Origin of the sequence: Amycolatopsis sp. FDAARGOS 1241, assembly GCF_016889705.1 — a bacterium.
Lineage (GTDB): Bacteria > Actinomycetota > Actinomycetes > Mycobacteriales > Pseudonocardiaceae > Amycolatopsis.
Genome location: NZ_CP069526.1, coordinates 4,345,436 through 4,400,590 on the forward strand (window position 1 = coordinate 4,345,436; position 55,155 = coordinate 4,400,590).

Below are 55,155 nucleotides of genomic sequence, written 5' to 3' on the forward strand. Positions count from 1 at the left end.
GAGCGCGCTGATGCTGGCGCGGGCCTCAGGCCGCCGTGCGCGCCCCGCACCGCGCGGCGAGGTGTTCCGTGTGTACGCCGACCGCATCGATCCGCCGGAGCTGTCGGCCGCGTGGCAGCACACCTTGCTCGAGACGATGGACGCGATGGGCCGCGGCCGCACGGTCGCGGTGGTCGGCGAGCCCGGCGCCGGGAAGACGGCGCTGGCCGCGCTGGCCCGCCGCGAACTCCACCCGCGCGAACGCGTGCTCAACGCCCGTCCGCCGGCACCGGACGACGTCGACGCGTGGCTCGCGATGTGGGCGCCCGAAGTCGGCAAGGACAGCACGTGCGTGATCGTCTCGGGAGTCGACGCCCTGCCCGCCTGGGCCGCGAGCGAGCTGGCGGCCCGGTTTACCCCGCACCGCACCGGTTTCGTTCTCACCGCACCGGATTCCGCGGCGATCCCGGCCCCGCTGCTGCCGCTGGCCGAGACCGTCGTCGAGCTCCCGCCGCTGCGCCTGCGGCCCGACGACATCATGCCGCTGGCCCACCACTTCGCCCACCGCGCCCGCGGCCGCGCCGTCACCTTCACCCCGGCCGCAGGCCGCGCGCTGACGACCTACGACTGGCCCGAGAACGCCAAGCAGCTGCGCCGCGTCGTCGCCGAGGCCGCGGCCCGCGCGGACACCGTCGACGCCCACCACCTCTCGCCCGAGGTCTTCACGACCAGCGGCCCGCGCCTGAGCCGCCTGCAGGCGCTGGAACGCGACGAGATCGTCCGCTGCCTGTCCCAGCCGGGCGCCACCGTCGTCGCCGCGGCCGCCGAGCTCGGCATGGGCCGCGCGACGATCTACCGGAAGATGGCCCAGTACGGGATCAAGAACCGGCAGCTGCGGTCCTGACCGTCCACACAGGACTCATCCGGCGCCGCCGGGATCCTCGGTGGCGTGGGGGAGATCGACGAGCGTGAGACCTCGTCGGCGACGCTGCCGGCCGGGGCGTAGAGCCGCAGTGGCCGGCGGTCTTCCCGGCCACCGTCGCCGTCGGAGGCGTTGGCTTGCAGGAGAACCGCGACCGCGACGCGCGCGAGCAGCGTGACGGCGGTGAGATCCACGGTGAGCTCGTGGGTGCCGCCGAGCGTGAGCCGGTCGAGCTCGTGGGCGAACCGGCCGGCGTTGCTCGCGTCCAGCGCGCCGTGGACGGCCGCCCGCGAATCGGCCGCCTCGGGCTGGTCGAGCATGAGCATCAGCTCGGGCCGTTCGTCAGCCGGTCTCCGGACGGTGCCGTGGTCCACCTCGTCCGCGGTGAGCAGCCGGGCCGGGTAGGACAGGCGCAGGCGCGCGGTGGCGGTGGTGCCGCGCTCGCCGCGGCCGATCTCCAGCTCGTCCACGAGCCGCGTGGCCACGGCGAGCCCGAGCCCGTGGTCGGCGCGGAAGTCCGGGTCGCCGGGGCGGGCGCGGTCACGCCAGTGACCCGTCGTCGGCCACCCGGACCCGCGCGCACCCGTCCGGTCCGAGCTCGGCGGTCACCGTGACGGTGCCTTCCGCCGCATCGGCGGGGTGACTGTGCTCGACGGCGTTGGTCACCAGTTCGCCGAGGGCGTGCGCGAGGGCGTTGAGGTCGCGCCGGCCCGCGCCGTGCTCGCGCAACCACCGGGTCCTCGCGACGCGCGTGGCCGGCACCGCGTCGACGTCGACGCCAGGCGCAGGTGCAGCGGCTCCGGTGCGGCGACGCGCTGTGCTGCGAGCAGCGTGATGTCGTCGGTGTGCCCGCTCTGGCGCACGAGCAGCTCGAGGCTCAGCGGGCACACGCGGTCGACCGCCGACAGACCCGTCCCCCGGATCCCGCGCTCGGCCAGCGTGTCGGTCGCGGTCCGGGCCAGTTCCGCCCGCGCGGCGGCCGGGTCGCGGCCGGGCCGTTCGATGATCCCGTCGGTGTAGAGCAGCACCACCTCGCCCGGCTCGAGCCGGGCATTCGCCACGGTGTAGGTCGCTCCGGTGCCCAGTGGTCCCGCGCCCGACGCCGGGCGGAGTCACGCGTGACCACCAACGGAGGCGGATGCCCGGCGGAGCAGAACGAGAGCCCACCGTCGACGGCGTCGAGCACCACGTCGCACACCGTCGCCGCACGCGCCTCCGCCAACCGGATCGCCAACCGGGTCGCCATTCGGTCCACCGCGGCCAAGGCGGCCATCGGGTCGCCGGTCTCGTCGAGCCGGTCCTGCAGCACCGCGCGCAGCTGCCCCGTCGCCGCCGAGGCGGCCAGTCCGTGGCCCACCACGTCACCCACGACGAGCGCGACCCGGTCCCCGGCGAGCGGGATGGCGTCGAACCAGTCCCCGCCCGCGGCATCCTCGGCGTCGGCGAGCAGGTAGCTGCCGGCGATGCGCACCGACGGCAGCACGGGCCCGCCGGGTTGCAGCAACCGCCGCGGCAAGGCGGTGATGACTTCCCGCGCTCCTTCGTAGCGCCGCACCGCCTCGGCGATCTCGCGCCGGGCACGTCGCTGTTCGAGCACGCGCTCGGTCGCGTCGAGCCCGAAGAAACTCAGGCCGGCGATGGCGCCGCCCGGCCCGTAGCGCGGCCATCGTGAAATCGACGTACAGCTCGTCGAGCCGGCCCGAACCGGGTTCGCGCTCGATCTGGACCCGCCGGCCCCGCGCCACCTGCGCGACCCCGGTCTCGTACACGCGATCGGTCATCTCGAACAGGTTCTGCCCTGCCACCTCGGGGAAGAGTTCGCGCAGCGTCCGGCCGACCATCCGCTCGCGGCTCGCCAACGCCCGGAAGCCGGCGTTCACCGCGAGGACGCGGTGCCCCGCGCCGCCGAGGCCGAGCAGCATGACCGGCATGGACTCGTAGATCTCCCGGACCGCCGGGGCCACCACCCGTGCGTCGAGGTCGTCCTGCACGTCCCGGGGCATCGCCGCCGCCTCCGTCCGAGTCGATCGGGAGCCCGGCCGGGGTCAACCGGGTTCGCCGGGTCTCTCCACCAGGGTCCGGGCCAGGGCGACGAGCTTCAGGTCGAGGTTTCCGGCGGCGCGGCGCAGCACGGTGGCCGCCCGCTCGGCATCCATGCCTTGCCGGCTCGTCAGGAACAGCTGGGCCCGGCCGAGCACGTCACGCGCCGCGATCGGCTGAGACAGGTCAAGCGTAGCCAGGTCGACCGGGTCGGTGACCCGGATCCCGTCGAGCGCGAGACTCGCGTACGCGGACAGCAGCACGACCGCCTGCCGGTCGACGGCGCGCCAGCCGCGCATCCAGCGGCTGTAGACGTTCAGCGCGCCGCCCAGGCTCTGCGGTCCCGCAGCCGGGAGCAGGTCGGTCGCGAGCACGGCGGTCAGCCCGTGGTAGGTGGCCACCGCGGCGAATCGCGGCCACCGCGTCTCCGCGGCCAGGTCGGCGCTCACCACGAACCCCGGTCCGCCCGGCCGCGCGGCGTCGAAACACGGTCCCTCGCCGATGCGGTACTGCACGAGGTCCAGTTCGGTCGCTTCCGCGGCGGTCTCCACGGGTGTGGAAAACCCGCGCGCCGGATCCCGCAGCGTCACGCTCACCAGGTCCGCTCCCGGGACCACGACCCGCGTCGCCGACACCACCCGCCGCAGCAGCCCGCCGACCGTGGGCTCGGCGGCGAGCAGGCGTGTCAACGAAGCCAGTCGTTCCTCCGGGTCACCCGGATCCGGTGCCGCCGGATCGTGGGTCGGCTCGTCGTACCGAAGTGGTTCCCCCACCGCCTGCTCGAAGGCCGCGAACACCGCCGACCCCGCCGGCAGCGTCACCGCGCGCAGCACCTTTTCCGGCGCGCTGTCCGGTGCCACGACGAGCCGGCACCGGGCGGCCCGCGACCGCAGCGTCTCGAGCACGCCGACCAGCAAGCGGATCGCGGCCGCCGACAACAGTTCGACCTCCCGCAGGTCGAACACCACCAGCCCGGGGGGTGGCACTGCCGCCACCGCCTGCCGCACCACGGTGTCGTCGGCCTGGCCGGCCACCAGCTCACCCTGAAGCCGCAGCACCACCGCCCGCTTCGTCGACCGTGCCGCGACCTGCAGTTCCGTCGTCATGGCGTGCTCCCCGAACCGGCTCGACCGCAAGCGTCCAGTATGGGTCGCCGCCTCCCGGAACGCAGTAATGGGCGTTATACACCTGAGGACTGGCTCTCTCCGTGGGACTGTCGCGGACGCGGGCGAACCGGCAGGCTGGGCACCCGGGATGTCCGCTCGGTGAAGGGGCGTGGGTCGATGCCGTGGTTTCCGGACTTCGTGAGTGCGGTGGAGCTGGCGCGCAAGCAGACCCGAGCCGAGGGGCGGGCCGACCCTGTCGGGCAGTTTTTCACTGCGCTGAACGCGGGTGACGCCCAGGCGCTGGAGACCGCCTGGCCCGGTGAGGTCGTGGTGTACGACCCCCGCGCCGGGGTCGTGCGCAGCAGGCGCGAGCTGCGGAAGTTCGTGCGCGCCAACCAGGAGTGGCAGGACCGGCGCCACGCGCGGATCGAAACGGTCGCGAGCACCCGTTCGGGCGAGCGCGCCGTAGTAGAGCTGGTCGCGTACCTGGACGACGCGGATCCCTGGCCGGTGACCGTGGTTGCGCAGGCGTCCGGCGACGAGTCGGTGGTGTTCCGCACCTACTGCAGCCAGCGCCCGCTCGACGGCCGCCACCACCTGCGGCCCGCCATCCTCGACACGCGCACGGATCTGCCCGCCGACGTCGGCCGCTACCAGGCGGCGCTCGCCACCGGGGACGCCGAAACACTCGTGCGCGGCTTCGCGCCGGACGGGTACGTGCAGACGCCCGATGGCGCGAAGCACACCGGCGCAAGGGAACTGCGTGAGTTCTTCACGGGGATCGGTGCGGCCCGGCTGGAACCGTGCGCCGTCACGGACGGCGGCGACCGGTGCGCGCTCGAGTACACGTGCGACCGCTTCGGTGGCCGCGACGTGGCGGCCCAGGCCGGGATCTGCGTCTTCGACCGCACCGGAACCGGGTTGTTCTCCGCGGTGCGGGTGTACGACGACGTGGCGCCGCCCGCCTGAACTCACGCTGCCCCGGGGAATGTGCGCGAGGGAACCGGACGCGGACACTGATTCATTCCGTCTGCCCGGAAAAGAGCCCGCGGCGGACATGAAGCTCGAAGTCGTGGTGATCCCCGTCGGAGACGTCGCCGCGCCAAGACGTTCTACAAAGGACCGGGCTGGCTCGAAGACGCCGGCTTCGCCTCGGGCCCCGACTTCCGGGTCGTCCCGATGACCCCTCCCGGCTCGCTCTGCTCCGTCACCTTCGGCACGGGGCTCACCACGGCGGAATCCGGCTCGGCGCAGGGCCTGGCCCGTGGTCACCGACATCGACGCCGCCCGCGCCGAGCTCGCCGGCACCGGCGTGGCCGTCAGCGAGGTCGTCCACGACGCCGGCGGCGTGCTCCACCACAGCTACGGCTCGTTCGCCTCGTTCGCCGGCCCCGACGGCAACGGCCGGCTGCTGCAGGAAAGCACCCAGCGGGTGCCGGGCCGATGAGCGAGGACTTCGACGCCATCGTCGTCGGAGGCGGCTCGCCGGGCGAGCGCTGCGCCGGCGAACTGGCCGACGACGGCGGCCTGCGCGTGGCGCTGGTCGAACGGGAACTCGTCGGCGGCGAGTGCTCCTCTGGGCGTGCATCCCGTCGAAGTCGCTGCTGCGCCAGGGCGAGGCCGTCCAGGGCGCCCGCGAGGCCGCGGCCACGGCGGAGGTCGACGTCGCGGCCACGCTGTCGTGGCTGGTTTTCGACCACACCGACGGCGGCCGGGGGACGTGGCTCGCGAGCGAGGGCATCACCTTGCTGCGCGGCCCCGGACGGCTCGCCGGCCCGGGTGTCGTCGAGGTCGGCGGTGTCCGCCACACCGCGCGCGACGTCATCCTCGCGACCCGCTCCGACCCGTCATCCCGCCCGTGCCAGGGCTGCGCGAGCCGGCGGGAGTGTCGACCACTCGCGAGATCACCGCGAGGAAAACCGTGCCCTGTCGTCGACGGGGATGCCGTGGGGGCTCGCCGTGACACCGACGGTCTCCAGCCCTAGCCCATCGACGCGTGGGCGCGCGCCCGGTGCAGCCGAGGAGGTGGTCACCGCGCAGCCCGCGGCCGTTGTCCAGCGTCAGCAGGAACTCCTCACCGTCGTGGCGGGCGCCGGTCGCGTGCACGCCGGCGAGGTTCGCCCCCCGAAGCGCCGAACTGCTTTTGCCATCTCGGTGCCGACGGGTCCGCCGCCGAGGACGAGCAGACCACCTGCGCGCCGGCGAGCGGCTGTGGGCCATCGGCGACGTCACCGGCATGATCCGCAGGTGGCAGCGATCGGCGCCGTCGAGGGTGCGTTCACCGCCTCCGCGCGAGTGTCCGAAGTGGCCACAACCGCGACGTACGTCCACGCGTACGTCGAATCCACCGGCTTGTTCACGCTCGTGTCCGACGGTCACCGCCTCACCGGCGCGTACGCCCTCGGCCCTGAGGCCGGCGAGTGGCTCCAGCAGGCGACGCTCGACGTCCTGCGCGACCCGATCCAGCCGTTCCCGTTGTTCTCCGAGATCTCGTGGCGGCGCTCGAGTCCCCGCACGAACAGACCGCCGCGGCGGGGGCGGCCGGCCACCGCACAACCGGGGTGATCCCCCGCGAGGACGACACGTACGCACGGTGCGGTACGCGGAAGTGCCGTAGTTGAGCGGACGCCCCAGCGCCCCCTTTTCCCGACGATGACCGAGTGGAACCGGACAGCGGCGAGGAGACGGCATGAGGTGGCACCCGGCGGCCCGCACGCGCAAGTGGTCCTTGTTCGCCCACATCGTGGTCGCGTCGGCATGGTTCGGCCTGGACCTGGCGCTGGGCGTGCTCGTGTGCACGGCGCTGGTCACCGACAGCCCCGCCGTCGCGGCGACCGCGCTACAGGCGCTTCGGCTGTTCGCGGTGTGGCCGATGCTGGCGGCCGCCCTGCTGACGCTGGCGACCGGCGCGGTGCTGGGCCTGGGCAGCAAGTACGGCGTCGTCCGGTACTGGTGGGTGGCGGCGAAGCTGGCCGTGACCGTGCTGATGGCCGTGCTGATCTTCGTCGCCCTTCGGGTGGGGGTCGACGAGGCGGCGGTGTACGGCCGCGAGGTCGCGGCCGGGACGGCGTCCGCCACGCGGGCGAGTGACCTGCTGCCGCCGGTGGTCGTGGCGCCGAGCCTGCTGCTGTTCTCGTTCGTGCTCTCGGTGTTCAAGCCATGGGGTCGCATTCGCCGCCCCGCCGCCGAGCGAACGGCCGTCACGGTGCGCGACGGAGCCTGACCACCCACGGCGGTGACCTCGGCCCACGATCGTGCACAAGATCGTTTTCGAGGTGAGCACCCGACGGCAGTCCTGTTAGCTTCGGTTTCCGAGGGCCGCGTGGCCGGAAGCGACAGGGAGGAATCGGAAATGTTTCACCTTCGCCGTATCGCCGGTCTGGTCGTCGCCGGATTCGCCGCCACGGGAGCGTGTTTCAGCGGCCTGAGCACGGAAACCACCGCCGCACTGCCTGCGTGAGGATCCGGCACCGGACACACCGGTTGCCGCCTCGGGCGCATTCCTCCGGCCGCCGCAGCCGGAGAAGCTTTTTCCTTGACCTTTACGGGAATTGCCTTGGGGCTCGTCGGCCGAGCCGCTGTTTCAGCGTGGCCAGGTGCGCCCGGCTTCGTTTCGGCCGTCGACCGGGCGTCGCCGAAGGTGATGGCGTCGAGCAGTTCGGTGTGGGGGTCGTGGTCGGCGTCGCTGCCGAAGGTGCCGCGAAGGCACAGCATCGAAATCATCGCTTCGCGGCTGCGGGGGACGAAGTCGTCGAAGAGCTCGGTGGGGATCGGGTTGTGCACGGCAGCGACGATGGCACGGAGGAAGGCCGTGTCGGCGTCGGCATGATCCCCGAGGTCCGACCGGCGCGCCGCGCGATCCGAGAGGGCCCGGTGCCGGGCTCGCAGCTCGGTCGGCGTGCCCCGCTCGGCGGCGAGACCCGCGGCCTGCGTTTCGATCGCCATGCGCGCCTCGATCACCGAGACGAGCTCGGCGCGGCGGAGCACCACGTCCCAGCCCTCGGGGACGTCGAGCACGCCGGCGCCCTGCCGCGACGCCGGCAACTGGCCCGCCCGCAGGCCGACGCGGGCGCCGCCGTGGGCGCCGGTCGCCCTGCGCGGCGGTACCAGGCCCGGCCGAGCCGATGGACCCGGCCCGCAAGCGCAACTTCTTCGAGCTGCTCGTCGAGACGGGCTACAACAATATCGAGGTCGGCTACCCGTCGGCGTCGCAGACCGACTGCGACTTCGCCCGCCTGCTCGCCGAGACCGGCCTCGCTCCGGACGACGTGGTCATCTGCGTCAACAGTCAGTCCGGCAAGGGCGGTATCGCGTACCTGCTCGCCGCCGACTACGGCGCCGAGCTGCCGCGGCGGCTGCAGATCGACTTCGCCCGGCACGTCCGGGAGCCCACGGGCACCACCGGCCTCGAGGTGATATCGGCGCAGCTGGGTGAGCTGTTCTCGTCGACGTACCTCGACGGCCCCGCCGGGGTCTCGCTGTCCGGCTGTTCGGCCGGTGACACGGAAACGTCTTGGACATCGACGGCAGCCCGCACGCGACCACCGTCGAAGCTCTGGTCCAGGCGCTCTCGGCACCCGGGTGCCGGTCGAAGTGCTGAGCCTGCACCAGACCAGCGGCGGCTCGGGCACCGGCGACGGCCCCGCCACCCGCTGGGCGCCGGGCCGCGACCGTTCCGTGCTCGCGGCGAGCCTCGCCGCGAACACCGTGCCGGTTCGCGTTTCCCAGATGGCCCCGTCCCGCGGGGGCTCCCCTTCGCGCCGGTACACCTGGGACCCTCACCCCAGCGCGAACGCCCCGAGCACCACGAGCCCGGCCACCTTCACCACTTCCAGCCCGACGTACCACAGGTGCGCGTGACTGCGCGGCGCCTCTCCGCCCGCCAGCACCCGGTCCGACCGCCGGTTGAGCACCGGCCGCACGGCCGCCAGCTGCACCAGCAGCACCACCGACACGGCGCCCGCAGCCACCAGCGCCCCGGCCGAGCCCGCGCTCACCACCAGCGCCACCCAGATGCCGAGGGCGAGAACCACCTCGACCTTGTTCAGCGCCGCGAACACCAGCCGCCCGATCCCCAGCCCGAGCGGCACCGTCACCCCGGGCGCCCGGAACTTCAGCGGCGCCTCCAGGAACGAAATCCCGAGCACCATCCCCAGCCACACCAACCCGATCGCCCCGGCGACGACCATGCACTCCTCCTCTCGAACGGCGCCCCGCCCAGCACCCTAACCGCTGCCGGGGTGGCGACTTTCGCCTGCCGGACGGGAGCACCGGCGAGGTGGTCGTCTGCCGGGAGCGCTGGTGAAGGCCTGCACTCGACTCACTACGACCGGTACCCGCAAGGGCCTGCGCGTCAGAACGGAGTGGCGGTGATCGGGTGGTTAACCGGGAGTTTGCCGGGCAACCGGGGCCTCGACACAGCACCGAGGGGAAGGAGACCCGCATGTTCCGACACACCAAGCTCCTGCAGTTCGAGGCGAAGCCGGAGAAGCCGGATGCGGTGTACGCGCACAAGCTGCAGGAACTCATCGGCGGCGCGTTCGGCGAGATGACCGTGACGATGCAGTACCTGTTCCAGGGCTGGAACTGCCGCGTCGAGGGCAAGTAGAAGGACCTCATCATGGACACGGCGACCGAGGAGATCGGGCACGTCGAGATGCTCGCGACCATGGTGGCCCGCCTGCTCGAAGGCGCCCCGGCGACGGCCACCGCCGAGAGCGTCAAGGATCCCGTGATGGCGGCGGTCATCGGCGCGATGGACCCGCAACAGGCGATCGTCGCCGGAGGCGGCGCTCTGCCCGCCGACAGCAACGGCACACCGTGGAACGGCAAGTACATCGTCGCCTCCGGCAACCTGCTGGCCGATTTCCGGGCCAATGCCCCGGCCGAGGCGCAGGGCCGCTTGCAGAGACGGCACGGCTGTACACGATGACCGACGACCCGGGCATCAAGGCGATGCTGCAGTTCAACCTCGCCCGCGACACCGTGCACCAGAAGCAGTGGCTCGCCGCGATCGAGGAGCTGAAGGCCGACGGCCTGGAGAGCGACATTCCCCCACTGCTCTGTTCGAGGAGGAGAACCAGGACCACAACAACACGGTCTGGCACCTCTCCGATGGTCCGGACGGCGCCAAGGGCGGCTGGAACTTCGACGGCGACGGCCTCGAGTACCTCATGGACCCGAAACCGCTCGGTGGCCCGGGCACCGCGCCGAAGCCGGACCCCGCCCTGTTCGGCACCTACGCGCCGCTGCAGGACGCCCAGGGCACGGTCAAGGGGAAGGCGAAGGCCGCCAAGAACAAGGCGCGGTGACCCCGGCGGCGGCCCGGCGCACAGCCGGGCCGCCGCCGGGGATTTTTCACCCGCGCACCCCGCGGACCGGGTAGACCAGGGCCACCACGACCCGCGAGGAGACCGGCATGACCGACGTGCCCACCAACTCGGAATCCGCTTGGTACGTCCGGCTCGTGAGCCCCTCGCGCTACCGCGTTCGGTACGCCGCCATCATGCAGCCCACCGAACCCCACGCGACACCGCCGCGCGTCAGGCGCAGCACGTCGCTCGTGTCGCGGAACGTCCGCGCCTCCTGCAGGCGATCTTCCTCGGCCACCACGCAGTCTTCGAGGAGGATGTCGGCGTTCTGCACCCGGCTCCGGCAAACACAGTGATCGTCCGGGGAGCCGGACGAGTCAGGCGAGTCGGGCGGCGTCAGGCGGGGCCAGGTCCAGAGCCGCGGCTCGCAGGGCGTCGTCCGCGTCGGGGAGGCCGGCCACGCGGAGCACCGCGTCGGCGCCTTCGCGGGCGTATGCGGCCACGTCGAAGTCCGGCGAATCCCGCCGCAGGATCGCGGTGCTCTCCACCAAACCGAACACCAGATCCGTCCGCGCCGCCGCCGACGGCACCCCCGCGAAGTCCACCAGCGACGCGTACGCCGCCTTCAGCGCCGCCCGGTCGGCGCGGAACCCCGCCAGATTCGGGGACGCGATTTCGGGCAGCAGGTACAGCGCCCCGACGTTGTGCCGCGCGCCGGCGAGCAGCCGGATGTCGGTGTGCGCCAGAGCCCACAACCGAGTCGCGGCCGGCGCCCGGGACGCGACGAGCCGGTCCGCCACCGCGAGCGACGGGCGGACGGTGGCGGCCAGCAGTTCGGCGAGGATGTCCTCCTTCGCCGGGAAGTGGTAGTAGAGCGAAGCCTGGCGCAGGCCCGCGCGTTCGGCGATCGCGCGGGTCGTGGTCGCCGCGTAGCCGGCGCCGGTGAAGAGCTCGCCGGCGGCGTCCAGCAGTGCTTCGCGCGCGTCTTGCCTGCTCGCGGCCGCACCGCTGGCGCGCGGCCGTCCGACTCTGGTCACCTTCCCGTCCACCCGGCCGATCCTGCCAGGCTCGCGGCCGTGTTACACGGCGGCGCCCGATCCCGAAACACAACGCCCGGCTCGTTAACACCGCCCTTACGCGCGCGAGACGGCCCCGACGCGGCCGCACCTTAATTTCGATCAAACGATCGAAATTCCGCCCGCAGACGGGAGCCCCGCCATGCCCGCGCCACCGGTCCCCACCGACGAACTGCAGCAGTTCGGCTATCGCCAGGAGCTTCGCCGGACGCTGGGCGGGTTCTCCGCCTTCGCCGCCGGCTTCTCCTTCGTCTCGATCCTCACCACCGTCTTCCAGCTCTTCGGTTTCGGCTACTCCTTCGGCGGCCCGTTGTTCTTCTGGTCGTGGCCGGCCGTGCTCGCCGGGCAGCTGCTCGTCGCCCTTGTCTTCGCGGAGCTCGCCGCGCGCTTCCCGCTCGCCGGCTCCGTCTACCAGTGGGCCAAGCAGCTCGCCCGCGGCTTCACCGGCTGGCTCGCGGGCTGGATGATGCTGCTCGGCTGCGTCGTGGCGCTGGCCGCGGCGGCGATCGCGCTGCAGATCGTGCTCCCGTCGGTGTGGAGCGGGTTCCAGCTCGTCGGCGGCGACCCCTCGGTGACGTCGCCGACTGGCGCCACCAACGCCGTGCTGCTCGGCACGCTCCTGATCGTCTTCACCACGCTCGTCAACGCCGCCGGGGTCCGCGTGATGGCGCGGATCAACGACATCGGGGTCGCCGCGGAGCTGGTCGGGGTCGTCGTGCTCATCGGCGGGCTCGCGCTCTTCGCCGCACGCGGACCTCAGGTCGTGCTGCGCAGCGTCGCGGTGAGCGACGGCACCTCGGCCGCGGGCGTCGGCGGTGTGCTCGCGTCGGCGCTCATGGCCGCGTACGTGCTCTACGGTTTCGACACCGCCGCCTCCGTCGCGGAGGAGACGCGTGACGCCCGCCGCGCCGCGCCGCGGGCCGTGCTGCGCGCGGTGCTGGTGTCCGGGCTCGGCGGGCTCGCCGTGGTCCTCACCGCGCTCATGGCCGCCCCGAGCCTCACCGACGGGCAGCTCGCCGGCCACGGGCTGCCGTACGTGATCACCGCAGTCTTCGGCGACACCTTCGGCCGGATCTTCCTCGCCGACGTCGCCATCGCCGTCATCGTCTGCACGCTCACCATCCAGACCGGCACGATCCGGCTGATCTACGCGATGGCCCGCGATGGCGCGCTGCCGATGTCGGCCCGGCTCTCCGGCGTCAACCCGCGCACCGGCACTCCCCTGGGCCCCGCAGTCCTGTCCGGCGCACTCGCGATCGGCCTGCTCGGTGTCAACGTCGGCAACCCGACGCTGTTCAGCACGATCACCGGCACCTCGGTGGTGATCGTCTACCTCGCCTACCTGCTCGTCACCGCGCCGCTGCTGGTCCGCCGCCTGCGCGGGAACTTCCCCGCACAACCCGGGCTGTTCTCGCTGGGCCGCTGGGCGATCCCGGTCAACGTCGCCGCCGTCGCCTACGGCGTGGTCATGATCGTCAACATCGCCTGGCCCCGGGCGGAGATCTACGACCTCGCCGGTTCCGGCTCGCCGTGGCTGCTGCTCTTCCCCGTCGAGTTCGTCGCCGCCGCGCTGCTGATCGGCGGGCTCTGCTGGCTGCGCCTGCGCCGTACCGCCGCCCCCGCCCTCGAACCCGCCGTCTGAGAGGGCGCCGCATGAGCACCGCAACCACGTACGGCGCGCGCGACCACGCCCGCGCCCAGGCGGGCACCGTCGTCGACACGATGCCGACGATCCCCGCGAGCACCTTCCCCGATCCACCCGATGGCGTCGATCGGGCCGCGCTGACCTGGGCCGAAACCGTCGCCCCCGGCGGCTACACGCACAAGGTGCTGGCCCGCGGCACCCGGCTGCGGCTCACCGACCTCGCCGGCGACGCGTGCGCGCACCTGTTGCTGTTCAACGCCGACCAGCCGTGGGAACGGCTCAACGTCGCCGACACGGTGAAGGTGCAGTGGAACGCCTACCTCGGCGAATCCGGCACCCTGCTGTCGGACCAGGCCCGGGTGCTCGCGACCGTGGTCGCCGACTCCAGCGGCCGGCACGACGCGCTGTGCGGAACGTCCACTGTGGCGGGTAACACCGAACGCTACGGTGCCGGCGCCCCCGAAAGCGCCTCCCCGGCCGGTCTCCCGCTGTTCACCCTCGCCGCCGCCAAGCACGGGCTCGGCCCGCGAGATCTCCCCCCGAGCCTGTCCTTTTTCCAGGGCGTGCGCGTCGGCGCGGGTGGCGAGCTCGAGTTCACCGGTTCGGCCGGCCCCGCCCGCTCGGTCGAACTGGTCGTCGAGATCCCCGCGGTGGTGCTGCTGGCCAACGTCGCCCACCCCCTCGACCCGCGCCCGGACTACGCCGTCACGCCGCTGCAGGTGCTGGCCTGGCGTGCCCGGCCGACCACTCCGGACAGTCCGCAGTGGACCCACACCCCGGAATCCCGGCGAGCGTTCGAGAACACCGCCGACTACCTCACCGCCAGGGGGCTCACATGACCACGAAGGTGCTCGACGTCGAAGTCCCCGCGCGGGCGCCGTTCTCCACGGTGCTGCGCCGCGGCCAGGAGCTGGCCATCGTCGACCTCGGCGGCAACCAGGCCGTCGACTTCCTCTGCTACGACGCGGCCGACACCTCCCAGCGCTACAGCGCGGCCACGACGATCGCCGCGCAGCGCAACATCTTCCTCACCACCGGCAGCGTGCTGCGCACCGCCGAGGGCGCACCGCTGCTCACTGTCATCGCCGACACCTGCGGCCGGCACGACACGCTCGGCGGCGCCTGCAGCAAGGAGTCCAACACCCTGCGCTACGGGCAGCACACCCGGTTCCAGCACGCGTGCGTCGAGAACTTCCTCCTCGAAGGCGCCCGCTGGGGCCTCGGGAAACGCGACCTGGTGAGCAACATCAACTGGTACATGAACGTGCCGGTCGAGCCCGACGGCACCCTCGGCATCGTCGACGGGCTCTCCGCGCCCGGGCTCGAAGTCCGCCTGCGCGCGGAGACCGACGTGCTCGCGCTGGTGTCGAACTGCCCGCAGATCAACAATCCCTGCAACGGTTTCGACCCGACGCCGGTGCGGATGGTCGTCACCGAGCCGGAGCGTGCGGCGTGAAACTCCTGGTCGCCAACCGCGGCGAGATCGCCGTCCGCATCCTGCGCAGTGCCCGGGAGCTGGGCATCCCGGCCGTGGCCGTGTACTCGGACGCCGACCGCACCGCGCCGCACGTCCGGCTCGCCGGCGAGGCCGTGCGGCTCGGCCCCGCACCCGCGGCCGAAAGCTACCTGCGCGCCGACGCGATCGTGCGCGCAGCGCTCGACACCGGCGCCGACGCGATCCACCCCGGGTACGGTTTCCTGTCCGAAGACACCGCGTTTGCCCGCGCGTGCGAAGCGGCAGGCATCGCGTTCGTCGGTCCGGCGCCCGAGCACCTGGAGGTGTTCGGGAGCAAGCACACCGCTCGCGAGGCCGCGATCGCCGCCGGAGTCCCGCTGCTGCCCGGCACGGGCCTGCTCGCCGACCTCGACGAAGCCCTGGCGCGCGCCGCGGAGATCGGCTACCCGGTGATGCTCAAGGCCACCGGCGGCGGAGGCGGGATCGGCATGCGGGCGTGCGCGACTCCCGCCGAGCTGACGGCCGCGTGGGAAACCGTGCGCAGTCTCGCGGCCAAGAGCTTCGCCAGCGCCGGTGTGTTCCTCGAACGGCTCGTGTCGAGCGCGCGCCACGTCGAGGTACAGGTGTTCGGCGACGGCGCGGGCCGGGTGCTCGCGCTCGGCACCCGCGACTGCTCGCTGCAGCGGCGCAACCAGAAGGTCGTCGAGGAATGCCCCGCGCCGGACCTGCCGGACGCGGTGCGCCGGCAGCTCGTGGAGTCCGCCGTGGCGCTGTGCGCGTCGGTGCGCTACCGCTCGGCCGGCACCGTCGAGTTCGTCTACGACCCTGCCCGCGGCGAGGCGGCGTTCCTCGAGGTCAACACCCGGCTGCAGGTGGAGCACCCGGTGACCGAAGCGGTGTACGGCGTGGACCTCGTCGCGTGGATGCTGCGACTCGCCGGCGGCGACCACGGCATGTTCACCACGGCCCCCGAACCCCGCGGCCACGCGTTCGAAGCGCGCGTGTACGCCGAGGACCCGAGTGCCGGCCACCGGCCGAGCGCGGGCCTGGTGACCGCGGTGACGCTGCCGGACGTGCGCGTGGACACGTGGGTCGAAGCGGGCACGACGATCACCACGCACTACGACCCGTTGCTGGCCAAGGTGATCTGCACCGGCACCGACCGCGCGGACGCGCTGGCGAGCTTGCGCACCGCGCTCGCGGCGACGGCGGTCCACGGCGTGCGCACCAACCTGGGCCAGCTGCGCGCCGCCGCCGGTGCCCCGGCGTTCACCGCGGCCCGGCACGACACCGCCACGCTCGAGGGCATCACCGACGACGAGCCGCGCGTCGAGGTCGTGCGCGGCGGGACGGCGACCACCGTGCAGGAGTGGCCCGGCCGCACCGGGTTCTGGCACGTCGGCGTCCCCCCGTCGGGCCCGATGGACGACTTGTCCTTCCGCCTCGGCAATCTCGCGCTCGGCAACCCCGAGGGCGCCGCGGGCCTCGAGTGCACGGTGGACGGCGTCACGCTGCGGTTTACCGCGCCGACGACCGTGTGCGTGGCCGGGGCTGACGCGCCGGTGACGGTCGACGGTGCCGAAGCTCCCTTGTGGACGCCGCTCGCCGTCCCCGCCGGCGCCACCCTGGACGTCGGTACCGGCACCGCCGGCTTGCGCAGTTACGTGCTGGTGCGCGGTGGCCTCGCGGTGCCCGAGTTCCTCGGCAGCGCCGCGACGTTCACGCTGGGCCGGTTCGGCGGCCACGCCGGGCGCGCCCTCGCCGCCGGCGACGTGCTGACCCCCGGCCCCGAACCCGCAGACCCGGTCGCCGGCCCCGTCCCCGCCGCCGACCGGCCTGCTCTGGGTGCACAGTGGACGATCGGTGCGCTCGAAGGCCCGCACGCGGCCCCGGAGTTCTTCACCCCGGCCGACATCGAGACCTTCTACCGCACCGAGTGGGAGGTGCACTTCAACTCCGCGCGCACCGGTGTCCGGCTCGTCGGGCCGCGCCCGGCCTGGGCGCGCGAGGACGGCGGCGAGGCCGGGCTGCACCCGTCCAACATCCACGACACGCCGTACTCGATCGGCGCCGTGGACTACACCGGCGATCTGCCGATCCTGCTCGGCCCGGACGGCCCGAGCCTCGGCGGCTTCGTCTGCCCGGCCACGGTGGCCACCGGCGAACGCTGGAAACTCGGCCAGCTGCGTCCGGGCGACGCAGTGCGGTTCGTGCCGATCGACGCCGACCACGCGGCCGCGCTGCGCCGCAAGCCGGCGGTTCCGCTGCACGCCAGCCGCGAAACACTCGGCGACGGCGGGGTGCTCGCCCGCCGCGCCGCCGGCGACGGCGAACCGTCCGTGACCTACCGCCGCAGCGGCGACGACAACCTGCTGGTCGAATACGGCGAGATGACCCTGGACCTCGCGCTGCGCCTGCGCGTCCACGCACTGGCCGAACGACTCGCCGCCGAAGGCGTGCCCGGGATCGTCGACCTCACACCGGGCATCCGGTCGCTGCAGGTGCACGTGGACCCCGACGCGCTGCCGGTCGGCAAAGCCCTCGGCCTGGTACGCGAGCTGGAGGCCGACCTGCCCGGCACCGCCGACCTCGCGGTGCCCAGCCGGCAGGTGCGGCTCCCGTTGTCGTGGGATGACCCTGCGACCCGGGAAGCCATCGAGCGGTACATGACGGGTGTGCGCGACGACGCGCCGTGGTGCCCGTGGAACATCGAGTTCATCCGGCGGGTCAACGGGCTGGCCACGGTGGACGACGTGTACCGCACGGTGTTCGACGCGCAGTACCTCGTGCTGGGGCTCGGCGACGTCTACCTCGGCGCCCCGGTCGCGACGCCGCTCGACCCGCGCCACCGCCTGGTGACGACGAAGTACAACCCGGCCCGGACGTGGACCGCCGAGAACTCCGTGGGAATCGGCGGTGCGTACCTGTGCATCTACGGCATGGAGGGGCCGGGCGGCTACCAGTTCGTCGGCCGCACGGTGCAGGTGTGGAGCGGCTGGCACCAGCGCGGCGCGTTCGAGCCGGGTTCGCCGTGGCTGCTGCGGTTCTTCGACCGCATCTCCTGGTACCCGGTGTCGGCTGAGGAGCTGCTGGACCTGCGGGCCCAGGGCTCGGCCGGGCAGCTGGAACTCGACATCACCGACGGTGAGTTCCGGCTCGCCGACCACCAGCGCTTCCTCGCCGAGAATGCCGGGAGCATCGCGGACTTCCGCGCCACCCAGGCGGCGGCGTTCGAAGCCGAACGGCGCGCGTGGGCCGCCGCGGGCGAGTTCGACCCGAAGCCCGAACCCGTCGCCCGGCCGCCGGCCCGGGTGCAGGCGCCGCCCGGCGGGCGCGTCGTCGAGGCACCGTTCGCCGCGACGGTGTGGCGGGTCGACGTCGAAGCGGGCACGCGGGTCGAGTCCGCGCAGTCGCTGGTCACCCTGGAGGCGATGAAGATGGAGTCGCGCATCCCGGCGCCCGCCGGCGGTGAGGTGCTCGAGGTGCTGGTGTCCCCCGGCGACCAGGTCGCGCCCGGCACTCCGCTGGTGGTGCTCGCGTGATCCGCGAACGGGTCCGCGCGGCCTACCGGCGCATCGAGCAGGTGGACCGGCCGGAGGTCTGGATCGACCTGCAGCCGGAGGACGAGGTCCTCGCCGAGGCCGCTGCCCTGCACGTGCGCTTCGCCGCCGGAGAGCCGCTTCCGCTGTACGGCCGGCTCGCGGCGGTCAAGGGCAACATCGACGTGGCCGGGCTGCCGACCACCGCCGGGTGCCCGGCCTTCGCGTACCGCCCCGCAGAGGACGCACCGGTCGTCGCGCGGCTGCGGGCGGCCGGGGCGCTGGTCCTCGGCACGACGAACCTCGACCAGTTCGCCACGGGGCTCGTCGGCACCCGCAGTCCCTACGGCGCGGTGCGCAACGCCGTCGACCCCGCGTACATCTCGGGCGGGTCGAGTTCGGGCTCGGCCGTGGCCGTCGCGCTCGGCATCGCCGACGTGGCACTCGGGACCGACACCGCCGGGTCCGGCCGGGTGCCGGCGGCGCTCAACGGGATCGTCGGCCTGAAGCCGACACCCGGCTTGCTGCCGACCGCCGGGGTCGTGCCCGCCTGCCGCAGCATCGACTGCGTGTCGATCTTCGCGCGGACGGTCGCCGAGGCCGAACTGACGCTGCGGTGCCTGGCCGGTCCCCCGTTCGCCGGCCCCGGGTTCGCCGGCGGCGGCCCGTTCCGGATCGGCGTGCCCGGGTCACCAGGGCCGCTCGAGGACGGCTGGGCCGAAGCCTTCGCCGCGGCCGTGGCGGACTACGCGGCCGCCGGTGCCACCGTGACCACAGTGGACCTGTCACCGTTCCTCTCGGCGGCACGGCTGCTGTACGAAGGTTCGTTCGTCGCCGAACGCTACACCGCCGTGGGCGAGTTCCTTGAGAAGCATCCCGACGAGGTCGACCCGAATGTGGCCGCCATCATCACCGCGGCGCGTGCTCTACCGGCGCACCGGGTCTTCGAAGATCAAGCCACGCTCGCCGAGTTGAAGAGCGAAGCCGACGCGGTTTTGTCCACAGTGGACGCGCTGCTCCTGCCGACCACGACGGGCCACCCGACGCTCGCCGAGGTGGCCGCCGACCCGATCGGCGCGAACGCCGCGCTGGGCCGCTTCACGAACTTCGCGAATCTGCTCGGCCTCTCCGCGCTCGCCGTCCCCGCCGGCACGGCCGGCGGCCTGCCGTTCGGGGTCATGTTCGTCGGCCCGGCGCACGCGGACGCGAAGCTGGCCGCTCTGGCCCGGACCGTCGAAACCCGGGTCCGGCTCGCCGTCGTCGGCGCCCACCTGCGCGGCCAGCCCCTCAACCACGAGCTCACCAGCCGCGGGGGCCGGTTCGTCGCCGCCGTGTCGACCGCTCCCGAGTACCACCTCCACGCGCTGGCCACCACACCCCCGAAACCCGGCCTGGTCCGCGTGCCCGCCGGCGGTGCCGCGATCGCGGCCGAGGTGTGGGACCTGCCTGTGTCGGGATTCGGGGCGTTCGTCGCCGGGGTGCCGGCGCCGCTGACGATCGGTCGCGTCCTCCTCGCCGACGGCTCGGAGGTCTCCGGTTTCCTGTGCGAACCGGTCGCGCTCGACGGCGCGCCGGACATCTCCGGAAAAGGCGGCTGGCTGGCGCACCTGCGTTCCTGACCGGCGCGCCGACTAGGAGCTGTCCTGTCACTCATCGGTGCCGGAAGACGATGGCCGCGAGGGTGAGTTCTGCCTGATAGTTGGCGTAGCGGGTGGCCGGATCAGAGAACTGTGTGCGCCGGTTGACGCAGCGTTCGACGACATTGCGGTGCGTGTAGATCTCGGCAACGAAGGTCAGTGGTCGCCCACCGTGGGAGCCGTTGGCGACGCGGCGGGCGATCCGGTCAACGCGCCGCAGGCTGAGGAAGCTGATGCCCCGCGGCCGCATCGCCTCTCGGGGCGCGGAATGCGAATACGCCTGGTCCGCGATCACGGTCTCCGGCCGGCACCGTGAACGCCCCGGACCGAGGCGCGCGACGCTGACGCCAATCCAGCAGCGGCAGCAGCCGCGGATTGTCTCCGGCTTGGCCCGGGGTGAGCAGGAACCGCATCCGCAGGCCCCACCCGTCGACGGCGAGGTGGATCTCGGTGCTCAGTCCGCCGCGGGACCAGCCGAGTCCTTCTCCGTCGAGGGCGAGGCGTCGGTGTCGTCGCTGCAGCCCTTTTGGGGGCCCGCAGCGTGCCGGTGCGCCCGGACCACGCTCGAGCCGACCGACATGATCCACTCGAGATCGCCGGAGACGTCCTCTGTCACGATCACCCGGTCGAGGATCTTGTGTCCCAGGTGCCGTCCTTGGTCCACAGCCGCAGCCGCTGATGCGCGGTTCCCCGGGGCCGTAGCCGTCGGGCAGGTCACGCCCGACAGCGCCGGTGCGCAACCTTCACAAAACCGCGTCGACGACCTGGCGGTGATCACGCCACCGCCGGCCACCGCCCTGCTGCGGCGGCAGCAACGGCTCGATCACCGACCACGCCTCGTCCGTCAGCTCACCGCGACCAACCACCCGGCACAACTATCAGACACCCGGTTCAACCACTTACAGGACAAGCTCTAGCCGCATGGTGACCAGTAACCGGTGGTCACCATGCGACTAGTCATCGGCGCGCATTCCGCGCCACAGCAGATCCACCAATTCGCCGGCTTGCCGTTTCCAGTCGTCGTCCGGTCGCAGGTACAGCAGGCCACCGAGCCCGCGCAGCAGGGTCGCGGTCGTGAGGTCGGGCCGGACGGCACCCGTCGCGATGTTCGCCTGCAGCAGGCGATCGACGGCGGCCACCAGCTGCTCGTAGGCGTGGCGCGGCAATTCGCCCGAGCCCGACGGCCGCGAGAGGCGCAGGGCGTCGGCGAGGCCGCGCTTGGTCATCATGTACTGGGTCAGGTGGTCGGTGACCCACGTGCGGAAAGCCTGTTCCGGTGGCAAGGACTTCAGCAGGTCGGGGACCACCTCGACGAGGTGGTGCACCTCCCGGTCGTACACCGCGAGGATCAGCGCCTCCGGGGTCGGGAAGTGGCGGTACACCGTGCCCACCCCGACACCCGCCTCCTTGGCGAGCGCGTTGAACGACAGATCCGCCGAGCGGCTCAGCGACTGCGCGGCCACGGCCAGGATCCGGTCGTGGTTGCGGCGGGTGTCCGCCCGGCGCGGGCTGACCGTCATGCGCGGTACCTCGAAGTCTCCGATGTGCGGTATCGCGGGGCCTGGAGTTGCTCCAGGTGACCCGCTTCGTTGCCAACCCGATTGTATTTGGCTAACCTCGAAAATACCGAAGCGGATAACTATCCGGTACAACTCGGCGCGTGACCGACATCCCCCACCACTACCACCACCACACCGCGGCGCGTCCCTTCACGGGCCGATCGCGGGGAAGAGATCCAGTGGACATCTCGTTGGAAGTCAACGGCACCACCGAACGGCTCAACGTCGATCCCGGCGTCACGCTGCTCGACGCGCTGCGCGAGCGCCTCGGCGTGACCGGCCCCAAGAAGGGCTGTGATCGCGGGCAGTGCGGCGCCTGCACCGTGCACGTGGACGGCAAACCGGTCCTTTCGTGCCTCACCCTGGCGGCCACCGTGCGCCGCCCCGTCACCACTGTCGAAGGACTGTCCACTGAGGACGTCCTGCACCCCGTGCAGCAGGCCTTCGTGGACCAGGACGCGCTGCAGTGCGGGTTCTGCACGTCCGGCCAGCTGATGTCCGCGGCCGCCGCGGTGCGCGACGGCGTGGAGGACGTGCGCGAGTTCATGTCCGGCAACCTGTGCCGGTGTTCGGCGTACCCGAACATCGTCGCGGCGGTCGAGCAGGCGGCCGAGCGGACGAGGCGGGCCGATGCGACCGTTTGAGCTGACCGCACCCACCACCGTCGACGCCGCCCTCGACGCGGGCGGCACGTTCCTGGCCGGCGGCACCACGCTCGTCGACCTGATGAAGCTCGACGTCCTCACGCCCGAGCGCGTGCAGGACATCAACGACCTCCCGCTCCGCGGCATCGACACCACCGACGGGCTGCGTTTCGGCGCGCTGGAGCGCATGGGCGACATCGCCCGCCACCCCGGCGTGTACCCGGCGATCTCGCGCGCGCTGCTGCTCAGCGCCTCGCAGCAGCTGCGGAACATGGCGAGCATCGGCGGCAACCTGATGCAGCGCACGCGGTGCTCGTACTTTCGCGACGTCGCCACGGCGTGCAACCGGCGAGACCCGGGCAGCGGCTGTTCCGCGATCGCAGGCGTCAACCGCATGCACGCGGTTCTCGGCACCAGCGACTCGTGCGTGGCCACCCACGCCAGCGACGTCGCCGTGGCGCTCGTCGCGCTCGACGCCGAGGTGGAGCTGACCGGCAAGACCGGCAAGCGCACGGTGAAGCTCACCGACTTCTACCGCCTGCCCGGCACCACGCCCGAGGTCGAGCACGACCTACGACCCGGTGAGCTGATCACCGAGGTGCGGGTGCCGCGCCTCGACTGGGCGGAGAACTCGACCTACGTCAAGGTCCGCGACCGGCAGTCGTATGAGTTCGCGCTCGCCTCGGCCGCCGCCGCACTGGACGTGCGCGACGGCGTCATCGCGGACGCCCGGGTGGCGGTCGGTGGCGTGGCCACCGTGCCGTGGCGGCTCCCGGCCGTCGAAGAGGCGCTGCGCGGCAAGCCCGCGACGGAGGAGTCGTTCGTGCAGGCCGCGGCTCTGGCCGCCGACGGCGCACGGCCGTTGCCGTTCAACTCGTTCAAGGTCTCCTTGGTGAAGCGCACCGTCGTGCGCGCGCTGGTGGAGCTGACCGAAGGGAGCCGTCGATGACCGGCCGGCTCGACGCGCCGCTGAAGGTCACCGGGCGCGCCAACTACGCGATGGACCACACCTTCGAAGGCATGGCCTACGGCTACGTCGTGGTCAGCACAGTCGCCCACGGCCAGGTGTCGGCCATGGACGTGACGGCGGCGAAGGACGCGCCCGGCGTGATCGCGGTCTACACCCCGTTCGACCGGCTGGACTTGCGCACGCCGCCGATCTCGCCGATCATGGGCGAGACCTGGGTCCCGTTGCGCAACACCGACGTCGAGCACTACGGCCAGCCGATCGGGTTCGTCGTCGCCGAGTCGTTCGAGCAGGCGCGCGACGCGGCCCCGCTGATCGACGTCACCTACGACGAGAAGCCCGCCCTGCTGTCGTTCGACGACGGGCTCGCGTCGGCTGAGGACGCGCCGGAGTCGCGCGGCAACCCGCCGCAGATCGAGGTGCTGGCGGACGGCGTGGAGTCCATTGAGGACGTTTTCGCCGAGGCGCCGGTCGTGGTGGACCACACCTACCGCACCGCCACGCAGAACCACGCCGCGATGGAGCCGCACTCGGCCGTCGCGGTGTGGGACGGCAGCGAGCTCACGGTCTACACGGGCAACCAGGGCAGCAACCTGATCGCCGTGGAGATCGCCGGCGCGCTCGACCTCGAGGTCTCCGCGGTGCACGTGATCAACCCGTACGTCGGGGGCGCGTTCGGCGGCAAGGGCCGCACGTCGACGCCGGCGTTCCTCGCGGCCGCGGCGGCGAAGGCCCTGGGCCGGCCGGTGAAGGCGGCGCTGACGCGCGAGCAGGTCTTCACCGCGACGGCCACCCGCGCGGCGACGCTCCAGAAGGTCACGATCGGCGCGGACCCCGACGGCACGATCCTGGGCCTGCGCCACGACTCGTGGTCGAGCACGCCCATGAGCCGGTCGTTCGTGGAGCCGACCTCGCACGGCACCTCGCGCGAGTGGTACGCCACGAAGAACCTCTCCATCAGCCAGAAGATGGTTCCGCTGAACATCCCGCCAACCACATTCATGCGGGCTCCGGGTGAGGCGCCGGGCTCGTTCGCGCTGGAGAGCGCGATGGACGAGCTGGCCGTGGCGCTGGGGATGGACCCGATCGAGCTGCGCAAGCGCAACAGTTCGCTGGCCCCGCCGGGCAAGGACCTGCAGTGGTCGAGCAAGCACCTCGACGAGTGCTTCGACGTCGGGGCGCGCGAGTTCCGGTGGTCGCAGCGGCGGCCGGGCGGGCACGTCGACGGCGACTGGCTCGTCGGCGTCGGCATGGCGACGGCGATGTTCCCCGCGCTGCGCTTCCCGGCGACCGTCGGGATCACGCTCCACGCCGACGGCACGGCGGAGGTCGCCACCAGTGGCGCCGACCCGGGCACAGGCCTGCTGAGCGTGATGTCCGCGGTGGGTGCGGAGTCGCTCGACCTCGCGCCGGAGCGGATCACCCCGAAGCTGGGTGACTCGCAGCTCCCGCCGGGTGGCATGTCCGGCGGCTCCACGGCGACGGCGAGCGTGGGTACGGCGATCATGCTGGCGGCGAGCGAGGTGCTCGACTCGCTGGTGGCGCTCGCGTCCGCGGCGGGCGCACCGTTCGAGGGCCAGGAGGTGACCTACGCCGACGGGCTCGTGCACGGCGACACCGCCACGATGCCGTTCGGCGAGCTGCTGCGCGCGGTCGGGCGGGATTCGGTGACCGCCACGGGTTCCTCCTCGCCCGGAGAGGAGCTGACCAAACACTCGTTCAGCTCGTTCGGCGCGCAGTTCTGCGAGGTCCGCGTGCACCGGCTCACCGGCGAGACCCGCGTCTCCCGGCTGCTCGGCGTCTTCGACGGCGGCCGCATCATCAACGACAAGCTCGCCCGCAGCCAGATCAAGGGCGGCATGATCTGGGGCGTGTCGGCGGCACTGCACGAGGCGCTCGAGCTCGATCCCGACGGACGCTTCGCCAACGGCGACTTCGCGGGGTACCTCCTGCCGGTCAACGCCGACATCCCCGAGATCGACGTCCACTTCGTCCAGTACCCCGACACGTTCCACAACGCCGTCGGGGCGCGGGGCATCGGCGAAATCGCCACGGTCGGGGTCGCCGCGGCCGTCGCGAACGCCGTCTACAACGCGACGGGCGTCCGCGTGCGCCACATCCCGATCATGATCGAGGACCTGCTGGTCGACTGACGCTGTCACGAAAACGGCGGCCGGGCACGTGAGGCCGACCGCCGTTTTCGTGCCGGGTTTCAGGTACCCGACGCGACCGGGAGGGGCCGGCTCGCCGGCAGCAGCCGCCCCAAGGATCGGGCGGCGGCAGGTCCCGGCACTGGGCGAGTCCCTCGCCCCGCACACCGACTCCGCCGACCGCCGCCACGCCGAGGTCGAACCGCGATCCACGTCAGATCCGGCCACGCGGTCTTCGTTCTCGCCGACGGGGACTCGGAGATCCGGCTGGAGACCTGACCGGGTGACTACGTGTCCGCAGCAGCCCGAAGGGATCGTCGTGAATCTGCCGAGCCTGCGGGCCGGGGCGCAGGTGCCGGAGAACGGACACAGTCCACCTCGGACGTTCACGCAGCCACGGGTTGCGCGGCCGGCTCCGCCTGGTCCAGCGCGGACTCCGCCTCCGCGAGCACGGCGTCAATCGCCCGCAGCCGCGCCCGGGTGCGGCGAACGGCCTCGTCGGCTTCCTGGCGCAGGGCCGCGGCGCGGCGCCGGGCGACGAGCACGATCTCGTCGGCTTCGCAGTGGGCGAGGGCCAGCAGCCGGCTCACCCGGTCGCCGACGGCGGCGGGCTCGCCGGGAGTGCGGCACAACCGGTCGAGCTGCCCGCGCACCACGGCGAGCTCCGCGCGGGCCTGGGCGAGACGGCCGGCGAGGATCTCCGCCTGGGCCAGGGCGGCGTCGCGGTCGACGACGAGCAGGTGCAGCTCCTCGTGCAACTCGGCGAGCCGTTCGTCGACCTGCTCTCGGTCGTAGCCGCGCAGGGTGAGGGCGAAACTCTCGGGCAGTGCGAGCGTCACCTCGTCCTCCCGCCGAGCAGCGCGACCAGCTCATCGGCAACGCCCGCGGCCCGCAGCCGGACCGGGCCGGGCGTGCCGCGCGTGTGGTCGTCCGCAAGCACGGCTTCGACGAAGCGCGCGACGTCCTCCGGCGCGGGCGCTACGGTGCCGCCGAGGTAGCGGACCACGATGAGGTCCTCGCCGGAATGGGTTTCGACGGCGGCCGCCCAGCCGCGTTCTTCGTCCCACAGCAGGGCGAAATCACGGTCGGGGTAGGCGGGGTGCCGCTCGTCGAGCGCGAGGTAGGCCGACAGCGGCGACGCGTGGTCGAGGGTGCAGGACTCGAGGCCGATGCCGAGTTCGGCCGTCACGGCGCGCAGGTAGGCGGTCAGCGCCGGGGCGGCGGGGTGGTGGCCGGTCGGGATGTCGATCGATGCGGTCACGGGCCGGGTTCCCTTCTCGTGCGGGCGGACCGGGCCGCGCGGGCCCGGTCCGCTTCGTCGTCCGAACGCTCAGGAAGTCAGGTGGTGAGCTCCTTGCGGTCCGCACCGGAGGTGACCGTGATCCGCCGTGGCTGGGCGGTTTCGGCGACCGGTACGCGCACGGTCAAAACGCCGGCGTCGTAACTCGCGGAGATCCGGGCGGTGTCGAGGCCCTCGCCGAGCAGCAGCTGACGGGAGAAGACGCCGAACGGCCGCTCCGAGACCTGCATCCGCGCCTCGTCGCCGGTCTGCACCGGACGGCGTTCCGCCTTCACGGTCAGCACGTTGCGCTCGGCTTCGACCTCGATGGCGTCCGGGTCGATCCCGGGCAGGTCGAAACAGGCCACGAACTCGTCGCCGGCGCGGTAGGCGTCCATCGGCATCGCGGCAGGCCTGGACCACGTCCCGGGCGGCGTGCCACCCAGCACGTGCTGCGTGAGCCGGTCGAACTCGCGGAACGGATCGGTGCGCATCAACATCGGTTCCACCTCCTGGGTTCGTGTTCGGGGTTGTCAACGCGCACCACTGTTCTAACATGTCATCGGATGGTTGACAACCACCATGTCATCGAAAGGTTGACACGATGGACGAAGTGGACGTGCTGGCACTGGTGCGGCGGACGGTCGAGGACGCCCGCGGCGGTGGCGCGGACGGTGAGCGCCTGCTCGCCGCGCTCACGGCGTTGCACGAGCTGCGCGCGGCGCTGGCCGGGTGGGAACCGGAGCTGATCACGGCCGCCCGCGCGGCCGGGGTGAGCTGGGCGGGGCTGGCACCGGCGCTGGGGGTCACGAGCCGGCAGGCCGCCGAGCGCAGGTATCTGCGGATGCAGCCGTCCGTCACCGGGGAGCCCACCGGCGAAGGCCGCATCGACGCCCAGCGGGATCGCCGAGCGGGCGAGCGCGCCGTGTCCGACTGGGCCCGGCGCAACGCCGCCGTGCTGCGGCAGCTCGCCGCTCACATCACCGCCGCCGACGGCATGACGGCCGCGGGCCGGCGAGCGGCGAAGGGTGTCGCGCAGGCGCTCGGCGACGACGACGCCGCGGCGCTTCTCGGGCCACTCGCGGCGGCGCGGCGGCACCTGGGGGCCGGGCACGCCGAGCTCGCGGACCGCGTCGACGCGATCGGAGAACAGACCGGGCGGGTGCGCGACGAGGCGATCTCGGACCGGCGGCGCCGGACCACGAGCTGATCGCCGGAAGTGCGGGGCGCTGATCGCGATGGGCGGGCGAACCCCGTATGCCGTGACCGGCAAGGGACGCGACGACGGCTCGGTCGCGCTGCTCGTGCACGGCTTCCTCTCGCGTCTCATGGCGCCCGCCGCAAGCCGGGATCGCCTGGGGGCAGCCCGCGGCGATCACCCGGGCATCGGGACTGCTCGGCCTCGCCGGGTGTGCGCGACCTACCCGCGCTCGGCGAACGCCGTCACCGCACACGGCTGGGGCATCCGGTCAGCACCGCGACGAAAATGGCGGGGTTGCCGGGTTGCCGGCCGGGCAGGGGATCCGATGGTCTCGATCTGCCGGAACCCGTGGCGAGCCCAGAAGGCGCGGGTGGCTTCGTAGGGTTCGTAGCCTGCTGAGACGTCGAGCGTTTTGACCTCGGCGAGCTCGACCCGGTCCTGGGTGAGGCTGCTGAGGACGCTCGAGCAGCCGGGCGCGGATTGCCGGGCGCGGCGGTGCGCTGCCACGGCCGGCCCCGTGATCTCCGCGGCTCGGCCGCGCCGGTCGGCGATGGCGAACCCCACCACCCCATCGTCGACGGCGACCCACGCCGCATGGCTGTCCGGTTCCGCAGCGGATTTGTCCGGGACGTCGTCGGTGAAGTACTCCGGCAGGCTCCGGATCATCCCGTCGCGCGCGGCAGCGTCGTCGGACGTGGCACGATCATCATGACACCGCGGAAGGACGGTCCACCACGGGATTTCGGTGCGGCCGCATGCCCCTGCGACGCCATCGCTCGCTGCTGCCCGGCCTCGTGCACGACAGTTGCGGCTTCGTCCGCGCCCGCCGCGTACAGGGGCGATCTCCGCGGAGGGCCGCCCACCGCCGCCGACCCCACGAAGCCGCAGGACCCCGCCGGGCTCCCGGAGCGCGCCACCGGCGGCTGCCGCGCCTGCGCGGGCGCGAGCTGGTTCACGTGGTCACCGGCCACGTCGCACCCGGTCCGCACATGCTCGCCGCCGCCCTCCCTCGCCACCTCCTCCGCTCCGGAGATACCCACCCGTCACCGCGAACGTGAGTGCCGTGCCCGCAGGTGGTGTGCCCGCCGGAGCACGGCGAGCCGTGGGGGTTCAGGGCACCAGGTCGTCCGGGTCCGTCCACCGGGCGAGCAGCACCGTGGCGTCGTCCTGGAACCGGCCGTCCTGGTGCGCCGACACGGCTTGGATGAGCCGGCGGACCGTTTCCGGCGGCGGGAACCCCGCGGCGGCTTCGCGTTCGAGGAAATCGGCGAGCCGGTCGTCGCCGAAGAACTCGCCCGTGGCGTCGCGCGCTTCGGTGATTCCGTCGGTGTGGAGCAGCAACCAGTCGTCGGGTTGCAGCCATTCCTCGCCGACGCTGAACTCCCGCCCGGGCCCGAGACCCAGCGGCATCCGGCGGCCGCCGGAGAGCGGCTTGACCACCCGGCCCGCCCGCATGATGCGGGGCGGCGGATGCCCCGCGTTGACGTAGCGCAGGCGTCCGCTCCTCAGGTCCACCTCCGCGAGGACCGCCGTGGCGTAGGCGGCACCGCCGAACTCGCCGCTGAGTGTCTCGTCGACGAGCCGTGCTTGTTCGAACAGGCCGTTGCCCGCGTGCCGGGCGGCGCGGTAGGCCGCGACGGCGGTCGCGGCCAGCAAACCGCTGCGCAGGTCGTGCCCGACGGCGTCCAGGACCAGCAGCTGCGCGGTGGCCTCCGACAACGAGTAGTCGAACGCGTCGCCGGCCACCGCGTGCCGCGGCTCGACGGCAGCGCTGATGATGAAGCCGTCCACCCCGGCGGTCAGCGGGGGCAGAACCGACCAGATCAGCTCACCGCTGACCGTGCGCCGCTGCTGGTGGCGCACGACGTCGAGGCCGTCGCCGTACTTGGTCATCAGCACCACGAGGTGCCCGAGCAGCATCCCCGCCCAGCGACAGTGCGTGCGCAGGCCGGGATCGTAGAGGTCCGCGGCCGAGCGCACCTCCACTTCGAGCACCCCGAGGCGCTCGGCCCCGTCCAGCAGCGGCACCCACAGCCGAGGCGGCTCGGCCTCTGCGGGCAGGACCTCGAGGCGGCGGAACGAGCGCCCGGCCAGCGTCGTCTCCACGTTCAGGTCGGCACGGGCCGCCGCACCCGGCGCGAGCACCGGCCGCAGGGAACGCTGCTCGTAGTCGGCGAGGTAGACGGTGAACCCGGTTCCCAGCGCCTCACCCGCGTCCGCGGCGAGGGCGGGCAGCCGCTCCGGAGGGGCGAGTTCCGCTCCCTCCAGCAGCGTCGTCAGCGACGTCAGGGGCGCGCTGCGCGGCATCGCGTCCCGCAGCGTGCGGCTGTAGGAGGCGCGGCGGCCCCCGGCGAGCTCGTCCAGGCGTTCGTTGACGGCGTGGGCCACGACGTCGCGGTCGGCCACGGGCAGCTGTGCCACACCGTCCACATAGGCCTCGATCTCGAAGAGCCCCAGACCGCCACCCAAGGCGAAGTACCTCAGCCACAGCTCTTCCGCGGTCAGCCCGGCGCGGGTGAACGCGGCGGCTGCCGCGTGCCGCTGCCGGTCGGCCTCCTGCTCCCCCACCTCAGCGCCGCCGCTTCACCGTCGTCGTGGCCAAGTCGTCGGCGAGCTCGTGCAGGGGCTGCCCGCGTTCCTGAGCGGTCTTGGCCAGCTGCAGGAAGGCCGTCTGCTCGTCGACGTGCCCGCGCGCCATCAGGATCCCCTTCGCGAGGTTGACGACGTCTCGCCCGCGCACCGCCGTGCGCAGCCGCTCGCTGACGCGCTGGGCATCCGCGTGGCACCTCGTGTTCGCCACCAGCACGGCGGCCTGCGCGGCGAACATGGCCAGCAGGGACTCGTCCCGCGAGCTGTAGCTGCCGGCTCGGGTGCCGTAGACCTTCACCGCACCCAGTGCTTCGTCTCCGGCCACGAGCGGCGCGCTGAGGGAAGTCCTCAACCCCAGCTCCTGTGCCCGCCGGGCCCACCGCGGCCAGCGCATCTCCCGGGCGAGGTCGTCGACGCGCACCACTTTCCGGTCCGCGCACGCGACGAGGCAGGGACCGGTTCCGGTCTGGTACTGGCACCGGTCCGCCAGCTCGACCGCCTCGTCGGTCGAGGCGGTGGAGAACCAGTCCCCGCCGGGACCGAGCACGCTGAGGCCCGCGCCGGCGGTGTCCGGGAACGTCTCACGGGCCAGGCCCGTGAGGACCAGCAGGACCGAGGTGGCGGTCTCGGCGGAAAGCAGCAGGCCGGACACCCTCGCGAACACACCCGCCAGCTCGTCGGACAGCGGCAGTTCGGGTTTCATGCGGCATCACCCACCGATCGTGCTGGCGGCGCGGATACCCGTCATCGCGCGTCCTAACCGGGTGAACCCGGGGTGCGGTTAGCGGTCGGGCGAGCGGGTACGCCGCCGCTTCGCCCACTCCGAGGAGGCAACGCCATGACGACCGGCACCCGCAGCCCCACCACCACCCGCCGCACGGCCGGCCGGCTCGTCGCGGCCGCCGTCGCCGTGGTGTTCCTGCTCGTCGGGGTGCTCGGGTTCATTCCCGGGATCACCACCGGCTACGACCAGCTCACCTTCGCCGGCCACGATTCGACGGCGATGCTTTTCGGCGTGTTCATGGTGTCGATCCTGCACAACGTCGTGCACCTGCTGTTCGGCGTCATCGGACTCGCCGCCGCCCGGACCCCGCGCGGAGCGTTCCTGTTCCTCGTCGCCGGCGGGGCGGTCTACCTAGTGCTGTGGCTCTACGGGCTTCTCGTCGACCACGGCAGCGACGCGAACTTCGTGCCGGTCAACACCGCCGACAACTGGCTGCACCTCGGCCTGGGCGCGGGCATGATCGCCCTGGGCCTGCTCATCGCCCGACCCGCGCGCACCTCCTGACTCCGGGAAAGGGCGTGCTGCCACCGATGTCCGCGATCACCGCCACGGCGCGCCTCGCCCGCCTGCTGGCGCGGGAAAACGCCGCCACCTCGCTGCGGCAGCTCCCGCGGTTGTTCCGGCACCCGGTGTGGCGCGGCCGGGCGGAGGCCGGCGCCAGCCGCGGTGTCGTCCTCGTGCCGGGGTTCTTCTCGGGTGCCACCAGCTTCGCCGTGCTACGGCGGTGGTTGCGCGGGCGCGGTTTCCGCCCCCGGGACGCGGGCATCGGCTTCGACGTCGGCTGCACCGGGGAGCTCGTCGGCCGCCTCGAGCGGCGGCTCGCCGAGCACGCGGCGGAAACCGGTGGGCGGGTCGGGCACAGCCGCGGCGGCGGCCTGGCCCGGGTGGCGGCCGCGCACCGGCCGGACCTCGTGCGCGGTGTGATCATGCTGGGGTCACCGGTGCTCGACCCGCTGGGTGCGCACCCCGTGGTCTTCCACGCGGCCCGCGCGCTCGCCCGGCTCTCCGCCGCCGGGGTCCCGAACCTGCTCGACGCCGGCTGTCTCACCGGGGGCTGCCGCGACGAGCACCTGGCCGGGCTGGCCGAGCCACTGGCCGTCGACGTGCCGGCGCTGTCCGTCTACTCGCGCCGCGACGCGATCGTGCCGTGGCGGGCCTGCCTCGACCCGCGCGCGTCCCACGCCGAAGTGCACAGCGGCCACCTCGGCCTGACGATCGATCCGGACGTCTACACGGCCGTGGAGCCGTTCCTCGAGGAGTGGGCCGACGATCCCGCCGTGGCGTGAGGCCACTGTGGACGGACTCGCCCCGCGTCCGGCCGGCCGGGTTCGCGGCGATCGGCGTGTCTCTCGCACTGCACGGATCCGCTACGCACCGGTCCGCGCCACCCATTCCGCGACGTCCGCGACGACAGCCGCGTCGACGTGGCCGGGGCGCGCGTAGTCCGCCGCGGTCGAACGGCCCTGCCCAGGCATGAACAGGTGGTCGGCGGTCTCGTAGACCTTGCTCGTGACGCCGGGGCGGCCGGTGAGGCCGGCGAGCCAGCAGGACAGATCGTCGGCGACGGTGACCTGGTAGTCGCGGCCGCCCTGGGCCAGGAAGACCGGCGTGGTCAGCCGCGCGGTGGTGGCGACGGGGTCGTAGCCGCGCAGGTCGAGCCAGTAGGACGCCGGCCAGCCGAACGGGAGGTCCGCCGACGGCGTGCGCGAGGTCAGCCGGGCGCTGTCCACCAGCGAAGCCTGCCGGGCAAATCGCTCCACAATGGACCCGTCGAGCCCGAGGTACCGCGCGACGCGCACCGCGGCGTGGTGCATCGGCTGCGCGTCACCGGCGAGGATCACCAGCCCCGCCACCGCTGGATCCGCTTCGGCGACGCGCGGCGCCACCTTGCCGCCCATGCTGTGGCCGGCGACGAACACCCGCGTGACCCCCGGTTGGCGGCGCAGCACGTCCAGTGCCTCCAGCGCGAACGGCACGTATTCGTCCGTCATCGTGAACCCGGCGGCGTGCTCGTGCGTGAGCTTGTCGAACCGCACCACCGCCACCCCACGGCCCGCGAGCCCCCACGCGAGATCCTTGAGCGGCTTGTTCGGCCCGCTGGTCTCGTCGCGATCGAACGGCCCGCCACCCGCGAGCAGCACGACACCGGCACCACAGCCGGCGACCGGAGCCGTCACCGTCGCGCCGGCCGCGCCGAGCGTGATCTCCCGCTCGGTGAACGCCGACGGGTCCGCATAGGACGGTGGCGTCCACACGGAATCAGCAGCGGGCGTGAGCCGGAGCCCGTGCACCAGCCCGTCCTCGCCGACCGACATCACCACGTCGAACCCGCCGACCGGGACCCGGACCTGCACCAGCCCGGCCTGGACCGGCTCCACCGCAGCGGTCCCCGCGAGCACGGCGGGCCCGTGCGCCGCGACCGCCGTCGCCCACGCAGCACGCAACGCCCAGGCCGAGACCGCCGCCCGAAGGCCTGCCGCGAACCGCCCCGCCACCTCCTCGAACCGCTCGTCGATCAGAAGCTCCACCACCGCGTTCGCCACCGGCTCCACTGCCCCCACCGCGCCGCCCTACCTTTCTCAGATTTGCGAACGGTAGCACGATGTGAGAATGTTGGGCAGTGGACCCGTTGAAGCTCCTCGCGCACCCGGTCCGGGTCCGGATCGTGAACGCACTGCGCGGCGACCGGACCCTGACCACCGCCGACCTCGCGGCCCGGCTGCCCGGCGTGTCCAAGGCGACCGTCTACCGGCACGTCGACCTGCTGGCCGACGCCGGCGTGCTCGAAATCGCGGAAGAACGGCGCGTGCGCGGCGCGGTCGAGCGCCACTACCGGCTGCGCCGGGACCGCGCCACGATCGACCTCGAGACCGCGCGCCGCATGACCCCCGAAGACCACCGCCGCGCGTTCACCAGCGCGGTCGCCGCGCTCCTCGCCGAGTTCGACGCCTACCTCGACCGTGACACCGCGGACCCGGTGGCCGACCTCGTCGGTTACCGCCAGCACGCCGTCTGGCTCGACGGCGCCGAACTCGAGGCGCTCATCGCAGACCTGCGCGCCGCCATCGCGCCCCGGCTCGCGAACGAAGCGCGCGCCGGACGCACCCGGTACCTGCTCAGCCCCATCCTGTTCCCGAACGAACCACCCGGCCCATGATCCTCTGTGGACCGCCACGCTCGCGAAAGTCCCCGTCCGGGACCAGACTCACCGCCATGACCACACGCGAACCGCCCCCGGCCGGCTGGAGCCACCGTCACCGCGACGTCTCCGGAGGCTGGCTGCGGCCCACCGTCTTCGGCGCCGTGGACGGCCTGGTCACCAACGCGGCGCTGATCGCCGGCGTCGGCGCGGGCGGGCTGGAGCCCCACACGATCGTGCTCACCGGGCTGGCCGGACTGGCCGCCGGGGCGTTCTCGATGGGTGCCGGGGAATACGTGTCGGTGACGAACCAGAATGAGCTCGTCCACGCGGAGGTTGCGCTCGAAGCCGAAATGCACGAGCGCTTCCCCCAGCAGGAGCACGACGAACTCGTCGAGCGACTCACCTCCTACGGCGCCGATGCCGATACCGCGGAACGCATGGCCCAAGCCGTCGCGAAGGACCCCGAGCGGGCCCTGCGACTGCACACGCGCCACGAGCTCGGCGTCGACCCCCACGAACTGCCCTCACCGCGGCTGGCGGCGGCCGCGTCGTTCGTCGCGTTCTCACTCGGCGCGCTGCTGCCGCTGCTGCCCTACGTGCTGGGCGCCGGCACGCTGCTCGCCTCGCTCGTGGTGACGGGTGTGGCCCTGCTCGCGGGCGGCACGGCGGTCGGCGAGCTCACCGGCCGCCCGCTCGTCCGCTCCGGTGTGCGGCAGCTGCTGCTCGGCGCGCTCGCCGTCGCCGTCACCTACGGCATCGGCCAGCTGATCGGCGCACCGGCCGGCTGACCGGGCCGCGTCAGCGCCAGCCGAGCTCGGGCGCCACGTACTTGAGGATGCTCTCGAGCACGTGCGCGTTGTACTCGACGCCGAGCTGGTTCGGGATGGTCAGCAACAGGGTGTCCGCGGCCTCGATCGCCTCGTCCTCCTTGAGCATCCGCGCCAGCTCGTCGGGCTCGGCCGCGTACGACCGGCCGAAGATGGCCCGCGTGTTCTCGTCGATCATGCCGACCTGGTCGCGCGAGTTGCGGTCGCTGCCGAAGTACGCGCGGTCGAGGTCGTTGGTCAGCGCGAAGATGCTGCGGCTCACCGACACGCGCGGCTCACGCTCGTGCCCGGCCTCCTTCCACGCCTCGCGGTACGCCTCGATCTGCTTGCGCTGCTGCACGTGCAGCGGCTCACCCGTCTCGTCGTCCTTGAGCGTGGAGCTCTGCAGGTTCATGCCGAGCTTCGCGGCCCAGACACCCGTGGCGTTGGAGCCGGAGCCCCACCAGATGCGGTCGCGCAGCCCCGCGGAGTGCGGCTCGATCCGCAGCAGGCCCGGCGGGTTCGCGAACATCGGCCGGGGGTTCGGCTCCGCGAAGCCTTCACCCTCGATCACCTTGAGGAAAACTTCGGCGTGCGTGCGCGCCATGTCCGACGCGTCCTGACCCTCGGCGGGCTGGAAGCCGAAGTAGCGCCAGCCGTCGATCACCTGCTCGGGGGATCCCCGGCTGATGCCGAGCTGCAGCCTGCCGCCGGAGATGAGGTCGGCCGCGCCCGCGTCTTCCGCCATGTACAGCGGGTTCTCGTAGCGCATGTCGATCACGCCGGTGCCGATCTCGATCTTCGAGGTCCGGGCGCCGATGGCCGAGAGCAGCGGGAACGGGCTGCCCGCCTGCCGCGCGAAGTGGTGCACGCGGAAGTACGCGCCGTCGACACCGAGCTCCTCGGCCGCGACCGCGAGATCGATCGACTGGTGCAGGAAGTCCGCCGCCGAGCGCGTTTCGGAGTGCGGGCTGTCCGACCAGTGGCCGAACGAGAGGAATCCAATGTTCTTCACGACTGTAGGAGCGTACAGAGCCCCCGATTGATTCCCTCGCGCGGCAGAGGTCACGTGCTCGCACCACGTGGGCGCACCGGCTAAGCTGGAGCCGAACGGATGGAGTCACCCTGGGGGTGCCGTCGTCGATCCGCTCTCGTCCGCGTTGGTGGCCGCGCTCGGAGCCCACCGTCACCGCGACGGGCATCCCATCGGTCGCGGAGGTGGCTGAACTGGCTTCGCTGTGTCGTTGCGCACCGTGCTCCTCACGTCCGCCACGCCCGCCCACGACCTTGTCCGCCTGCGCCGGCTCGGCGCGCTGCGGATCGAACTGTCCGGCCTGTCGCCGGGCGACGAACAACCGCCCGCGAAGCAGTGCCGGACGCGGACCTGGTCCTGCGCCCGGCCCAGCCGGCCGCCGAACGCTGAGCGAGTGCGCGAGGAATTCGAAACAAACGATCGCGAGTACCGCCTCGCAGCCGTGACGAAAACCTTCGGCGCGGCGGAACAGACCGGGTCCGCGTCTCGGTCCTGCTGGGAACCCGGCGAATCCGGCCTGCGGCAGGCGAGCGGGCCGCCCCGGAACCCGCCGCGCGGCCCGGCGCTGTGCGCGCTGATCACCTTGGCCGGTCGCCTCGCGTCGCTGCCGCCCGCCCGCTGGTTGTGCAGGCGGCTCGACGACCGGCGTGCCATGGCCGGGTGGACGCCCCCGCTGGGTTCGACGCGTCTGCCGGGGGCAGGCGACCGGCTCGCGCTCGCCCAGTGGGACGTGGTGCACGTGAAGTCCACGCGCACGCGGGAGCCGAGCGCGACGCTCCGCGCGCGTCGAAGGGATGGTGGTCATGCCGGAGCGCGACCGGCTCTCCGTGCTCGACCACGACCACGTCCGGTACTGGAACACCAACGACGTGGCAACCCGAAGGAGAATCCGTCGACGACCAGGCCATGACGTCGGCGACCGACGGCGCCTGGTCACCCGTAGGCGCGTTCCTCGCCACGGTGTCGGACGACTGCACCGTCCGCGTGTTCGGCACCGCCGCCGGCAGCCGGCGCACCGAGTTCCGGCTCGCCGGTGAATCGACGGGGGTCGACTCTGGCTGACCGGTTCGCGATTGGCCGTCGTCGGGGCGCACGGGGTGCACTGGTTCGAATTCCGGCTCGGGAGCGAACCGGCGATGGCGGAGCTGAGCTACTCCTCGCGCGGTGCCGACCCCGGCAACGGTTTCCGTGCCGATTCCCGAACGAAGTAGATGCACCCGGCGCCGATCGCGCCCGCGATCATGAGGTACCACGCCGGCCAGTTCAGGTCGCCCGTCGCGGAGACCAGAGCGCTCATCACCGTCGCCGTGGTGCCGCCGAACAGGGACACCGAGATGTTGAACGCGATGGACAGCCCACCGGCACGGATGCGGGTCGGGAAGAGCGCCGGGAGGGTGGCCGGGAGGATCGCGGAGAACAGCACGAGGACCAGGCCCATGATCAGCAGGCCGAAGAAAGTCGCGGTGGTGCCACCCGTGCGCACGAGCAGCACGGCGGGCAGCGAGAGCACGATGAGGCCCACGCAGCCGACCATGACGACCGGGCGCCGCCCCACCTTGTCGGACAGGCGGCCGATGAACGTGATCACCACCATGAGCAGCACGAGCACCACGATCTGCAGGATCTCCGACGCCGTCTTGGAGATGCCCGTGTGGTGGGCCGGGAGCGTTTCGGTCAGGTACGTCGGCATGTAGCTGGTGAGCATGTAGTTCGCGACGTTCCACGTCAGCACCAGCCCGGCGCACAGCACCATCGCGGGCCAGTACTTCGTGAACACCGCCTTGAGCTCCGCCCCGAACGACTGGACTCGCTGCTGCGCCTTCTCCTTCTCCTGCAGCTGCGCGAATGCCGGTGACTCCTCGAGCCGCCGCCGCAGGTAGAGGCCGACGGCGCCGAGGGGCAGCGCGAGCAGGAACGGGAGCCGCCAGCCCCACGTCAGCAGCTGCTCGTCGGACAGGACCGCGCTGAGCACGGTCGCAATCGTCGCGCCGAACGCGTACCCGGTGAGCGTGCCGAACTCCAGCCAGCTGCCGAAGAACCCGCGCCGGCGGTCGGGGGCGTACTCGGCGATGAACGTCATGGCGTTGCCGTACTCGCCACCCGTCGAGATGCCCTGGACCAGGCGCGCGAGCAGCACCAGCGTGGGCGCGGCGAGGCCGATGGCGCCGTAGCTGGGGATGACGCCGAGGCCGAAAGTGCCGAGCGCCATGACGATCACGGTCAGCGACAGGACTCTCTTGCGGCCGATGCGGTCGCCGAGCGGTCCGAAGATCAGCCCGCCGAACGGCCGGATCAGGAACGAGACCGCGAACACCCCGAACGTCGCGATCTGCCCGGCGGACGCGGGCAGGTCCGTGAAGAAGACCTTCTGGATTGTGGTCGCCAGATAGCCGTAGACGCCGAAGTCGTACCACTCGGTGATGTTGCCGATCGCCGCCGCGCCGACCGCCCGTTTGATCACCGCGGGTTCGACGACCTGGACGTCACCGCTCGAAACTCCGCCGTTCCCCTGCGTCTCCTCGACCATGAACCCACCTTCCGGCCACCACCCGTTCAGCGGCCGCGTACGAGTGTCCAACGGATCGGCGTGCTTCGCTGACTCACCACTGTCACTCCTGGTGAACGGGTGACGCCCACCTCACCCGAGTGCCGCCGATTAGGTCCGCACCACCCGGGTAGCCACCCGGGAGACAGCGGTGCCCGGGAGGTGCCGGACCCGATGCGCTCGTCAGGAGCCCGCCGTGAAAGCTGTTGTGTACCAAGGATCGTTCGACGTCGCGGTGAAGGACGTCCCCGACCCCCGGCTCGAGAAGCCGTCGGACGCGATCATCCGGATCTCACCACGTCGAACATCTGCGGTTCGGACCTGCACCCGTACGAGGGACGCGCGCCGCTCGACGAGGGGATGGTGCTGGGCCACGAGAACATGGGCGTCGTCGAGGAGGTCGGCGGCGCGGTCGAGCGGATCTCGGTGGGCGACCGGGTGTCGGTGCCGTTCAACATCGCCTGCGGCACCTGCCGCAACTGCACGGCCGGCTGGACGAACGCGTGCCTGCGCGCGAACCCGACGGGCCGGCCGACCGCCGGATACGGCTACCCGATGATGGGCCCGTACTGGGGCGGGCAGGCGGAGTACCTGCGCGTGCCGTGGGCGGAGTTCAACCTGCTCAAGCTGCCGAAAGGCACGGACCACGAGAGCGACTTCACGATGCTGTCGGACATCTTCCCGACCGGCTACCACGGCGCGGAGCTGGCCGGCGTGTCGCCGGGCGACACGGTGGCCGTGTTCGGCGCCGGCCCGGTCGGGCTCATGGCGGCGCACTCCGCGATGCTGCGCGGCGCGTCGCAGGTGTTCGTCGTCGACAAGGAACCGGACCGGTTGCGCCTGGCCGAGCGGTTCGACGTCACCCCGATCGACTTCTCCGCCACCGACCCCACCGCGTTCATCACCGACGCCACCGGCGGCACCGGCGTCGACTGCGGCATCGAGGCCGTCGGGTACCAGGCGCACGACCACACCGGCCAGGAGCACCCGGAGATGGTGCTGGACAAGCTGGTCGAGGTCGTGCAGTCGACCGGCCGCATCGGGGTGGTGGGCGTGTACAACCCGCAGGACCCGGGCGCGGCGACCGAAGGCGCGAAGGAGGGCCGCATCGGGTTCGACTACGGATCCGTGTTCGACAAGAACATCACCCTGGGCCACGGCCAGTGCCCGGTGAAGCGCTACAACCGGCAGCTTCGCGACCTCATCATCCGCGACCGCGCGCACCCTGGACTCATCGTGTCCCACGATCTGCCCCTCGACGACGCGCCGCGGGGCTACGACCAATTCGACAAACGCGCCGACGGCCGGACGAAGGTTCTGCTCCACCCGGCAGGCTGAGCGGCGGCGCCCGCGTGAGACCAGACGGGCGCGGGACCGGCCGAACCTCCCGCGCTCGCCGCGAAACCGCCCCGGCCGCCGCGTCCGCGGCCGGGGCGGGTCCACGTCGTGACGGCCCAGCTGTGCACTGCGACTTCGGTCGCACGAGCCCGGCGGTGGCCGGTTTCCCGGCGCGCGCCGAGGGCCGGGTGGTGCCCCGCAGGCTCGGCCTTTCTTCGCGAGCACCTCGACGACGTCGTCCTTCGGCATCGGCGAGCGGACGGGCTTGCCCATTGGTGAGGCCCGATTCGCCGGCGCCTCCCGGAGAGGCTCGGCTCCAGCACGGTGTCGCGGGGAAGGCCTCTGTCCCCTGAACGATGCCCGGGGCTGTGCGGCAGTGTTCACGACGCAGCGACCGCGAAGCCCTGGCCGGTGGGCTGCGGGGGCCTCCCTCCCTGTGCGGCCCTAGCAGAGGGATCCCCCCACGCCGGGGCGGATCTTCACGCGCGTGCACGTGTAGCCGAGCCGAACCCGGGTAGCCCTCGTGGACTGGACCTCCGGAGCCGCGCCCAGCTGCCACGACCTGGCCGCGGCTCCGATCCCCGGCCGGGCGGTGGGGCCCCGGGCCACCGCCCGGCCCGCGCGCACCCGCGCTCCCGCGCAGATTCCTTGGCCAAGCGGGACGACCACCTGCGGCTCACCGCCCCCGCCGATGCCGGCCGGACCCTCAACCTGCTACCGGTGATGTGTTCGAATTCGGCTGAACCGAAGCGAATCGGGCGACCGGCTCACGGGGCCGACGGCGGTGCCACCGGCGGGCGTAGCGGCCCGGGCGGTTGCGGCGGCTCACCACCAGCAGGCTCGTACCCGAAGGCAGGACGATCGCTACGCCACCCACAAATCCCCTGGCGTGAACCTCTTCCCTTCCGCCGGATCGCACCCGCACGAAGGGTTCACCGCGGCACCGCCCAGTTCCGCCGGCACCGACCGGGTCTATCGCCGACCGCCGGTGATGTCCACGGTGCTCGAATTCGGCCGGCTGAACCGAAGGAAATCGGACGACCGGTTCACGGGGTCGGTGGCGGTGGCGCCGGCGGGCCTGTCAGCCCGGGTGGTTGCGGCGGCTCAGCCACCGGATGGCTCGGCGGTGCCCGAGAGCAGGACGATCGCTGAGCCACCGCCGGCCCCCTGGCATGAACCTCTTCAGATCCGCCAAATCGCACCGTGCGCGAACGGTTCACCGCGCCAACGCGAAGTCCGACAGCGCGGTCCGGGTCGTCAGCCGGCTGACGGCAATGTCCACAGTGTTCGAATTCGGCTCAACCAAGGGAATCGGACGAGCGGCTCACGGGTCAGTGGCGGTGGCACCGGGGGCCTGACGGCCGGGCGGTTGCGGCGGCTCAGCCACCGGATGGCTCGGCGGTGCCCGAAAGCAGGACAGCCGCTGAGCCACCCACTAATCCCCTGGCATGGATCTCTTCAGATCCGCGAGAAGGCACCGCGCACCACGGGTTTACGGCGGCACCGCCCAACTCCGCCGACACCGGTCGGGTGACGGCAATATTGCCCACGGTGTTCGAATTCGGCCCCATCGAAGCGAATCGGGCGGCCAGCTCATCGGGTCGGCGGCGATCACACCGGCGGGTCCAGCAGCCCGGATGGTTACACGGCTCAGCCACCGGAAGGCTCGGCGGTACCCAAAAGCCAGGACGATCGCCTAGCCACCACACAAATCCCCTGGCATGGACCTCTTCAGATCCGCGAGAAGGCACCGCGCACCACGGGTTTACGGCGGCACCGCCCAACTCCGCCGACACTGGTCGGGTGACGGCAATATTGCCCACGGTGTTCGAATTCGGCCCCATCGAAGCGAATCGGGCGGCCAGCTCATCGGGTCGGCGACGATCACACCGGCGGGTCCAACAGCCCGGATGGTTACGCCGGCTCAGCCACCGGAGGGCTCGGCGGTGCCCCGAAAGCAGGATGATCGCTGAACCACCCACAAATCCCCTGGCGTGAATCTGTTCGCTTCCGCCGGATCGCACCCCGCACGCAGGGTTCACGGCGGCACCGCCCAAGTCTGCCGGCACCGACCGGGTCAACGGCCGGCTGCCGATGATGCCCACCGTGTTTGAATTCGGCTCAACGACGCGCAAACGGACGACCGGTTCACGGGGTCGGTGGCGGCGGCACCGGCGGAGTCGGTGGGCCGGGCGGGTCCGGCGGCTCGGGCACCGGCGGCACCGGACCGGGTGGGCCCGGCGGGTCGGGCACCGGCGGGTTCGGCGGCCCGGGCGGGCCCGGCGGCTCAGGCACTGGTGGCACCGGCGGGGTCGGCGGCACCGGCCCCGGTGGTCCCGGTGGCTCGGGCACCGGCGGTATCGGCGGGTCCGGCGGCCCGGGCGGGGACGGTGCCGGATCGGGGGTCGGGCGCGGGCCCGGGTCGGGGCCCGGCGGGACGGGGTGCACCACGGTGGAACTCCTTTCGCGGGAACGCGGTCAGCCGACCGCGAGGACCGTTTTTCCGCGGCCGTGCCCGGAATCGAGGCGTTCGTGGGCTTCCCGCACGCGCTCGAGCGGCAGCACGTCGCTCACGACGGGGCGGGCCTGGCCGCGTTCGAAGACCGGGGTCAGCTCCCGCAGCCGGGCGCGTTCGCGGGTGAGCATGATGCCGTGCAGGACCTGGTTGCGCTGGTAGAGATCCGGCAGTTCGCCGGCTGGCGGCAGCACCGTCGCGAGCCGGCCGAAGTCGCGGGCCGCGCGGCACGAGGTGGCGAGGTTCTCGCCGCCGACGAGGTCCAGCACGGCGTCTGCGCCGCGGCCGCCGGTCTCGGCGCGGGTTACTTCGGCGGCGTCGGCGCTCCGGTAGTCCACGGCGACCGCGCCTAGCTCCCGCAGAAGGTCCTGGTTTCCCGGCCCCGCCGTCGCGAGCACCCGCGCGCCGGCGGCCACCGCGAACTGCACGGCGAAGCTCCCCACGCCCCCGGCGCCGCCTTGCACCAGCACCGTCTCGCCCGGCCGCACGGCCAGCCGCCGCACGATCGCCTCCCACGCCGTACCCCCGGCGAGCGGGATCGCCGCCGCTTCCACGAAACTCAGGCCCTGCGGCTTGGGCGCGACGATCGCGGCCGCGGCCACGCAGAACTCGGCGTATCCGCCCCACCGCGCGGTCAGCTCCGGCGTGCAGAAGACCTCGTCCCCCACCGCCAGGTCGGTCACCCCGGCGCCGACGGCGTCGACGATCCCCGCCACGTCGCCGCCCAGCACGGCCGGCAGCTCGAGCTCCGGCATCGCCACGCCCTGGCGGATCTTCGCTTCGACCGGGTTCGTGGCAGCCGCCGCCACGTGGATCCGCACCTCCCCCGGCCCAGGCTCGGGCAGCTCCACCTCGGCGGGGGTCAGCACCTCGGGACCACCGAACTCCCTGATCTGAACTGCGCGCATCGTCATGCCGTCCGCGTACCCGTCGATCAGCGGTCGAAACGGCCGCGATGGTCCGACCGGGTGAACGTCCGGGTAACGCGCCCGCCGCACGGGTAGGTGTGTAGACAGCATCCTCTGCCCCACAACGAAATGAGCCCGCGCATGACCGCCCGGCGGCGAACGGCCGGCCCGCTGCCCGGAGCCGACGAGGCCGTGCTCGTCAAAGAACGCGTCCGCACCGTGCAGGTGAGAGGTCCCCTCGACACCGCGGGCGCCGCGGACTTCGGCCAGCAGCTGCAGACCGCCGCGCTCGACGGCAGATCCGACGTGGTCGTCGACGTCACCGCGGCCAGCGACATCTCCGTCGCCGGGGTCCGGGTCCTGCTGCGGTTCGCCGAGGCCCTCGCCGCCGAGCGGCGGCGCGTCCGGGTCGTGACCGGCGAACGGCTCGTCGCGCGCCTCATCTGGGCCGCCCACGCGGGCGACCTGCTCGACCTGCACCTCACGATCCGCTCCGCCCGTGCGGCCGCCGAGCGCGGACACCACACGTGAGGGCCACCGCCCCGGGTTCCCGTGCGGCACACTGGAGCCATGGCCCGCCCCTCGACCGATGTACCCGCGACCACCGCCGACGCGGTCACCGACGCCGTGCTCACCGCGTCGCGGCTGCTCGTCGCCGTGTCCGCGCGGTCCATCGCCGCGGCCGGTGACCTGATCACGCTCCCCCAGTTCCGGGTGCTCGTGATCCTGCACTCGCGCGGCACGCTGAACCAAGCGGCGCTGGCCGGACTCGTCGGCGTCACCCCGTCGACGACGAGCCGCATGGTCGACCGCCTCGTCGCCGTCGGCATGGTGGCGCGCCAGGACAGCCCATCGTCTCGGCGCGAGATCGTCGTCGAGCTCACCGGCGAGGGCGAGCGCGTCGTGCGCCTCGTCACCGGCCGCCGACGCCGTGAGATCGCACGGATCGTCGCGAAGATGCCCGAAGGCGCGCGGCACGGCCTCGTCGAAGCGCTGACGGCCTTCGCCGAGGCGGGCGGCGAACCACCCGCCAGGACTTCGATCGACGCCGCCTGGTTCTGACCGCGGTCCTATTCGGACAGACCGGTGCGAACGGCCTGGTGGGTGAGCCAGCCCGTCAGCTCGCGTCCCGCGCCGAGCACGGGCAGGCCGGTGCCGGGTGCGTCGGCGAGTTGCTTGCACTGCGTCCGCCAGGCTGGTCTCGCACGTCACCTCCGGTGGCAGCTCGACCAGGTCGCCGACATTCCCTCGGACCGCGCGCCACCGCGTCGGCGACGGCGCGCGCGGTCACACAACCCTGGTACTCACTGCCCGCCGTCACCGGCAGCACGCCGTGCCCGGACACCGCCAGTGCGTGCGCCGCCGCCGCGAGCGGCACCGCGGTGTCGAGCGGCTGCGACAACGGCTCGACGACGGCGGCGACGGGCTTCCCGCCCAGCCGCCGCGCCGCGGGTGAGCAGTCCAGGTCCACCCCGCGGCGGCGCAGTTTCGGGGTATCGATCGTGTCCCGGCTCAGCGCGCGGCTGATCGCGGTCGCGATCACGATCACGATCAGCATCGGCAGGATCACCGAGTACTGGCCGGTGAGTTCGAACGCACGATCACCGCCGTGATCGGCGCCCGGGCCGCCCCCGCGAACGCTGCACCCATCCCGATCAGTCCGTAGACCCCCGGCGAGGCAGTCACCGAGGGCGGGCTCCTGTGCACCACGATGCCGAACGCCGTCCCCGCCATCGCACCGATGAACAACAACGGCGCGAACACGCCGCCCGACCCGCCGATGCCGATCGTGAGGCTCGTGGCCAGCACCTTACCGACGAGCAGCACCAGCAGGAACGCCAGCGCGTAGCGGCCTTCGACGGCGTTCTGCAGCACCGGATAACCGACGCCGTACATCTGCGGCAGCACCAGCAGCAGTCCGCCGAGCACCACGCCACCGGCAGCCGGCCGGAGCCACTCGGGCCCGCGCCACAGCCGGTCGCACACGTCCTCGACCAGGTAGAGCACGCGCGTGAACGCCACCCCGCACGTCCCGGCCACCAGGCCCAGCACCCCGAAGAGCAGGTACTCGACCGTGTTGGCCAGGCCGAACGGCGGCAGGTCGAGGAACGGGGTGTTCCCGAACACGGCCCGGCCCACCACGCTCGCCGTGACACTCGCCAGCACGACCGCACCGAACGATTCGGCCGCGAAGTCCCGCAGGATCACCTCCATCGCGAAGAACGGTCCGGCGAGCGGCGCGTTGAAGGTGGCCGCGATCCCGCCGGCCGCACCGCACGCGACCAGCACACGCAACCTGGGCTCGGGCAGCCGCGCGACGCGCCCGAGCGTCGACCCGAGTGCCGAACCGATCTGCACGATCGGCCCCTCCCGCCCGACGGACCCGCCGGACTCCATCGTCAGCGCCGAGGCCAGCGCCTTCACGGCGCTCACCGGCGCCGGGATCCGCCCGCCTCCGCTCGGCCACGGCGAACATCACCTCGGGGACACCGTGGCCGCGGGCTTCCGGCGCGAACTTCTGCACCAACGGCCCGTAGACAGCCCGGCGACGACGGGCGCCAGCAGGAACAACGGCCCGAGCGCCAGGAACCACGGGTGTGCGGCGCGGCCGGCCGCGGAGTAGTCGTCCCGCCCGGAGAACAGCCGGGTGAACGCGGTGATGAGCCACCGGAACACCACTGCGCCCAGGCCGGCTCCGGCCCCGATCAGCAGCGCGAGGGCAACGAGCCCGGAGGCGCGTTCGCGCAGCCAGCGCCCGAACGGAAGGCGGGCGCGCACACGGGGCGGGACAGTTCGTTGGCGGACGACACCATTGCAGTATGCAACACTTGCCCTGATCATCGATCAGATCTCGGCGCCCGCACGGGAACCGGTCACTTCCCGCTCAGCAGCTCCCAGGTCGCGGCGGTCGTCGCGCCATACGCGAGGTGCGGTACGAGGTCCGACAGCCACGCGTCGGCATCCCAGTCGCGCACGTCCGTCACACCCAGCAGGGCCATCGGCACGGCCGAACCCACGTTCGCCGCCACCGCGGCGCCGAGGACGAGCAGCAGAGCGGGCGCGCGGTCCAGCCGCGACCGGACGAGTCCGTACACGAGCCCGACGCCCGTACCCGTGACCAATCCGAGCAGCGCGCCGAGTCCCGAGCGCCGGTGGCCTGCGACTTGTTCACCGCCGGGCAGGCCACGGCCGGTCAGCTCTTCCACGCGGGCGACCGTCTCTTCGGGCGTCGTGCTCGGCGGGCGGCCCCGCAGAGCCATGTCGGCGTAGGTGACGGCGTTCAACGCCGTGGCACCGGCCGCGCCCGCGGCGAGACCGGCGAGGAGGTTCCTGTTCATGGCTCCGGGGTGCCCCGCCCCGGCCGTCCCACACCTCCCGGTCAGCCGGGGGTGAAATTGTCGTCGACGCGGTCGGCGAGGCTGCCGAGCACCCGGTCGGCGAGATCACCCGGCCCGGAACACTTCAGCTGCACGGAAACCCGGCTCGAACCGGCACCGGCACTCTCGATGGTGAAGTCCGCGCTCCCGGCCGGCCACGCGAAGCGCACGTGCGGCGGGTGCCCTCGCACGGCACATCGTCCGGTGGCACGCCGATGACGTCGGTGAACCACCCGCGGGCGCGGTCCGTCGCGGTGTTCACCACGATCTCGGGCAGCGCACCCATCCCGCGGGCCGCTTCGAGCGTCGGCACCGCGTCAGCCGCGCTCACGGCTGCCCTCGCGGTCGCTCGCTGCTTCGCGTTCGGCGAGTTCGCGTTGCTCGTCCGGTGTCAGCTCGGCGGCGCCGCTGAGTTCGCGGTCGAGAGTCGTGTCGGGGCGGGGGTCCGGTTCGGAACTGGTCATGCCGGCGGCTACCCGCGGGGCCGGAGCCGAAACCCGTGCGTGAGCCGGCGGCGTCCGCGTACCCGCCGCGTTGACCAGGAGGTGACCATGCCCGTGCTGACCCGCGCCCTCGGCGCCGCGACCGGGGCGTACAGGGCGACGACCATCGTTTTCCCCGCGTGCTGACGAAGCCGTGCGGCCTGCCCACGACCACCGGGGTGCGCACGCTCGTCGCGGCGATCGGCCCGCGCGACACCGCCATCGGGCTCGGGATAGTGCTCGCCCCGGACGGCGCGCCGCTGCGTACCGCGTTGAGCGCGCGGATCGCGTCGGACACGGCGGACGCCCTCGTCTTCGGGTTCGGCCTGCCGGACCGGTGTGCTCGCCCGACGGTCGTGGCCGCGGCACTGGGCTGGGCCGCGCTGTGCGCGGTGTCGGCCTTCACGCGCTGACCGACGCCCGCACGGCCTGCGGTGCCCGGTGGCTGAGCACCACAAGGCCCACCAGCAGCATCGCCAGCCCGGCGCACTCGCCGGCGAGCGCCGCCGGGCCGCGGTGCACCCGTTCCCCCAGCCAGAGCCAGCCGATGAGCACGCTGACGACCGGGTCGAGCGCGAGCATCAGGGCGAGCGCCGGTGAGAGCGCGACCTCGGCGCGAAAGCGTTCTGGCTCAGCAGGAATCCGCCGGCTCCGCACACGATCACGGCGTACAGCGGCCAGTCGGTCACCGCGGTGAGCGGTCCGTGGGCAAAATCGGCGGCGGCGAGCTTCCAGGCACGCGGTGACGCCGAAGAGCACCCCGGTGGCGGCGGCGAGGGCGAGTGCCCGCGGCTGACCGGGCTTGCGCGCCGCGACCACGAGGGACACCACCAGCACACCCGCGAGCACCGCGGCGAGCGGTACGACTTCGCCGAGGGTCAGCCGGTCCGCACCCGGTGAGGGACGTGCCACGGCCAGGAACACCGCGATCCCGCCGGCGGTCAGCGCGCTGCCGCCGAGCACCACGCGGTCGGGCCGACGGCGAGCGAGCACCGCGAACACCAGCCCGAGCGCGAGCACCGGCTGCACGAGCACGAGCGGCCCGGTGCTCAACGCCACCCACTGCAGCACCACGCCGGCCGCGCTCGCCCCGAGGGAGGCGAGCCACTGCCGTTGCGTGACCAGCGATCGCAGGATGCCGAAGCGAACCGCGCCGAGCTGACCCGTTTCGCGCGCCGCGCGGTGCTGCAGGGCCCCGGTCGTACCGAAGGCCAGCGCGCCCAGCACCGCTGCAGGGACGGCGAGCCACCACGAATCCACTCGCCACCACCCGCCTTTCCCGCAGTCGGCCGTGACCCGAACAGGGCACCGGACGGTCAACCGCTTCGCCACCGGCTACCCCGTTCGCGTGGCGGAGGAACGATCACCGGGCAGTGGATTGCGGCTGAGCGCGCGCGGGTTGCACCGGGTGGCGGTCGTGGCCGCGGAGGTACTGCTGATCTTGCTCGCGCTGTGGGCCCTGTGCGAGGCGATCACGAACCTGAGCTTCGTGCTGATCCCCGTCGGATGGCGGTCCTGCTCGCGGCGTTCCTGCAGCCCGTGGCCGGGTTCTTCGCCCGCCACGGCGTCGCCCGCGGCCTCGCCACGGTGCTCGCGATGATGCTCGGCACGGCTGTCGTCGCGGGGCTGCTGACGTTCGTGGTCTTCGCCGTGCAGCGCGAACTCCCGCGGCTGGGCGACGAAGTCGGCACCGGCGTCGCCCGCCTGCGCGACTGGCTGCGTGCGAGCCCGTGGCACGTGGGCGACCAGCAACTGGAGCTCCTGCTGCGCCGCGGTGAACAGTGGCTCGACCAGCACCAGCAGGCGCTGCTTTCGGGCACGCTCGGCGTGTTCGGCACCCTCACCGAAGCGATCGCGGGCGGCCTGCTCGCGATCGTCACGCTCGCCCTGGTCCTCTCCGGCGGACCGCGGATGTGGTCCACCGGGCTGCGCCTGGTGCGGCCCGCCATCGCCGGATTCGTCGACGAAGCCGGCACGCGGCGTTCCGCAGCATCGTCCACTACGTCCGCACCACCACGCTCATCGCGCTGCTCGACGCCCCGGGTATCGGCCCCGGCCTCGTCGTGCTCGACGTCCCGCTCGCGCTGCCGCTCGCCGTGCTGGTTTTCCTCGGCGCTTTCGTGAGCGGCACGCTCGCCGTGCTCGCTTGTTGCTGGGCAACGGGTTTGTCACCGCGCTGATCCTGCTGGTGGTCGTGGTCGGTGTGCAGCAGCTCGAAGCGCACGTGCGGCGGCCGGTGCTGACGGGCAGTCTTGCGCACCTGCATCCCCTCGTCGTGCTGCTGGCGATCGCGGCCGGCGGCACGGAAGCGGGCGTGCCGGGTGCGATCTTCGCCGCGCCCGCCGTCGCCGCCGCAGCTGCGGCGCTGCGTGTGCTCGCGGACCGCCGCTTCCGCGCGGCGGATGAAGCCGGCCCATCGCAAGAGGAAGCCTCGTCCCCGACCGCCCTCGCCAGGCACCTGGAGCAGCGCAGTGAAGACCGAGACCGCCACCCAGCGCGGCACGACCCCCCGCGCTGATCACCGCCGTCGTCGCGTTCGCCGTGCAGCAAACGTCGATCGTCCCCGCGGTACACGACGTCCAGCGGGCACTCGGCGGCTCCGCGGAATGGGCGTCGTGGCTGGGCACGGTGTACCTGATGGTGGCCACGGTCGCCACCATGGCGATGGGGCGCCTCGGTGACCTGCACGGCCGCCGCAGGCTCCTGCTGACCGGGCTCGCGCTGTTCGCCGTGGGTTCGATCGGGGCCGCACCGGCGCCGGACCTGGCGGTGCTGATCGGGTTCCGCGCCGTGCAGGAGGTGGGTGCCTCGGTGTACCCGCTCGCGCTCGCCCTCGCGCGCGAGAGCGTGCCCGAAGACCGCCAGACCACCACGATCTCCCTGCTCACCGGCGGCTTCGGGGCCGGCACGGCGATCGGGTTCGCGGCGGGCGGGGTGCTGGCGCAGTTCGTGTCCTGGCGGGCGATCTTCGCGTTCGGGGCAGTGCTCGTCGCCGTCGCGGCCTGGCTCGTGGCCCGCCGGGTGCCGGAGCCCGTAGACCGCGCGATCGGGCGTTTCGACCTGGCGGGGAGCGTGCTGGTGCCGGTGGCGGCGCTGGCGCTGCTCGACGGGCTCACGGTCGCCGCCTCGGCCGGCTGGACGGCACCGCTCACGATCGGGCTGCTGGTGTGGCCGCGGTCGCGGCGCCGGCGTGGGTGCGCCACGAGCGCAAGACAACGGATCCGTTGGTGGGTCTGGGCATTCTGCGCAACCGGCAGGTCGCCGCGGCGAACGTCGCCACCGTCGGGCTCGGCTGGGCGCTGCTCGGTAGTTACCTGCTCGTGCCGCAGTTCGCCCGCGCCGAGCCCGCGCACGCCGGCTTCGGGCTCGGCGCGCACAGCGCCTTCGTCGGACTGCTGACGCTGCCGCTGGCAGTCACCCAGACGGTGTGCGGGCCGGTGAGCGGAGTGGTGAGCCGGAAGACGACCGCGCGGGTCGTCACCGGTGCCGGGCTGGTGCTGGTCGCGGTGGGGCTCGGCGTGCTCACGCTCGCGCGGACCGATGCGCTCGCCGTGGCCGGCGGGATGGTCCTGCTCGGTCTCGGCGCAGGCGCTGCGTTGCAGGCCGACAGCGCGGTCGCCACCGAGGCGGTGGAGCCCGCCGTCGCGGCGGCGTCGGCCTCGGTCAACAGCACCGTGCGCCGGCTCGCGGGCGGGCTCGGCGGTCAGGTGAGCACGCTGATCCTCGCGACGGTGACGGCGGGCTTCCCCGGCTACGTGATCTGCTACCTCGTCGCGATCGGGCTGTGTCTGCTCGGTGCGGCCTCGCTGGCCGGGCGGACTTGACCTCCACCGGGGTCGAGGTTCCAGAATTCACCCATGGATGAAAAAGGCATCACCCTCATCAACGCGTTCGAGATCCCCGCCGACGAAATCGACGCGTTCGTCGAGCAGTGGCGGGAGCGGGCGAAACTCATGCGCGACGCGCCCGGTTTCCGCGACACGCGGCTGCACCGGGCGAAACTCGCGGACGCGCGGTTCCAGCTGGTGAACGTCGCGCACTGGGACAGCGTCGAGGCGTGGCAGGCGGCGACGGAGAACCCGGCGTTCCGGGCATCCGTGGGCACCGTACCCCGTGCGGTCGAGGCGAATCCAGCGCTGTACGACATCGTGGCCGAGTACTGAGTCCACTGAGGAACGGCTCGACCGCGGCGAGGAATCCGAGGGGTCCGAGGCGAAAGGGACGTGCCCGGTCGGCAGGCAGGGTGACCAGCTCGGCGCCGGGGCCGCTTCGCGGGTCCGCGCCCGTGCCGCGGCCGCGCCGGTGATGGCGCGGTCGAGGCCGGTGCGGGGTTTCAGGTGTGCGGGCACCAGTTTCGGCATGACCAGCCGAGTGAGCGCGGGGACGTACAGCCGCCGGCAGAACGCGCGCGGCACCGGGGTGACGGTGGAAACCGCCACTGCTGACGAGCACGAGCCCGGACACGCGGTCCGGGTGGTCGAGGGCGAACTTCGCCGCCGCGTACCCGCCGACGGAATTGCCGACGAAGACGGCGGGCGGCAGCGAAAACTCGCGAACCACGTCGGCCAGGACTTCGGGGAGGAGCGGCCCGGGGACGTTCTCCGGCACGGGTCGGACTGGTCGTGCCCCGCCCAGTCGACGGCGATCGTGCGGTGGCGCTGCACGAGCGGAGCGTCAACAGCGGCGAAGTCGGTGTGGTCGCGCAGCACCGCGTTGCGCAGGACGACCGGCGGGCCATCACTGCGTTCGTCGTCGCCCACGCGGCCGAACCACGCTTCCACCCCAGGTATTTCGCATCCTTTCGATGACCGACTGGTCAGTCATCAGACCACGCGGCGGGCCAGGCCAGTCAATGACCGATCGGTCGGCGAATGAGTACGCTGCACTTCGTGACCGCACGCGACCTAACCGCCGAACGCACCCGCGACGCCCTCCTCGACGCCGGCCTCGAGGTCGCCGAAGACGTCAGCCTCGCGGGCATGAGCGTCAACCGCATCGTCGCGGCGGCCGGGGTCGCGAAAGGCACCTTCTACGTCCACTTCCCGGACCGCAGTACGTTTCTCAGCGCGCTGCACCAGCGGTTCCACGACCACATCACGCGGGCGGTAAAGCAAGCCATCGACGGCCTCGCTCCCGGCCGCGAACGCCTGCGCCGCGGCATGCGCACCTACCTCGACGCGTGCCTGCACGCCCGCGGTGTCAAGGCGCTTCTGCTGGAGGCCCGCAACGACGAAGCCGTCGGCGACCAGGTCGCCTCCCGCAACGACGCGTTCGCCCAGCTCGCCGCCCCGGACCTGCGCGCCATGGGCTGGCACCCCGCCGCGCCTGCCGCCCGCCTCCTCATCGCGATGGCCGCGGAAACCGCCCTGGTCGAACTTCCCCGCGCCCGCGCCGACACCGCGAGCCGCCGCGTGCTGTGGCAGATGCTCGACCGCCTGGACCTGGCCGGCGGCTGACTGTCAGCTCGGGTACCGCGCCTGCTCGTCGAGCATCCTGCACCGGACGGTCAAGACGAGCTCGAGAGTCACGCTAGACCTCGATGTGCGAGCCCATAATCACCGTCCGGTCCCTCGGCAACCCGAAGTACTCCGCGGCATCCGCGGTGATGTGGGAAGTGGCGATGAACAGCCGCTTGCGCCAGTCCGCCATCGTCTTCTCCGAGCCCCGCTGCAGCTCGATCTTCGACAGGAAGTACGACGCTTCGTCGAGGTTCAGCCGGCCCTCCGTGGCGGACGGGTCGAGTGTGGCGAGGGCGCGGGGCACCACCGGCGTCTCCAGGTAGCCGAACTTCGCGGTGACGTGGGTGATGCCGTCGTCGGCGTAGCCGAGGTCGTTGACGACCAGGCGGTTCTCAGGGGCGATGCGCGGCACCGGCTCGGTCTCGATGGACAGGATCACGGCGTGGGCGTGGCGCACGTGGTTGTGCTCGGCGTTGGCGCGCATGGCCAGCGGCGCCGTCTCGTCGCCGCGGTTGAGGAACACCGCCGTGCCGGGGACGACGCTCGTGCCGGCCGAACCGTCGCGCAGGCTGTCGACGAACTGGCGCAGGGAGCCTTCCGCCCGGGCGCGTTCGGCGGTGACGATCTCGCGCCCGCGCTGCCACGTCGTCATGATCGTGAACGCCGTGATGCCGATGAGCAGCGGCAGCCAGCCGCCGTGGACGAACTTGGTGAGGTTGGCCGCGACGAACAGCAGGTCGACGACCAGCAGCACCGTCGCGCCGGTCCCGATGAGCCAGCGCGGTGTGCCCCACTTGGCGCGCGCGACGTAGAAGAACAGCAGTGTGGTGATCGTGATGGTGCAGGTCACCGCCATGCCGTAGGCGAACGCCAGTGCCGCGGAGCTGCGGAACGCGAACACCAGCGTGAGCACGGAAACCATGAGCAGCCAGTTGATCCACGGCACGTAGATCTGCCCGATGTGCGATTCGGATGTGTGCGCGATCCGCAGCCGCGGCAGGTAGCCGAGCTGTGCGGCCTGCGACGCCACCGAGTAGGCGCCCGTGATCACGGCCTGCGACGCGATCACCGTCGCCACGGTGGCGAAGATGACCATGAGCAACCTGCCCCAGCCGGGGACGAGGAGGAAGAACGGGCTGCTGATGTTAGCGGGGTTCTCCAGGATCAGCGCACCTTGCCCGAAGTAGCTGAGCGTCAGCGCCGGGAGCACCGGCGCAACCCAGGCCCAGGTGATGGGTTTGCGGCCGAAGTGACCCATGTCCGCGTACAGGGCCTCGGCGCCGGTCACTGTGAGGACGACCGTGGCCAGCGCGAAGAACGCGATGCCGAAGTGCCCGGCGAGGAAGCCGATCGCGTACGTCGGCGAGAGCGCCGCGAGGATGCCCGGCTGGTGGGTGATGCCGATGGCGCCCAGAACCCCCACGATCACGAACCACGCGATCATCACCGGCCCGAATACGCGCCCGACCGCGGCCGTCCCGCGCCGCTGCACGAGGAACAGGACCACGATGATCACTGCGGTGATCGGCACGACCCAGTCCTCGAAGTCGGGCGAGACGGTCTTGAGCCCCTCGACCGCGGACAGCACCGAGATGGCCGGCGTGATCATGCTGTCGCCGAAGAACAGGGCCGCGCCGAAGATGCCCAGCCCGGCCAGGAACAGCGCCGCCCGGCGGCCGCGCTCGCCGCTCCAGCGGCGCAACAGCGTGATGAGGGCCATGATGCCGCCCTCGCCGTCGTTGTCGGCGCGCATGGCGAGCAGCACGTAGGTGATCGTGACGATGATCATCACCGACCAGAAGATCAAGGACACCACGCCGAACACATTGTTCGCGCTCACCGGGACCGGGTGCGGGTCCTCCGGGTTGAACACGGTCTGCAGGGAGTAGATCGGGCTCGTCCCGATGTCGCCGAAGACCACTCCGAGTGCGCCGACGACGATCCCCAGCCCGGCGGCATTGCGCCGCGCCGGATGACCGCCGCTCGTCGCGGCCGTCTGCTGACCGTTGCCCACGGTGCCCCTCCTCCGCGCCGTGCCGCGCCGACCGCTCGACACCGACGCGAACCCTACCGTGCAGCCCGAGCGGGCCCGGGACCTCCGCCCGCACGTCGGAGTGGCGCCGCGATCAAGGCGCCGTCAAGGTCGCGGGCGCCGGCGTGAAGCTCCGGTCAGGATGCGGTCACCGCCGGGGGCGCGGACGCACGCTGGGCGGGTGAGCACTCTGGTCGGTCCGCTGATCCTCCTCGGCGGCCTCGGGCTGGTCACCCTGCTGATCCACCTCGCCGCCCGCTGGCTCGACGGCCACGCCTACGACCCGGCCGCGAGCCAGGCGGCCGGGGCAGCGGATGCACTCGACGTCCCTGCCCCGCCCCACCGGGTGCGACGGATCCCTCCCCCCGCCCAAGCGAGGCGCGATGATTTCCCCGATGGGACGGCGCGGCCGCGAGCAGAGCGCTCCGGTGGCCACGGAGACCGCATTGGTCGCACCGACTCCGTTTCCCGCGCGACGACCGGCCCCAGCCCGGCCCGTGACCACCCCGTGCCGAGCCGCGACCAGTTCCCGGTCGGCGGCCGGCCGGTGCTCCCCGGCGAGTGAGCACAAAGGACTTCTCACGCCCGGGTGTTTGCCCGGCGCGCCCGGGGGAATCCGGCGAGCCACGAGTCC

61 protein-coding genes and 5 pseudogenes (1 of these 66 running past the window's edge) are annotated in these 55,155 nt (G+C 72.5%); 33 read left to right on the plus strand and 33 right to left on the minus strand.

Annotation, left to right across the window (positions count from 1 at the left end; translation table 11 throughout):
* Positions 1-883: the 3' portion of a helix-turn-helix domain-containing protein gene (locus tag I6J71_RS21360; RefSeq protein WP_204096317.1), read on the plus strand. The gene continues 545 nt to the left of window position 1, outside the view; only the last 883 of its 1,428 coding nucleotides appear in the window; its start codon lies off the left edge, out of view; the stop codon is at positions 881-883.
* Here I6J71_RS21360 and I6J71_RS21365 read toward each other — a convergent pair.
* The 4 genes and pseudogenes from I6J71_RS21365 to I6J71_RS50925 all read right to left on the minus strand — a co-directional run.
* Positions 832-1,386, minus strand: coding sequence for a hypothetical protein (locus I6J71_RS21365; RefSeq protein WP_204096318.1), 555 nt, complete (start codon positions 1,384-1,386; stop codon positions 832-834). The genes I6J71_RS21360 and I6J71_RS21365 overlap by 52 nt on opposite strands.
* 55 nt (positions 1,387-1,441) lie before the next feature.
* Complete coding sequence (locus tag I6J71_RS21370) at positions 1,442-1,663, minus strand: ATP-binding protein (protein WP_204096319.1); 222 nt, start codon at positions 1,661-1,663, stop codon at positions 1,442-1,444.
* Positions 1,564-1,962: a SpoIIE family protein phosphatase gene (locus I6J71_RS49820; RefSeq protein ID WP_204096320.1), complete on the minus strand. Its 399-nt coding sequence runs from the start codon at positions 1,960-1,962 to the stop codon at positions 1,564-1,566. Before I6J71_RS49820 ends, I6J71_RS21370 begins: the two co-directional genes overlap by 100 nt.
* Positions 1,963-2,066: 104 nt before the next feature.
* Positions 2,067-2,270 (minus strand): annotated as a pseudogene (locus I6J71_RS50925) (SpoIIE family protein phosphatase); the annotation flags it as partial.
* Between I6J71_RS50925 and I6J71_RS48580 the strand changes: the two are divergent.
* Complete coding sequence (locus I6J71_RS48580) at positions 2,250-2,573, plus strand: hypothetical protein (RefSeq protein ID WP_239155667.1); 324 nt, start codon at positions 2,250-2,252, stop codon at positions 2,571-2,573. The pseudogene I6J71_RS50925 and the gene I6J71_RS48580 overlap by 21 nt on opposite strands.
* A gap of 82 nt (positions 2,574-2,655) precedes the next feature.
* Here the strand turns inward: I6J71_RS48580 and I6J71_RS50930 are convergent.
* Both I6J71_RS50930 and I6J71_RS21385 read right to left on the minus strand, forming a co-directional pair.
* Positions 2,656-2,904 (minus strand): annotated as a pseudogene (locus I6J71_RS50930) (PAS domain-containing protein); the annotation flags it as partial.
* Between the two features lie 42 nt (positions 2,905-2,946).
* Positions 2,947-4,047 carry an ANTAR domain-containing protein gene (locus I6J71_RS21385; RefSeq protein WP_204096322.1) on the minus strand — a complete coding sequence of 367 codons (1,101 nt, stop codon included), beginning with the start codon at positions 4,045-4,047 and terminating at the stop codon, positions 2,947-2,949.
* A 177-nt stretch (positions 4,048-4,224) separates the two neighbouring features.
* Here I6J71_RS21385 and I6J71_RS21390 point away from each other — a divergent pair, with 177 nt between their 5' ends.
* From I6J71_RS21390 to I6J71_RS21410, 5 genes are all read left to right on the plus strand, one after another.
* Entirely contained in the window at positions 4,225-5,016 is a 792-nt protein-coding gene (locus tag I6J71_RS21390; protein ID WP_204096323.1) for a nuclear transport factor 2 family protein, read from the plus strand.
* Positions 5,017-5,311: 295 nt separating this feature from the next.
* The gene (locus I6J71_RS48585; RefSeq protein WP_239155125.1) at positions 5,312-5,494 is read left to right on the plus strand and encodes a VOC family protein; all 183 of its coding nucleotides are present in this window, start codon (positions 5,312-5,314) and stop codon (positions 5,492-5,494) included.
* A gap of 121 nt (positions 5,495-5,615) precedes the next feature.
* Positions 5,616-6,032 carry a hypothetical protein gene (locus I6J71_RS21400; protein ID WP_204096324.1) on the plus strand — a complete coding sequence of 139 codons (417 nt, stop codon included), beginning with the start codon at positions 5,616-5,618 and terminating at the stop codon, positions 6,030-6,032.
* A gap of 262 nt (positions 6,033-6,294) precedes the next feature.
* Positions 6,295-6,612, plus strand: coding sequence for a hypothetical protein (locus I6J71_RS21405; RefSeq protein WP_204096325.1), 318 nt, complete (start codon positions 6,295-6,297; stop codon positions 6,610-6,612).
* Positions 6,613-6,736: 124 nt separating this feature from the next.
* Entirely contained in the window at positions 6,737-7,270 is a 534-nt protein-coding gene (locus I6J71_RS21410) for a hypothetical protein (RefSeq protein WP_204096326.1), read from the plus strand.
* Positions 7,271-7,404: 134 nt separating this feature from the next.
* On the opposite strand, the gene I6J71_RS21415 is transcribed toward I6J71_RS21410, so the two are convergent.
* Both I6J71_RS21415 and I6J71_RS21420 read right to left on the minus strand, forming a co-directional pair.
* Positions 7,405-8,064, minus strand: coding sequence for a FadR/GntR family transcriptional regulator (locus I6J71_RS21415; RefSeq protein ID WP_204096327.1), 660 nt, complete (start codon positions 8,062-8,064; stop codon positions 7,405-7,407).
* A gap of 761 nt (positions 8,065-8,825) precedes the next feature.
* Positions 8,826-9,236 carry a hypothetical protein gene (locus I6J71_RS21420; RefSeq protein ID WP_204096328.1) on the minus strand — a complete coding sequence of 137 codons (411 nt, stop codon included), beginning with the start codon at positions 9,234-9,236 and terminating at the stop codon, positions 8,826-8,828.
* Positions 9,237-9,490: 254 nt separating this feature from the next.
* Between I6J71_RS21420 and I6J71_RS21425 the strand changes: the two are divergent.
* Positions 9,491-10,358 (plus strand): annotated as a pseudogene (locus tag I6J71_RS21425) (manganese catalase family protein).
* A 169-nt stretch (positions 10,359-10,527) separates the two neighbouring features.
* Here I6J71_RS21425 and I6J71_RS21430 read toward each other — a convergent pair.
* A complete protein-coding gene (locus tag I6J71_RS21430; protein WP_204096329.1) occupies positions 10,528-10,692 on the minus strand; it encodes a hypothetical protein in 165 nt (54 codons plus the stop codon).
* Between the two features lie 43 nt (positions 10,693-10,735).
* Entirely contained in the window at positions 10,736-11,395 is a 660-nt protein-coding gene (locus I6J71_RS21435; RefSeq protein ID WP_204096330.1) for a TetR/AcrR family transcriptional regulator, read from the minus strand.
* 181 nt (positions 11,396-11,576) lie between these two features.
* Here I6J71_RS21435 and I6J71_RS21440 point away from each other — a divergent pair, with 181 nt between their 5' ends.
* Genes I6J71_RS21440 through atzF form a run of 5 tightly spaced genes read left to right on the plus strand, consistent with a single transcriptional unit; the run spans position 11,577 to position 19,693 of the window.
* Positions 11,577-13,076, plus strand: coding sequence for an amino acid permease (locus I6J71_RS21440; protein WP_204096331.1), 1,500 nt, complete (start codon positions 11,577-11,579; stop codon positions 13,074-13,076).
* Between the two features lie 11 nt (positions 13,077-13,087).
* Complete coding sequence (locus I6J71_RS21445) at positions 13,088-13,918, plus strand: urea amidolyase associated protein UAAP1 (protein ID WP_204096332.1); 831 nt, start codon at positions 13,088-13,090, stop codon at positions 13,916-13,918.
* Complete coding sequence (locus tag I6J71_RS21450) at positions 13,915-14,535, plus strand: urea amidolyase associated protein UAAP2 (RefSeq protein ID WP_204096333.1); 621 nt, start codon at positions 13,915-13,917, stop codon at positions 14,533-14,535. The genes I6J71_RS21445 and I6J71_RS21450 overlap by 4 nt, the downstream gene beginning before the upstream one ends.
* On the plus strand, positions 14,532-18,077 hold the full coding sequence (gene uca / locus I6J71_RS21455; RefSeq protein ID WP_204096334.1) for an urea carboxylase: 3,546 nt from the start codon (positions 14,532-14,534) through the stop codon (positions 18,075-18,077). The genes I6J71_RS21450 and uca overlap by 4 nt, the downstream gene beginning before the upstream one ends.
* Entirely contained in the window at positions 18,074-19,693 is a 1,620-nt protein-coding gene (atzF, locus tag I6J71_RS21460) for an allophanate hydrolase (protein WP_204096335.1), read from the plus strand. The genes uca and atzF overlap by 4 nt, the downstream gene beginning before the upstream one ends.
* A 31-nt stretch (positions 19,694-19,724) precedes the next feature.
* Here atzF and I6J71_RS21465 read toward each other — a convergent pair whose 3' ends face one another.
* The 4 genes from I6J71_RS21465 to I6J71_RS21480 form a co-directional block, all read right to left on the minus strand.
* The gene (locus I6J71_RS21465; RefSeq protein ID WP_204096336.1) at positions 19,725-20,006 is read right to left on the minus strand and encodes a hypothetical protein; all 282 of its coding nucleotides are present in this window, start codon (positions 20,004-20,006) and stop codon (positions 19,725-19,727) included.
* 159 nt (positions 20,007-20,165) lie between these two features.
* On the minus strand, positions 20,166-20,333 hold the full coding sequence (locus I6J71_RS21470) for a hypothetical protein (protein WP_204096337.1): 168 nt from the start codon (positions 20,331-20,333) through the stop codon (positions 20,166-20,168).
* Positions 20,334-20,454: 121 nt separating this feature from the next.
* A complete protein-coding gene (locus I6J71_RS21475) occupies positions 20,455-20,577 on the minus strand; it encodes a transposase (RefSeq protein WP_204096338.1) in 123 nt (40 codons plus the stop codon).
* An 87-nt stretch (positions 20,578-20,664) separates the two neighbouring features.
* On the minus strand, positions 20,665-21,231 hold the full coding sequence (locus tag I6J71_RS21480; protein ID WP_204096339.1) for a TetR/AcrR family transcriptional regulator: 567 nt from the start codon (positions 21,229-21,231) through the stop codon (positions 20,665-20,667).
* Positions 21,232-21,449: 218 nt separating this feature from the next.
* Between I6J71_RS21480 and I6J71_RS21485 the strand changes: the two genes are divergently transcribed.
* The 3 genes from I6J71_RS21485 to I6J71_RS21495 are packed head-to-tail and all read left to right on the plus strand — an operon-like array spanning position 21,450 to position 25,034.
* Positions 21,450-21,914, plus strand: a complete 465-nt coding sequence (locus I6J71_RS21485) for a (2Fe-2S)-binding protein (protein WP_204096340.1) — start codon at positions 21,450-21,452, stop codon at positions 21,912-21,914.
* Positions 21,901-22,863, plus strand: coding sequence for a xanthine dehydrogenase family protein subunit M (locus tag I6J71_RS21490; RefSeq protein ID WP_204096341.1), 963 nt, complete (start codon positions 21,901-21,903; stop codon positions 22,861-22,863). The genes I6J71_RS21485 and I6J71_RS21490 overlap by 14 nt, the downstream gene beginning before the upstream one ends.
* Positions 22,860-25,034 (plus strand): xanthine dehydrogenase family protein molybdopterin-binding subunit, encoded by a 2,175-nt coding sequence (locus I6J71_RS21495; protein ID WP_204096342.1) that lies wholly within the window; start codon positions 22,860-22,862, stop codon positions 25,032-25,034. Before I6J71_RS21490 ends, I6J71_RS21495 begins: the two co-directional genes overlap by 4 nt.
* A 383-nt stretch (positions 25,035-25,417) precedes the next feature.
* Here the strand turns inward: I6J71_RS21495 and I6J71_RS21500 are convergent, their stop codons facing one another.
* The 3 genes from I6J71_RS21500 to I6J71_RS21510 form a co-directional block, all read right to left on the minus strand.
* Positions 25,418-25,870, minus strand: coding sequence for a hypothetical protein (locus tag I6J71_RS21500; RefSeq protein ID WP_204096343.1), 453 nt, complete (start codon positions 25,868-25,870; stop codon positions 25,418-25,420).
* On the minus strand, positions 25,867-26,292 hold the full coding sequence (locus I6J71_RS21505; protein ID WP_204096344.1) for a DUF6292 family protein: 426 nt from the start codon (positions 26,290-26,292) through the stop codon (positions 25,867-25,869). The genes I6J71_RS21500 and I6J71_RS21505 overlap by 4 nt, the downstream gene beginning before the upstream one ends.
* Before the next feature lie 77 nt (positions 26,293-26,369).
* Positions 26,370-26,810, minus strand: a complete 441-nt coding sequence (locus I6J71_RS21510) for an Hsp20/alpha crystallin family protein (RefSeq protein WP_204096345.1) — start codon at positions 26,808-26,810, stop codon at positions 26,370-26,372.
* Between the two features lie 104 nt (positions 26,811-26,914).
* Here I6J71_RS21510 and I6J71_RS21515 point away from each other — a divergent pair, with 104 nt between their 5' ends.
* Positions 26,915-27,520 (plus strand): HSP18 transcriptional regulator, encoded by a 606-nt coding sequence (locus I6J71_RS21515; RefSeq protein WP_204096346.1) that lies wholly within the window; start codon positions 26,915-26,917, stop codon positions 27,518-27,520.
* Between the two features lie 210 nt (positions 27,521-27,730).
* On the opposite strand, the gene I6J71_RS21520 is transcribed toward I6J71_RS21515, so the two are convergent.
* The 3 genes from I6J71_RS21520 to I6J71_RS21530 form a co-directional block, all read right to left on the minus strand.
* Complete coding sequence (locus tag I6J71_RS21520) at positions 27,731-28,177, minus strand: hypothetical protein (protein ID WP_204096347.1); 447 nt, start codon at positions 28,175-28,177, stop codon at positions 27,731-27,733.
* Positions 28,178-28,621: 444 nt separating this feature from the next.
* Positions 28,622-30,079, minus strand: a complete 1,458-nt coding sequence (locus tag I6J71_RS21525) for a PP2C family protein-serine/threonine phosphatase (RefSeq protein WP_204096348.1) — start codon at positions 30,077-30,079, stop codon at positions 28,622-28,624.
* Position 30,080: 1 nt separating this feature from the next.
* Complete coding sequence (locus I6J71_RS21530) at positions 30,081-30,803, minus strand: GAF and ANTAR domain-containing protein (RefSeq protein ID WP_204096349.1); 723 nt, start codon at positions 30,801-30,803, stop codon at positions 30,081-30,083.
* A 135-nt stretch (positions 30,804-30,938) separates the two neighbouring features.
* Here I6J71_RS21530 and I6J71_RS21535 point away from each other — a divergent pair, with 135 nt between their 5' ends.
* Together I6J71_RS21535 and I6J71_RS21540 are read left to right on the plus strand one after the other, a co-directional pair.
* The gene (locus tag I6J71_RS21535; RefSeq protein ID WP_204096350.1) at positions 30,939-31,388 is read left to right on the plus strand and encodes a DUF4383 domain-containing protein; all 450 of its coding nucleotides are present in this window, start codon (positions 30,939-30,941) and stop codon (positions 31,386-31,388) included.
* Positions 31,389-31,414: 26 nt separating this feature from the next.
* Positions 31,415-32,170 (plus strand): alpha/beta hydrolase, encoded by a 756-nt coding sequence (locus I6J71_RS21540; protein ID WP_239155127.1) that lies wholly within the window; start codon positions 31,415-31,417, stop codon positions 32,168-32,170.
* An 81-nt stretch (positions 32,171-32,251) separates the two neighbouring features.
* On the opposite strand, the gene I6J71_RS21545 is transcribed toward I6J71_RS21540, so the two are convergent.
* Complete coding sequence (locus tag I6J71_RS21545) at positions 32,252-33,445, minus strand: S9 family peptidase (RefSeq protein ID WP_204096351.1); 1,194 nt, start codon at positions 33,443-33,445, stop codon at positions 32,252-32,254.
* 59 nt (positions 33,446-33,504) lie between these two features.
* Here I6J71_RS21545 and I6J71_RS21550 point away from each other — a divergent pair, with 59 nt between their 5' ends.
* Both I6J71_RS21550 and I6J71_RS21555 read left to right on the plus strand, forming a co-directional pair.
* Positions 33,505-34,041, plus strand: coding sequence for a helix-turn-helix domain-containing protein (locus tag I6J71_RS21550; RefSeq protein ID WP_204096352.1), 537 nt, complete (start codon positions 33,505-33,507; stop codon positions 34,039-34,041).
* A 56-nt stretch (positions 34,042-34,097) separates the two neighbouring features.
* Positions 34,098-34,814: a VIT1/CCC1 transporter family protein gene (locus tag I6J71_RS21555; RefSeq protein WP_204096353.1), complete on the plus strand. Its 717-nt coding sequence runs from the start codon at positions 34,098-34,100 to the stop codon at positions 34,812-34,814.
* Positions 34,815-34,824: 10 nt separating this feature from the next.
* On the opposite strand, the gene I6J71_RS21560 is transcribed toward I6J71_RS21555, so the two are convergent.
* A complete protein-coding gene (locus tag I6J71_RS21560) occupies positions 34,825-35,847 on the minus strand; it encodes an LLM class flavin-dependent oxidoreductase (RefSeq protein WP_204096354.1) in 1,023 nt (340 codons plus the stop codon).
* Between the two features lie 924 nt (positions 35,848-36,771).
* Here I6J71_RS21560 and I6J71_RS21565 point away from each other — a divergent pair.
* Positions 36,772-36,927: a WD40 repeat domain-containing protein gene (locus I6J71_RS21565; RefSeq protein ID WP_204096355.1), complete on the plus strand. Its 156-nt coding sequence runs from the start codon at positions 36,772-36,774 to the stop codon at positions 36,925-36,927.
* An 88-nt stretch (positions 36,928-37,015) separates the two neighbouring features.
* Here the strand turns inward: I6J71_RS21565 and I6J71_RS21570 are convergent, their stop codons facing one another.
* On the minus strand, positions 37,016-38,392 hold the full coding sequence (locus tag I6J71_RS21570) for an MFS transporter (RefSeq protein ID WP_204096356.1): 1,377 nt from the start codon (positions 38,390-38,392) through the stop codon (positions 37,016-37,018).
* Positions 38,393-38,606: 214 nt separating this feature from the next.
* Between I6J71_RS21570 and I6J71_RS21575 the strand changes: the two are divergent.
* Positions 38,607-39,748: pseudogene (locus I6J71_RS21575) on the plus strand (glutathione-independent formaldehyde dehydrogenase).
* Positions 39,749-42,226: 2,478 nt separating this feature from the next.
* Here I6J71_RS21575 and I6J71_RS21580 read toward each other — a convergent pair.
* Positions 42,227-43,177: a zinc-binding dehydrogenase gene (locus I6J71_RS21580; RefSeq protein WP_239155129.1), complete on the minus strand. Its 951-nt coding sequence runs from the start codon at positions 43,175-43,177 to the stop codon at positions 42,227-42,229.
* A 135-nt stretch (positions 43,178-43,312) separates the two neighbouring features.
* On the opposite strand from I6J71_RS21580, the gene I6J71_RS21585 reads away from it, so the two are divergent.
* Both I6J71_RS21585 and I6J71_RS21590 read left to right on the plus strand, forming a co-directional pair.
* Entirely contained in the window at positions 43,313-43,702 is a 390-nt protein-coding gene (locus I6J71_RS21585; protein ID WP_204096357.1) for an STAS domain-containing protein, read from the plus strand.
* Positions 43,703-43,741: 39 nt separating this feature from the next.
* Complete coding sequence (locus I6J71_RS21590) at positions 43,742-44,233, plus strand: MarR family winged helix-turn-helix transcriptional regulator (protein WP_204096358.1); 492 nt, start codon at positions 43,742-43,744, stop codon at positions 44,231-44,233.
* A gap of 55 nt (positions 44,234-44,288) precedes the next feature.
* On the opposite strand, the gene I6J71_RS50935 is transcribed toward I6J71_RS21590, so the two are convergent.
* The 6 genes from I6J71_RS50935 to I6J71_RS21610 form a co-directional block, all read right to left on the minus strand.
* Positions 44,289-44,729 carry a hypothetical protein gene (locus I6J71_RS50935; protein WP_370542174.1) on the minus strand — a complete coding sequence of 147 codons (441 nt, stop codon included), beginning with the start codon at positions 44,727-44,729 and terminating at the stop codon, positions 44,289-44,291.
* Positions 44,730-44,737: 8 nt separating this feature from the next.
* The gene (locus tag I6J71_RS50940; RefSeq protein WP_370542175.1) at positions 44,738-45,604 is read right to left on the minus strand and encodes a chloride channel protein; all 867 of its coding nucleotides are present in this window, start codon (positions 45,602-45,604) and stop codon (positions 44,738-44,740) included.
* A 42-nt stretch (positions 45,605-45,646) separates the two neighbouring features.
* Positions 45,647-45,949, minus strand: a complete 303-nt coding sequence (locus tag I6J71_RS50945; protein ID WP_370542176.1) for a hypothetical protein — start codon at positions 45,947-45,949, stop codon at positions 45,647-45,649.
* A 95-nt stretch (positions 45,950-46,044) separates the two neighbouring features.
* Positions 46,045-46,509, minus strand: a complete 465-nt coding sequence (locus I6J71_RS21600) for a hypothetical protein (RefSeq protein WP_204096359.1) — start codon at positions 46,507-46,509, stop codon at positions 46,045-46,047.
* 41 nt (positions 46,510-46,550) lie between these two features.
* On the minus strand, positions 46,551-46,739 hold the full coding sequence (locus tag I6J71_RS21605; RefSeq protein ID WP_204096360.1) for a hypothetical protein: 189 nt from the start codon (positions 46,737-46,739) through the stop codon (positions 46,551-46,553).
* Between the two features lie 126 nt (positions 46,740-46,865).
* On the minus strand, positions 46,866-47,012 hold the full coding sequence (locus I6J71_RS21610) for a hypothetical protein (protein WP_204096361.1): 147 nt from the start codon (positions 47,010-47,012) through the stop codon (positions 46,866-46,868).
* Between the two features lie 158 nt (positions 47,013-47,170).
* Here I6J71_RS21610 and I6J71_RS21615 point away from each other — a divergent pair, with 158 nt between their 5' ends.
* Entirely contained in the window at positions 47,171-47,443 is a 273-nt protein-coding gene (locus I6J71_RS21615) for a hypothetical protein (RefSeq protein ID WP_239155131.1), read from the plus strand.
* On the opposite strand, the gene I6J71_RS21620 is transcribed toward I6J71_RS21615, so the two are convergent.
* On the minus strand, positions 47,433-48,290 hold the full coding sequence (locus tag I6J71_RS21620) for a hypothetical protein (RefSeq protein WP_239155133.1): 858 nt from the start codon (positions 48,288-48,290) through the stop codon (positions 47,433-47,435). The genes I6J71_RS21615 and I6J71_RS21620 overlap by 11 nt on opposite strands.
* 246 nt (positions 48,291-48,536) lie before the next feature.
* Between I6J71_RS21620 and I6J71_RS21625 the strand changes: the two genes are divergently transcribed.
* The 5 genes from I6J71_RS21625 to I6J71_RS21645 are packed head-to-tail and all read left to right on the plus strand — an operon-like array spanning position 48,537 to position 51,193.
* Positions 48,537-49,154 carry an AI-2E family transporter gene (locus I6J71_RS21625; protein WP_204096362.1) on the plus strand — a complete coding sequence of 206 codons (618 nt, stop codon included), beginning with the start codon at positions 48,537-48,539 and terminating at the stop codon, positions 49,152-49,154.
* 25 nt (positions 49,155-49,179) lie between these two features.
* Positions 49,180-49,548: an AI-2E family transporter gene (locus I6J71_RS21630; protein ID WP_204096363.1), complete on the plus strand. Its 369-nt coding sequence runs from the start codon at positions 49,180-49,182 to the stop codon at positions 49,546-49,548.
* Positions 49,548-50,429, plus strand: a complete 882-nt coding sequence (locus I6J71_RS50950; protein ID WP_370542222.1) for an MFS transporter — start codon at positions 49,548-49,550, stop codon at positions 50,427-50,429. The genes I6J71_RS21630 and I6J71_RS50950 overlap by 1 nt, the downstream gene beginning before the upstream one ends.
* On the plus strand, positions 50,351-50,854 hold the full coding sequence (locus I6J71_RS49830) for a hypothetical protein (RefSeq protein WP_204097640.1): 504 nt from the start codon (positions 50,351-50,353) through the stop codon (positions 50,852-50,854). Before I6J71_RS50950 ends, I6J71_RS49830 begins: the two co-directional genes overlap by 79 nt.
* Before the next feature lie 33 nt (positions 50,855-50,887).
* The gene (locus I6J71_RS21645) at positions 50,888-51,193 is read left to right on the plus strand and encodes an antibiotic biosynthesis monooxygenase (protein WP_204096365.1); all 306 of its coding nucleotides are present in this window, start codon (positions 50,888-50,890) and stop codon (positions 51,191-51,193) included.
* A 325-nt stretch (positions 51,194-51,518) separates the two neighbouring features.
* Here I6J71_RS21645 and I6J71_RS50955 read toward each other — a convergent pair.
* Positions 51,519-51,638 (minus strand): annotated as a pseudogene (locus I6J71_RS50955) (hypothetical protein); the annotation flags it as partial.
* A 281-nt stretch (positions 51,639-51,919) separates the two neighbouring features.
* On the opposite strand from I6J71_RS50955, the gene I6J71_RS21655 reads away from it, so the two are divergent.
* Entirely contained in the window at positions 51,920-52,486 is a 567-nt protein-coding gene (locus I6J71_RS21655) for a TetR/AcrR family transcriptional regulator (protein ID WP_204096366.1), read from the plus strand.
* A gap of 73 nt (positions 52,487-52,559) precedes the next feature.
* Here the strand turns inward: I6J71_RS21655 and I6J71_RS21660 are convergent, their stop codons facing one another.
* Positions 52,560-54,503, minus strand: coding sequence for a potassium transporter Kup (locus I6J71_RS21660; RefSeq protein WP_239155135.1), 1,944 nt, complete (start codon positions 54,501-54,503; stop codon positions 52,560-52,562).
* Positions 54,504-54,702: 199 nt separating this feature from the next.
* Here I6J71_RS21660 and I6J71_RS21665 point away from each other — a divergent pair, with 199 nt between their 5' ends.
* Positions 54,703-55,086 (plus strand): hypothetical protein, encoded by a 384-nt coding sequence (locus I6J71_RS21665; RefSeq protein WP_204096367.1) that lies wholly within the window; start codon positions 54,703-54,705, stop codon positions 55,084-55,086.
* Positions 55,087-55,155 lie beyond the last annotated feature (69 nt).

Bases quoted from the DNA above. Each gene is read 5' to 3' on its own strand.
- I6J71_RS21530 (WP_204096349.1), bottom strand. From the start codon at position 30,803: ATGAAACCCGAACTGCCGCTGTCCGACGAGCTGGCGGGTGTGTTCGCG.
- I6J71_RS21510 (WP_204096345.1), bottom strand. From the start codon at position 26,810: ATGTTGATGCGCACCGATCCGTTCCGCGAGTTCGACCGGCTCACGCAG.
- I6J71_RS21410 (WP_204096326.1), top strand. From the start codon at position 6,737: ATGAGGTGGCACCCGGCGGCCCGCACGCGCAAGTGGTCCTTGTTCGCC.
- I6J71_RS21580 (WP_239155129.1), bottom strand. From the start codon at position 43,177: ATGACGATGCGCGCAGTTCAGATCAGGGAGTTCGGTGGTCCCGAGGTG.
- I6J71_RS21645 (WP_204096365.1), top strand. From the start codon at position 50,888: ATGGATGAAAAAGGCATCACCCTCATCAACGCGTTCGAGATCCCCGCC.
- I6J71_RS21445 (WP_204096332.1), top strand. From the start codon at position 13,088: ATGAGCACCGCAACCACGTACGGCGCGCGCGACCACGCCCGCGCCCAG.
- I6J71_RS21600 (WP_204096359.1), bottom strand. From the start codon at position 46,509: ATGAACAGGAACCTCCTCGCCGGTCTCGCCGCGGGCGCGGCCGGTGCC.
- I6J71_RS21385 (WP_204096322.1), bottom strand. From the start codon at position 4,047: ATGACGACGGAACTGCAGGTCGCGGCACGGTCGACGAAGCGGGCGGTG.
- I6J71_RS21610 (WP_204096361.1), bottom strand. From the start codon at position 47,012: ATGACCAGTTCCGAACCGGACCCCCGCCCCGACACGACTCTCGACCGC.
- I6J71_RS21480 (WP_204096339.1), bottom strand. From the start codon at position 21,231: ATGACGGTCAGCCCGCGCCGGGCGGACACCCGCCGCAACCACGACCGG.
- I6J71_RS21540 (WP_239155127.1), top strand. From the start codon at position 31,415: ATGTCCGCGATCACCGCCACGGCGCGCCTCGCCCGCCTGCTGGCGCGG.
- I6J71_RS21555 (WP_204096353.1), top strand. From the start codon at position 34,098: ATGACCACACGCGAACCGCCCCCGGCCGGCTGGAGCCACCGTCACCGC.
- I6J71_RS21490 (WP_204096341.1), top strand. From the start codon at position 21,901: ATGCGACCGTTTGAGCTGACCGCACCCACCACCGTCGACGCCGCCCTC.
- I6J71_RS21520 (WP_204096347.1), bottom strand. From the start codon at position 28,177: ATGATCCGGAGCCTGCCGGAGTACTTCACCGACGACGTCCCGGACAAA.
- I6J71_RS21420 (WP_204096328.1), bottom strand. From the start codon at position 9,236: ATGGTCGTCGCCGGGGCGATCGGGTTGGTGTGGCTGGGGATGGTGCTC.
- I6J71_RS21565 (WP_204096355.1), top strand. From the start codon at position 36,772: ATGACGTCGGCGACCGACGGCGCCTGGTCACCCGTAGGCGCGTTCCTC.
- I6J71_RS21570 (WP_204096356.1), bottom strand. From the start codon at position 38,392: ATGGTCGAGGAGACGCAGGGGAACGGCGGAGTTTCGAGCGGTGACGTC.
- I6J71_RS21450 (WP_204096333.1), top strand. From the start codon at position 13,915: ATGACCACGAAGGTGCTCGACGTCGAAGTCCCCGCGCGGGCGCCGTTC.
- I6J71_RS21585 (WP_204096357.1), top strand. From the start codon at position 43,313: ATGACCGCCCGGCGGCGAACGGCCGGCCCGCTGCCCGGAGCCGACGAG.
- I6J71_RS21495 (WP_204096342.1), top strand. From the start codon at position 22,860: ATGACCGGCCGGCTCGACGCGCCGCTGAAGGTCACCGGGCGCGCCAAC.
- I6J71_RS21515 (WP_204096346.1), top strand. From the start codon at position 26,915: ATGGACGAAGTGGACGTGCTGGCACTGGTGCGGCGGACGGTCGAGGAC.
- I6J71_RS21390 (WP_204096323.1), top strand. From the start codon at position 4,225: ATGCCGTGGTTTCCGGACTTCGTGAGTGCGGTGGAGCTGGCGCGCAAG.
- I6J71_RS21590 (WP_204096358.1), top strand. From the start codon at position 43,742: ATGGCCCGCCCCTCGACCGATGTACCCGCGACCACCGCCGACGCGGTC.
- I6J71_RS21625 (WP_204096362.1), top strand. From the start codon at position 48,537: ATGGCGGTCCTGCTCGCGGCGTTCCTGCAGCCCGTGGCCGGGTTCTTC.
- I6J71_RS21440 (WP_204096331.1), top strand. From the start codon at position 11,577: ATGCCCGCGCCACCGGTCCCCACCGACGAACTGCAGCAGTTCGGCTAT.
- I6J71_RS21535 (WP_204096350.1), top strand. From the start codon at position 30,939: ATGACGACCGGCACCCGCAGCCCCACCACCACCCGCCGCACGGCCGGC.
- I6J71_RS50935 (WP_370542174.1), bottom strand. From the start codon at position 44,729: ATGCTGATCGTGATCGTGATCGCGACCGCGATCAGCCGCGCGCTGAGC.